The organism is Streptomyces sp. NPDC003379, assembly GCF_053589195.1.
This window is the reverse complement of the sequence record NZ_JBSFRK010000006.1, coordinates 171,753-229,423: the sequence shown is the minus strand read 5'-3', so window position 1 is coordinate 229,423 and position 57,671 is coordinate 171,753. Positions and strand designations below refer to the sequence as shown.

43 protein-coding genes and 1 pseudogene (2 of these 44 cut by a window edge) are annotated in these 57,671 nt (G+C 71.4%); 15 read left to right on the top strand and 29 right to left on the bottom strand.

Annotation, left to right across the window (positions count from 1 at the left end; all coding sequences use genetic code 11):
• The 9 genes and pseudogenes from eccE to ACWDVB_RS08280 all read left to right on the top strand — a co-directional run.
• Positions 1–299, top strand: partial view of a type VII secretion protein EccE gene (gene eccE / locus ACWDVB_RS08320; RefSeq protein ID WP_451518688.1) — the final stretch only. The gene continues 961 nt to the left of window position 1, outside the view; only the last 299 of its 1,260 coding nucleotides appear in the window; its start codon lies off the left edge, out of view; its stop codon occupies positions 297–299.
• On the top strand, positions 299–1,027 hold the full coding sequence (locus tag ACWDVB_RS08315; protein WP_451518687.1) for a hypothetical protein: 729 nt from the start codon (positions 299–301) through the stop codon (positions 1,025–1,027). Before eccE ends, ACWDVB_RS08315 begins: the two co-directional genes overlap by 1 nt.
• 77 nt (positions 1,028–1,104) lie before the next feature.
• Positions 1,105–1,461 (top strand): annotated as a pseudogene (locus ACWDVB_RS08310) (SCO5717 family growth-regulating ATPase); the annotation flags it as partial.
• A 141-nt stretch (positions 1,462–1,602) separates the two neighbouring features.
• A complete protein-coding gene (locus tag ACWDVB_RS08305; RefSeq protein WP_451518708.1) occupies positions 1,603–4,740 on the top strand; it encodes a MinD/ParA family ATP-binding protein in 3,138 nt (1,045 codons plus the stop codon).
• A gap of 329 nt (positions 4,741–5,069) precedes the next feature.
• Positions 5,070–7,001 carry an ABC transporter substrate-binding protein gene (locus ACWDVB_RS08300; protein WP_451518686.1) on the top strand — a complete coding sequence of 644 codons (1,932 nt, stop codon included), beginning with the start codon at positions 5,070–5,072 and terminating at the stop codon, positions 6,999–7,001.
• 3 nt (positions 7,002–7,004) lie between these two features.
• A complete protein-coding gene (locus tag ACWDVB_RS08295) occupies positions 7,005–8,099 on the top strand; it encodes an ABC transporter permease (RefSeq protein ID WP_451518685.1) in 1,095 nt (364 codons plus the stop codon).
• Positions 8,096–9,091, top strand: a complete 996-nt coding sequence (locus tag ACWDVB_RS08290) for an ABC transporter permease (protein WP_451518684.1) — start codon at positions 8,096–8,098, stop codon at positions 9,089–9,091. The genes ACWDVB_RS08295 and ACWDVB_RS08290 overlap by 4 nt, the downstream gene beginning before the upstream one ends.
• On the top strand, positions 9,088–10,113 hold the full coding sequence (locus ACWDVB_RS08285; RefSeq protein WP_451518683.1) for an ABC transporter ATP-binding protein: 1,026 nt from the start codon (positions 9,088–9,090) through the stop codon (positions 10,111–10,113). Before ACWDVB_RS08290 ends, ACWDVB_RS08285 begins: the two co-directional genes overlap by 4 nt.
• Before the next feature lie 66 nt (positions 10,114–10,179).
• On the top strand, positions 10,180–11,181 hold the full coding sequence (locus ACWDVB_RS08280) for an ABC transporter ATP-binding protein (RefSeq protein ID WP_451518682.1): 1,002 nt from the start codon (positions 10,180–10,182) through the stop codon (positions 11,179–11,181).
• A gap of 99 nt (positions 11,182–11,280) precedes the next feature.
• Here the strand turns inward: ACWDVB_RS08280 and ACWDVB_RS08275 are convergent, their stop codons facing one another.
• The 9 genes from ACWDVB_RS08275 to rimP form a co-directional block, all read right to left on the bottom strand.
• On the bottom strand, positions 11,281–12,234 hold the full coding sequence (locus ACWDVB_RS08275; RefSeq protein WP_451518681.1) for a bifunctional riboflavin kinase/FAD synthetase: 954 nt from the start codon (positions 12,232–12,234) through the stop codon (positions 11,281–11,283).
• Between the two features lie 29 nt (positions 12,235–12,263).
• Complete coding sequence (locus tag ACWDVB_RS08270; protein WP_451518680.1) at positions 12,264–15,908, bottom strand: trypsin-like peptidase domain-containing protein; 3,645 nt, start codon at positions 15,906–15,908, stop codon at positions 12,264–12,266.
• A gap of 264 nt (positions 15,909–16,172) precedes the next feature.
• Positions 16,173–17,081 (bottom strand): tRNA pseudouridine(55) synthase TruB, encoded by a 909-nt coding sequence (gene truB, locus ACWDVB_RS08265; protein WP_451518679.1) that lies wholly within the window; start codon positions 17,079–17,081, stop codon positions 16,173–16,175.
• Positions 17,078–17,539 carry a 30S ribosome-binding factor RbfA gene (gene rbfA, locus ACWDVB_RS08260; protein ID WP_451518678.1) on the bottom strand — a complete coding sequence of 154 codons (462 nt, stop codon included), beginning with the start codon at positions 17,537–17,539 and terminating at the stop codon, positions 17,078–17,080. Before rbfA ends, truB begins: the two co-directional genes overlap by 4 nt.
• A gap of 67 nt (positions 17,540–17,606) precedes the next feature.
• The gene (locus ACWDVB_RS08255; RefSeq protein ID WP_451518677.1) at positions 17,607–17,900 is read right to left on the bottom strand and encodes a DUF503 domain-containing protein; all 294 of its coding nucleotides are present in this window, start codon (positions 17,898–17,900) and stop codon (positions 17,607–17,609) included.
• 173 nt (positions 17,901–18,073) lie between these two features.
• On the bottom strand, positions 18,074–21,238 hold the full coding sequence (gene infB, locus ACWDVB_RS08250) for a translation initiation factor IF-2 (RefSeq protein ID WP_451518676.1): 3,165 nt from the start codon (positions 21,236–21,238) through the stop codon (positions 18,074–18,076).
• A gap of 146 nt (positions 21,239–21,384) precedes the next feature.
• Positions 21,385–21,675, bottom strand: coding sequence for a YlxR family protein (locus ACWDVB_RS08245; RefSeq protein WP_451518675.1), 291 nt, complete (start codon positions 21,673–21,675; stop codon positions 21,385–21,387).
• Between the two features lie 111 nt (positions 21,676–21,786).
• Positions 21,787–22,776 carry a transcription termination factor NusA gene (gene nusA / locus ACWDVB_RS08240; protein ID WP_451518674.1) on the bottom strand — a complete coding sequence of 330 codons (990 nt, stop codon included), beginning with the start codon at positions 22,774–22,776 and terminating at the stop codon, positions 21,787–21,789.
• Positions 22,777–22,778: 2 nt separating this feature from the next.
• Complete coding sequence (rimP, locus tag ACWDVB_RS08235; protein ID WP_451518673.1) at positions 22,779–23,297, bottom strand: ribosome maturation factor RimP; 519 nt, start codon at positions 23,295–23,297, stop codon at positions 22,779–22,781.
• 228 nt (positions 23,298–23,525) lie between these two features.
• On the opposite strand from rimP, the gene ACWDVB_RS08230 reads away from it, so the two are divergent.
• The 3 genes from ACWDVB_RS08230 to ACWDVB_RS08220 are packed head-to-tail and all read left to right on the top strand — an operon-like array spanning position 23,526 to position 25,452.
• Positions 23,526–24,050, top strand: a complete 525-nt coding sequence (locus tag ACWDVB_RS08230; protein WP_451518672.1) for a hypothetical protein — start codon at positions 23,526–23,528, stop codon at positions 24,048–24,050.
• Entirely contained in the window at positions 24,047–24,517 is a 471-nt protein-coding gene (locus tag ACWDVB_RS08225; protein WP_451518671.1) for a ferritin-like domain-containing protein, read from the top strand. Before ACWDVB_RS08230 ends, ACWDVB_RS08225 begins: the two co-directional genes overlap by 4 nt.
• 35 nt (positions 24,518–24,552) lie before the next feature.
• Positions 24,553–25,452, top strand: a complete 900-nt coding sequence (locus ACWDVB_RS08220; protein ID WP_451518670.1) for an aminoglycoside phosphotransferase family protein — start codon at positions 24,553–24,555, stop codon at positions 25,450–25,452.
• A gap of 102 nt (positions 25,453–25,554) precedes the next feature.
• On the opposite strand, the gene ACWDVB_RS08215 is transcribed toward ACWDVB_RS08220, so the two are convergent.
• The 11 genes from ACWDVB_RS08215 to ACWDVB_RS08165 form a co-directional block, all read right to left on the bottom strand.
• Entirely contained in the window at positions 25,555–27,249 is a 1,695-nt protein-coding gene (locus ACWDVB_RS08215; RefSeq protein ID WP_451519994.1) for a proline--tRNA ligase, read from the bottom strand.
• 76 nt (positions 27,250–27,325) lie between these two features.
• Positions 27,326–27,868, bottom strand: a complete 543-nt coding sequence (locus tag ACWDVB_RS08210) for a GNAT family N-acetyltransferase (RefSeq protein WP_451519993.1) — start codon at positions 27,866–27,868, stop codon at positions 27,326–27,328.
• Between the two features lie 72 nt (positions 27,869–27,940).
• Positions 27,941–28,789: a GNAT family N-acetyltransferase gene (locus tag ACWDVB_RS08205; RefSeq protein WP_451519992.1), complete on the bottom strand. Its 849-nt coding sequence runs from the start codon at positions 28,787–28,789 to the stop codon at positions 27,941–27,943.
• 737 nt (positions 28,790–29,526) lie between these two features.
• Positions 29,527–30,684 (bottom strand): flavodoxin-dependent (E)-4-hydroxy-3-methylbut-2-enyl-diphosphate synthase, encoded by a 1,158-nt coding sequence (gene ispG / locus ACWDVB_RS08200; protein ID WP_451519991.1) that lies wholly within the window; start codon positions 30,682–30,684, stop codon positions 29,527–29,529.
• A 194-nt stretch (positions 30,685–30,878) separates the two neighbouring features.
• Positions 30,879–32,180: a M50 family metallopeptidase gene (locus ACWDVB_RS08195; RefSeq protein WP_451515861.1), complete on the bottom strand. Its 1,302-nt coding sequence runs from the start codon at positions 32,178–32,180 to the stop codon at positions 30,879–30,881.
• Positions 32,177–33,445: a 1-deoxy-D-xylulose-5-phosphate reductoisomerase gene (dxr, locus tag ACWDVB_RS08190; RefSeq protein WP_451515860.1), complete on the bottom strand. Its 1,269-nt coding sequence runs from the start codon at positions 33,443–33,445 to the stop codon at positions 32,177–32,179. The genes ACWDVB_RS08195 and dxr overlap by 4 nt, the downstream gene beginning before the upstream one ends.
• Entirely contained in the window at positions 33,442–36,186 is a 2,745-nt protein-coding gene (gene secA, locus ACWDVB_RS08185; RefSeq protein WP_451515868.1) for a preprotein translocase subunit SecA, read from the bottom strand. The genes dxr and secA overlap by 4 nt, the downstream gene beginning before the upstream one ends.
• A gap of 149 nt (positions 36,187–36,335) precedes the next feature.
• Complete coding sequence (locus ACWDVB_RS08180) at positions 36,336–38,273, bottom strand: acyl-CoA dehydrogenase family protein (RefSeq protein ID WP_451515859.1); 1,938 nt, start codon at positions 38,271–38,273, stop codon at positions 36,336–36,338.
• 210 nt (positions 38,274–38,483) lie between these two features.
• Complete coding sequence (locus ACWDVB_RS08175) at positions 38,484–39,929, bottom strand: aldehyde dehydrogenase family protein (RefSeq protein WP_451515858.1); 1,446 nt, start codon at positions 39,927–39,929, stop codon at positions 38,484–38,486.
• A gap of 158 nt (positions 39,930–40,087) precedes the next feature.
• The gene (locus ACWDVB_RS08170) at positions 40,088–41,806 is read right to left on the bottom strand and encodes a PucR family transcriptional regulator (protein ID WP_451515857.1); all 1,719 of its coding nucleotides are present in this window, start codon (positions 41,804–41,806) and stop codon (positions 40,088–40,090) included.
• Positions 41,807–42,017: 211 nt separating this feature from the next.
• The gene (locus tag ACWDVB_RS08165) at positions 42,018–44,198 is read right to left on the bottom strand and encodes an ATP-binding protein (protein ID WP_451515856.1); all 2,181 of its coding nucleotides are present in this window, start codon (positions 44,196–44,198) and stop codon (positions 42,018–42,020) included.
• A 225-nt stretch (positions 44,199–44,423) separates the two neighbouring features.
• Between ACWDVB_RS08165 and gabT the strand changes: the two genes are divergently transcribed.
• Positions 44,424–45,758, top strand: a complete 1,335-nt coding sequence (gene gabT / locus ACWDVB_RS08160; protein WP_451515855.1) for a 4-aminobutyrate--2-oxoglutarate transaminase — start codon at positions 44,424–44,426, stop codon at positions 45,756–45,758.
• Positions 45,759–46,191: 433 nt separating this feature from the next.
• Positions 46,192–46,710, top strand: coding sequence for a phosphatase PAP2 family protein (locus ACWDVB_RS08155; protein ID WP_451515854.1), 519 nt, complete (start codon positions 46,192–46,194; stop codon positions 46,708–46,710).
• 4 nt (positions 46,711–46,714) lie between these two features.
• On the opposite strand, the gene ACWDVB_RS08150 is transcribed toward ACWDVB_RS08155, so the two are convergent.
• The 9 genes from ACWDVB_RS08150 to ACWDVB_RS08110 form a co-directional block, all read right to left on the bottom strand.
• The gene (locus ACWDVB_RS08150; protein ID WP_451515853.1) at positions 46,715–47,188 is read right to left on the bottom strand and encodes a hypothetical protein; all 474 of its coding nucleotides are present in this window, start codon (positions 47,186–47,188) and stop codon (positions 46,715–46,717) included.
• A 118-nt stretch (positions 47,189–47,306) separates the two neighbouring features.
• Positions 47,307–48,725 (bottom strand): NAD(P)/FAD-dependent oxidoreductase, encoded by a 1,419-nt coding sequence (locus tag ACWDVB_RS08145; protein ID WP_451515852.1) that lies wholly within the window; start codon positions 48,723–48,725, stop codon positions 47,307–47,309.
• 51 nt (positions 48,726–48,776) lie between these two features.
• Positions 48,777–49,577: an ABC transporter permease gene (locus ACWDVB_RS08140; protein ID WP_451515851.1), complete on the bottom strand. Its 801-nt coding sequence runs from the start codon at positions 49,575–49,577 to the stop codon at positions 48,777–48,779.
• Complete coding sequence (locus ACWDVB_RS08135) at positions 49,577–50,512, bottom strand: ABC transporter permease (protein WP_451515850.1); 936 nt, start codon at positions 50,510–50,512, stop codon at positions 49,577–49,579. The genes ACWDVB_RS08140 and ACWDVB_RS08135 overlap by 1 nt, the downstream gene beginning before the upstream one ends.
• On the bottom strand, positions 50,509–51,669 hold the full coding sequence (locus ACWDVB_RS08130; protein ID WP_451515849.1) for an ABC transporter ATP-binding protein: 1,161 nt from the start codon (positions 51,667–51,669) through the stop codon (positions 50,509–50,511). The genes ACWDVB_RS08135 and ACWDVB_RS08130 overlap by 4 nt, the downstream gene beginning before the upstream one ends.
• 68 nt (positions 51,670–51,737) lie before the next feature.
• A complete protein-coding gene (locus ACWDVB_RS08125; RefSeq protein ID WP_451515848.1) occupies positions 51,738–52,988 on the bottom strand; it encodes an ABC transporter substrate-binding protein in 1,251 nt (416 codons plus the stop codon).
• Between the two features lie 69 nt (positions 52,989–53,057).
• Entirely contained in the window at positions 53,058–54,560 is a 1,503-nt protein-coding gene (locus ACWDVB_RS08120; protein WP_451515847.1) for a gamma-aminobutyraldehyde dehydrogenase, read from the bottom strand.
• Between the two features lie 180 nt (positions 54,561–54,740).
• Positions 54,741–55,442, bottom strand: coding sequence for a response regulator (locus ACWDVB_RS08115; RefSeq protein ID WP_451515846.1), 702 nt, complete (start codon positions 55,440–55,442; stop codon positions 54,741–54,743).
• A complete protein-coding gene (locus tag ACWDVB_RS08110) occupies positions 55,439–56,803 on the bottom strand; it encodes a sensor histidine kinase (RefSeq protein WP_451515845.1) in 1,365 nt (454 codons plus the stop codon). Before ACWDVB_RS08110 ends, ACWDVB_RS08115 begins: the two co-directional genes overlap by 4 nt.
• A 169-nt stretch (positions 56,804–56,972) precedes the next feature.
• Here ACWDVB_RS08110 and ACWDVB_RS08105 point away from each other — a divergent pair, with 169 nt between their 5' ends.
• A protein-coding gene (locus tag ACWDVB_RS08105) for an ABC transporter ATP-binding protein (protein WP_451515844.1) crosses the window boundary here: on the top strand, positions 56,973–57,671 show its 5' portion. 15 nt of this gene lie beyond the right edge of the window; only the first 699 of its 714 coding nucleotides appear in the window; it begins with the start codon at positions 56,973–56,975; its stop codon lies beyond the right edge, outside the window.

Genomic DNA, 57,671 nt, shown 5'->3' with positions numbered 1-57,671 from the left:
TGCGACGCTGGCCCCGGCTCGGGGTTTCCGGGGAACCGTCGCTGCCTCGGCTGGTGGCCCTGCTCACCGCTGTTCCGACGCTGGCCACGACCTTCAGTCTGACGCTGGGGCGCGCCGATCGGCAGGAAGTCTCGTTGCGTGGGCATGTGCGGGTGACCGGGCGCAGCGAGGCCGAGCTCGCGGCGGCTCGCGGCGCTGTCGAGCGCGCTTCCCGTCAGGCGGGGAGCACGTTGATGCGGCTCGATCACGAGCAACTGCCTGGAATGCTGGCCACACTGCCGCTCGGCGGTGCCCGTTGATGGCCACGCCGCTGCCCGGAGGCACCGCGCTGCGCCGCGGCTTCGGGATCCTCGGGCCGCGCCACGGACGGCATGCGCTCCCGCCCGATGAGGTGGACGCGCTTTCACTGCCCATCGGTGACGACGGGGTCGTCATCGGCGTGGACGCGCAGGGTGTGCCCGCGGTCCTCGGGGTCAACCGGCCCACGCCTTACGACGTGCTGCTCATCGGAGGACTCTGGACGGCTCAGGTCATCGCGTTTCGGGCTGCCGCCACCGGGGCCCGCGTGGCGGTCGAGACCGGGCGGGCGGAGGCGTGGGGGCAGTTGTTGCGGGCGCTTGGGGCGGGGCAGAGCGGGATGGCTGTGCATGAGGTGGGGCGGGTGCCGCCTTTGGGGGCGTCGGCCGGGAGTCCTGTGCTTGTGGTGCGGGACTGTGGGATGCGGCCGCCTCGGGGGCGGGTTGTGGCCGGGCCCTGGCAGTCGGTGCTGACGGTGTTGCCCTATCTGAGTCCTGTTGCACCCCGGCTGATGCGGCAGGCCCGGCTTGTGGGGGTGCAGCGGGTCTCGCCGGACGAGGCGGTGCAGATCGGGCGGTCGCTGGGGTTGCCCCGGGGGGACGTGGATTCGTTGCCGACGCTCGCCGATGGGGTGACGTTGTGGTGTGCCGATCGGGACCGGCAGTACGTGATGACGCAGGCCACTGATACCGAGACCGGATTGTTGGGTTCCGCTCGACGGATGGACTGAGGCTGAGTCGGAGGGCGAGTTGACGTCGCGTTGGGCGCCTTCCATCCGTTGTTGGGGGGTTTGTCCGGCGCGTTTTGATGTACGTGGATCGCTCTTCTGTGGAGCGTGACGCAATGGCCAGCACAGGTGGGGTGGGCTGCCCTGCCGTGCCGGTGGTTTTGGTGATTAGTCTGGGGCAGGGCGTGACGCCGGAAACCCGCGTGCGGGTCGCGTGCGTCTCAACGGGGAGAGCCAGGCGGATCGGACGACAGGAACGGTCGCCCCCCACCACGGCACGAGGGTGCTCGACCACACCAGGAGGCATTGTGAACAGCGATCGGGACGAGATCCGCGGGGGCTGGGACTCACCCGTCGATGATCAGTCCGACGCGGAGTCCGCCGCCGAGACGACGGGCGAGTTCACCATCGACTACGCCCCGCCTGCCTGGTATACGCAGAATGCTTCGGGCAGTGCGGGGGAGACTCCGTCCTCGCCGCCCGTCTCGGCTTCGGCTCCCTCCGAACCTGCCTCGGAGGCTCCTGCTTCGGGTGCGCCCGCTCCGGCTCCTACTCCTGCTCCTGCTCCTGCTCCTGTCATGCCCTCCTTCGCCGCGCCGCCCGCGCCCCTGGCTCCGCCCGCCCCTGATGAGCCGCCGTCCGACGCGTCCTCGAACGGTGTTCCCAGTGTGATGCCGAAGCTTCCCGTGGGGAGCGGGTTTCAGCCTGCGGCTCCGGATGAGGAGCGGGACGCACCGGATGCCGCTGACGTGCCGTCGGTGGCGTCCGGTGGTGGGGCCACCGACTGGAGCGCTGCCGTTGCCGGGCCTGCCGCTTCCGTCCATGTGACCGGGGTCGTGCCCAAGAACGAGGTTGACGCCGACTCTGCTGGTGAGGTGGTTGAGGCTGCGGGGGCTTCGGCGGCCGACGTTGAACTCGATGAGGCTGGTTCGGGGAGCCTGGGGAGTGGCGACCTTGAGAGTGGTGACCTTGAGAGTGGTGCCACCATGCGGTTCTCCGCCCGTGCTCTCAAGCGGGAGATCGAGGAGCGTGCCGCCTCTTCCGAGGTCGCGGCTGAGCCCGAGGGCGCGTCCGCTGCCGAAGGTGAGGTCGCGGGGGCGGGGCAGGTCGGCTCCGAACTGTCCGGTGAGGGGGATGTCTCGCGTGACGACGTGGTGGTTGGTTCCGCGTCCGTCGTAGGCGTGGGTGAGGAGCGCGCGGGTGAGGAGCGCGCGGGCGTCAGTGCGGGTGTTGGTGAGGCCGAGCCGCAGGATCCCGCCGTCGTCTCCGCCGGTGATGGCGATGGCAGTGGCAGTGGCAGTGGCAATAGCGGCGCTGACGTGCAGGACTCCGTGCCCTCTTCCTGGGCTCCGCCGCCGCCCGTGCCGCAGAGCGGGCTTCCGCCGTTGCCGCCCGCCTACCAGCCCGCGGCTCCGGCCTCGGCGCCGCAGTGGCCCGCGCCTACACAGGCTCCGCCGCCCGCGCAGCCGGTTCAGCCCGCGCCCGTCGCCGCGCCCGCACCCACACAAGCCCCGCCCACCACGCAACCCGAGCCCGTGCAGGCGCAGACCCCGCCGCCTACCCACCCCGTCCAACCGGCGCCCGTCGCCGCGCCCGCACCCACACAAGCCCCGCCCACCACGCAGCCCGAGCCCGTGCAGGCGCAGACCCCGCCGCCTGCCCACCCCGTCCAACCGGCGCCCGTCGCCGCGCCCGCACCCACACAGGCCCCGCCGACCGCGCAGCCCGAGCCCGTGCAGGCGCAGACCCCGCCGCCTGCCCACCCCGTCCAACCGGCGCCCGTCGCCGCGCCCGCACCCACACAAGCCCCGCCGACCGCGCAGCCCGTACAGCCCGAGCCCGCGCCGCCTGCGTCGGCTCCCTTTGCCGCGCCCGTGCAGCAGCAGTCTCAGGGTCAGCCTCCGGCCGCGGTTCAGCCGCAGGCCGCTCCTGGTGCGTGGCCGTCGTCGCCCAGTGCTCCGGTTGCCGATGTGCCGGTGCAGGCTCCTCAGGGGGCGTACGGGTTTCCGCAGTCGGCGCCCGTCGCGCCCGTTCAGGCGCCAGCGCCAGCGCCCGCGCCCGCTCCTGGTCCGGCGCCTGGTCCGGCTCCCGTTGCCCCAGCGCCGCAGGGCGGTTATGGGTTCCCGCAGCCGGGTGCGCCCGGTCATGTCGCTACCGCCTCGGCTCCGCAGGGCGGAAGTTACGGGTTCCCGCAAGCTCCCGCTCCCCAGGCGCAGCAGCCGCCCGCGCCGCAGGCACAGCCGCTGCCGCTGCCGCCCATCCAGGCTCAGAACCAGCAACCGCAGCCGCAGCCCGCGCCCCCCGTCGATCCTCGTACCGGTGCCGCCTGGCCGCAGGCCGTTCAGCACGATCAGCGGGAGCGGACCAACCCGGGTGCCCCGCTCGGGTACACCGCCGCCGTCGAGCTCTCCTCCGACCGGCTGCTGCGCAACACCAAGTCGAAGGCGAAGAGCAGCCGGCCCACGGGCGGCGGTTCTCGGTTCAGGCTCGGCGGGAAGAAGGAAGAGGCCGAGCGGCAGCGGAAGTTGGAGCTGATCCGGACGCCGGTGCTGTCGTGCTACCGGATCGCTGTCATCAGCCTCAAGGGTGGCGTGGGCAAGACGACCACCACCACCGCGCTGGGGTCGACGCTGGCCACCGAGCGGCAGGACAAGATCCTTGCCATCGACGCCAACCCCGACGCCGGTACGCTCGGGCGGCGCGTGCGGCGCGAGACCGGGGCCACCATCCGTGACCTCGTCCAGGCGATCCCATACCTCAACTCGTACATGGACATCCGGCGCTTCACCTCGCAGGCGTCGTCCGGGCTCGAGATCATCGCCAACGACGTCGATCCGGCCGTGTCGACCACGTTCAACGACGAGGACTACCGGCGCGCCATCGACGTGCTCGGCAAGCAGTACCCGATCATCCTGACGGACTCCGGTACGGGGCTGCTCTACAGCGCCATGCGTGGGGTGCTCGACCTCGCCGATCAGCTGATCATCATTTCGACGCCGTCGGTGGACGGTGCGAGCAGTGCGTCCACGACGTTGGACTGGCTGTCCGCGCACGGGTACGCCGATCTTGTCTCGCGGTCCATCACGGTCATCTCCGGCGTGCGGGAGACCGGGAAGATGATCAAGGTCGATGACATCGTGTCGCACTTCGAGACACGGTGCCGGGGGGTTGTCGTCGTTCCCTTCGACGAGCATCTCGCCGCCGGTGCGGAGGTCGATCTCGACATGATGCGGCCGAAGGTGCGGGAGGCGTACTTCAATCTCTCGGCGATGGTGGCCGAGGACTTCGTGCGGGCTCAGCAGCAGCAGGGGCTGTGGACGTCGGACGGGAATCCGCCGCCGCACATGGCTCCGCCGATGCCCGGCCAGCAGCAGGCGCCCGTGCAGCAAGCACCCGCGGCCGGGCAGCCTCAGCCGTACGGGGCGCAGGAGCCGCAGCCGTACGCTCCTCAGCAACCGCAACCGCAAGCGCAACCTCAGCAACAACCCCAGCCCGTGCAGCAGCCCTACCCGCAGCAGCCCGACGCTCCACACGGCTGGCAAGCCCAGCCGCCCCAGCAAGCGCCGACACCCCATCAGCCCCAGCCCCAGCCCCAACCGCCTCAGGCTCAGGCTCAGGCTGAGAACCAGGACGGACACGCTCCGCCCCCCGTTCAGCCCGGCGCCCCGTTCCAGCCGGGGGCACCCTTCCAGCAGCCGCCGCCTCCGCAGCAGTAGCAGTAGCAGCAGTCACCGTGACTCCTCAGTGGGCCCGCACCGTTCTCGGTGCGGGCCCACCGGCGTGCTGTCGGCACGGTCGGCGCAGACCAGCAGGTCAAGCCCCCCTCCCTCCGCCGCCACCCCCTCACCAGCCATGCGTCAGAGGTCTTGACCAATGCGGATGAAATCACGGTCAACTCGTTATTTCCGCAGGCCACATGGGGTTCACCCGCCGTTGACGCGTGCAGACTGGCGCTGGTAAACACACATCAACCAGCTGACGTTCCTTGATCCACCTGCGTGTAACCAGCCATCCCTGTGTGAGCGATGACGCGAGGTCACGACCCATGGACACACAAGATCAGCACGGCAGATCAGCAGAAGCAGCCGAAACGGCGGCACCACGGACCCCCCGCCTTCGCCCCTGTCCCCGCCCCGGCGGCCACAGCCGCGGCCGCGGCCGCCTGAAGCTTACGCTCGCCGGTGGCGCCGCCGCCTTCACTCTGACGGCCGGTCTCGCCACACCGCTCAACCCGGCCCCGCAGCAGGCGCAGGCCGAAGACGGCGACAAGAAGGTCCTCACCGTCGCCGTGGCGCAGAGCGTCGACTCGCTCAGTCCGTTCCTCGCCCAGCGGCTGCTCAGCACCAGCATCCACCGGCTGACGTATGAGTACCTGACGAACTACGACGCCAAGAACAACAAGGCCATAGACGGGTTCGCCACCGACTGGAAGCCGTCTGCCGACAAGCTGACGTGGACGTACACCATCCGCGACGACTCCAAGTGGTCGGACGGGAAGCCCGCCACCGCCGAGGACGCGGCGTGGACGTTCAACAAGGTGATGTCCAAGGAGGGCACCGCCACCGCGAACTCGAACTTCGTCACCAACTTCAGGAAGGTGACCGCGCCGAGCCCCACCAAGCTGGTCATCGAGTTGAAGAAGCCGCAGGCCACGATGGCTGCTCTCGACGTGCCGATCGTTCCCAAGCATGTCTGGGAGAAGGTCGATGACATCTCGAAGTTCAACAACGACAAGGACTTCCCTGTCGTCGGCAACGGGCCGTTCATCCTGACGGACTACAAGGTCGACCAGTACGTCCGGCTCAAGGCCAACAAGGACTTCTGGCGCGGTGCGGCCAAGTTCGACGAGCTGGTCTTCAAGACGTACAAGGATCAGGACGCCGCCGTCTCCGCCCTGCGCAAGGGTGAGGTGTCGTTCGTCGCCGGGCAGCCCGCGCTCACTCCGGCGCAGGCCAAGTCCCTGGAGAACGAGGAGAACGTCAAGGTCAATGAGGGGCCCGGGCGTCGTTTCTTCGCCATCGCCACCAACCCCGGCGCGAAGACGAAGGACGGGAAGAGGTTCGGTGACGGGCACCCCGCCCTGCTGGACAAGAGGGTCCGTCAGGCACTGTTCCTCTCCGTCGACCGCGAGGCGATCGTCGACAAGGTGTTCCAGGGCAACGCCGTCGAGGGCGCCGGTTACATTCCGCCGCGCTTCTCCGAGTACGCCTGGAAGCCCTCCGCCGACCAGGAGATGAAGTACGACCCGGAGAGGGCCGCCAAGCTCCTCGACGAAGCGGGCTACAAGGAGAACAGTGACGGGCAGCGCGTCGGCAAGGACGGCAAGCCGCTGAACCTGCGCATTCTGTGCCACGCGACCGACCCCAACGACAAGGCGGTCGGGAAGTATCTGAAGGAGTGGTGGGGGGATCTCGGCATCGGGCTGAAGGTCAACTGCCTCGACGACGTCTCCGTGCCCTGGTACGCGGGCGAGTACGACCTCGCCTTCGACGGCTGGTCCGTCAACCCCGATCCGGACTTCGTGCTCGGCATCCACACCTGCGCCGCGCTGCCGGTGAAGGCCAAGGAGAGCGCCGCCACCGACAACTTCATCTGCGACAAGAAGTACGACGAGCTCTACGCCGAGCAGCTCGCCGAGTACGACCCGGACAAGCGGGCCGACATCGTCGAGCGGATGCAGTCGTGGCTGTACGACTCCGGGTACATGAACGTCCTCGCGTACCCGAACGCCGTCGAGGCCTACCGCACCGACCAGATCAAGTCCATCACCACCATGCCGACGGCCGCCGGCAACATCTACGGCCAGGATGGATATTGGAGCTGGTGGTCGGCCGTCCCCGCGGATGGGAAGAGTTCCTCCAAGGACGGCAGCTCGACCGGTGTCATCATCGGTATCGCCGCTGCCGCGGTGGTGCTCGTGGGCGGCGGAGTCCTGTTCGCCCTGCGCCGCCGTTCGACCGCAGAGGACCGCGAGTAACGCATGACCGCTGACAGCAATCCCGCACTGCTCGACACCAAGGGCCCACCGGGTCCCGGGGCCGACGGCGAACCGGCTGCGGCCGGGCTCTCGTCGGCCCGCGGGCCGCGGGTCCGCAACGCCCGTGCCTACCTCCTCTATGTGGCGGGCAAGCTCGGCGGCGCGATCGTGTCGCTGTTCGCCGTGCTCGTCACCAGCTTCTTCCTGTTCCGGCTGATCCCCGGCGACCCCGTCAAGCAGATGACGGGCGGCAAGCGCGTCTCCGCCGAACAGCTCGCCGCGATGCGCAAGGAGTTCGGCCTCGACAAGCCGGTCATGGCCCAGTTCTGGGACTACACCGGCAAGGTCCTGAGCGGCGACTTCGGAACGTCGTACCAGTTCCACGCCCCCGTGATGGACAAGATCACGGAGGCGCTGCCCGCCACGCTGCTCCTCACCGGAACGGCGTACGTCCTCTACACGCTCATCGGCATCTGGCTCGGCACGCGCACCGCCTGGCGCAACGGCAAGCTGGGCGACCGCTTCCACACCGGCCTCGCGCTGACGCTGTACTCCGTGCCGTCGTTCTGGCTCGGGCTGCTGCTGATCATCGTGTTCGCGGTGGGGATCGGGCCGATTCCCGGGATGTTCCCGACGGGTGGACTGGAGTCGGGGGGTGAGACGGGCTTCGCGTACGTCGTCGATGTCGCCCACCACATGGTGCTGCCCGTGATCACGCTGGTCGCCGTCGGGTACGCGCAGACGCTGCTGGTCATGCGGTCCTCCCTCCTCGACGAGATGGGCGGCGACTATCTGACGACCGCGCGCGCCAAGGGGCTCAGGGACGACCTCGTGCGGCGCCGGCACGCCGTGCCGAACGCGATGCTGCCGACCGTCACGCTGATGTTCGTCAATCTCGGCACGGTGGTGGCGGGCGCGATCCTCGTCGAGACCGTCTTCTCCTGGCCGGGGCTCGGCGGGCTGTTCTACTCGGCGCTGAGCGTGCCCGATCTGCCGCTGGTGCAGGGGCTGTTCTTCGTCTTCTCCACCGCGGTGATCCTGATGAACACCCTGGCCGACGTGATCTATCCGCTGCTCGATCCCCGGGTGGGCCGATGACGACCGAATCCGCACCGACCAGCCCCACCGACCCCGCCAGCCCTACCGGTTCCTCCACCCCCGCCAGCCCCACCTCCCCTACCGCGCCCGCCGCGACCGGGAAGAGCGCGCGGTCCCTCGCCCGGACCCGCCGCCGGCACTCCGCGGTGCGCTTCTGGCGGGAGTACCGCACACACCGGACCGGGCTCTTCGGGCTTGCCACGCTCGTGCTGATCGGGCTCGCCGCGATCTTCGCGCCGGTGCTCGTCGGCTCGGACGCGCAGAGCGTCACCGAGGCGCCGGGCGAGCCGATGGAGTCGCCGAGCGGTGCGTTCCCGCTGGGCACCGACCAGTTCGGACGTGACCTGCTGGGCCTGCTGGTGTGGGGGGCGCGCATGTCACTGACCGTCGGGCTGCTCGCCGCCGTGCTCTCGGTGGCCATCGGCACGCTCGTCGGCATCACGGCCGGGCACTTCAGGGGCTGGTACTCCACCGTCATCATGCGCGTCACCGACTGGTTCCTGGTGATGCCGACGCTGGTGCTGGCCATCGCCCTCGCCGCGGTGCTGTCCGGCTCGATCTGGACGATCATCCTGGCGATCGGCGTGACGACCTGGCCCACGACGGCACGCCTGGTCCGCGCGCAGACGCTGGCGGTCGAGTCACGGCCGTACATCGAGCGGGCGCGGGCGCTCGGCGGCGGCCACGGCCACATCATGGGCCGGCACGTGCTGCCCAACGTCATGCCGCTCGTCCTCGCGCAGACCACCCTCGTCATCTCCGGCGCCATCCTCACCGAGGCCACGCTCGCCTTCCTCGGCCTCGGCGACCCGACGAGCGTCTCGTGGGGCGGCCTGCTCCAGGACGCGCGCGAGGCGGGCGCGGTCAGCGCGGGCCACTGGTGGTACCTCGCCCCGCCCGGCGTCGCCATCGCGATCGTCGCACTGGCGTTCACGCTGTGCGGCCGCGCCGTGGAATCCGTGCTCAACCCCAGACTGGGGGCCTCCCGTTGACCGACCTGACCCAAGCGAACGACCGGCGTCTCCTCGACGTACGCGACCTCGAAGTGACGTACGCGAACGGCGCCGCCGCCGTCCGTGGCGTCAGCCTCCACGTCGACGCGGGCCACAAGCTCGGCGTCGCCGGCGAGTCGGGCTGCGGCAAGTCGACGCTCGCGCTGGCCCTGCTGCGGCTGCTCCCCGCGGGCACGAAGGTGTCCGGCGAGATCCTGCTCGACGGCGAGGACGTCCTCACCATGAAGTGGGGCCGGGTCCGGGCGGTGCGCTGGGCGGGCGCCTCGATCGTCTTCCAGGGCGCGATGCACTCGCTGAACGCCGTGCACCGCGTCGGCGACCAGATCGCCGAGCCGATCCTGCTCCACAAGAAGGCGACGCAGGCGGGCGCGGAAAGGAAAGTCGGCGAACTCCTCGAACACGTGGGGCTGCCCGCCGCCCGCGCGAAGGCGTATCCGCACGAGCTGTCCGGCGGCCAGCGCCAGCGCGTCATGATCGCCATGGCGCTGGCCTGCGACCCCCGCCTGATCATCGCGGACGAGCCGACCACCGCGCTCGACGTGATGATCCAGGCCCAGATCCTGCGCCTGATCGAACAGCTGGTGACCGAGCAGGATCTCGGCCTGATGATGATCAGCCACGATCTGGCGGTGCTCTCCGACACCTGCGACCGGCTCGCGGTGATGTACGCGGGCCGCGTCGTCGAAGAGGGCCCGGCCACGCAGGTCTACGAGAACGCCCGGCACCCCTACGGCAAGGCCCTGTCGGCCGCCTTCCCGCGGATCGGCGACGCGGCGTCCCGGTTCGCACCGCGCGGCCTGCCGGGCGACCCGCCCGACCCGTCGGCGCTCCCCACGGGCTGTACGTTCCATCCGCGCTGCCCGGTGGCCCTGGACTCCTGCGCGACGGACGACCAGGCCCTGCGGGACGCGGGTACGCACCACCGTGCCGCGTGCGTCCACGCGGGCGCGCCGCTTCCCGTGCGGCCCATGGCCGAACCGGCGCCGGAGCGCACACCGTGACCCGAAGCCGCCGTGGAGCGGAGCGCACGCCGTGACCGAAGCACCCGCCTGCAGGAGGAGCCGCGCATGACCATTCCCGAGCCCGGCGGCCCTCTGCTGTCCGCCGCCGATCTGCACATCGCCTTCCCCGGCCGCAGGGGCGCGCCGACCGCGCGGGCGGTGGACGGCGTCGACCTCGACATCGTGGGCGGCGAGATCGTCGCCCTGGTCGGCGAGTCGGGCTGCGGCAAGACGACGCTGGCCCGTTCGCTGCTGGGCCTGGTGCAGCCGACCTCCGGCAGGGTGACGTTCGCGGGGAAGCCGCTGAACTACTCCGGGCGCGCCCTCAAGGCGTACCGCAAGCGCGTCCAGCTCGTCCTGCAGGACCCCAGCGGGTCGCTCAACCCCCGGCACACGGTGTACGAGGCCGTGGCCGAGGGGCTGCGCATCCACGGGTACGCGGGTGACGAGCGGGCCGCGGTCGCCGGGGCCCTCTCACGGGCCGGGCTTCGCCCACCGGAGCGCTTCTTCCTGCGCTACCCGCACGAACTGTCGGGCGGACAGCGCCAGCGCGTCGTCATCGCGGGCGCGCTGGTCCTCGAACCCGAACTCATCGTCGCCGACGAGCCGGTGGCCTCCCTCGACGCCTCCGTACGCGGGGAGATCCTCGCCCTGCTGCTGCGCCTGCGGGACGAACTCGGCCTCTCGGCGCTCGTGGTGACGCACGATCTGGGCCTGGCGTGGAACATCGCGGACCGCGTCGCGGTGATGTACCTGGGCCGCATCGTCGAGACGGGCACGGTGGAGGAGGTGCTGACGGCTCCTCATCATCCCTACACGCAAGCGCTGTTGTCGGTCCTCCCGGAGGCCCCCGGTGAGCCGGTGGTCCTTACGGGCGAGCCGCCGGATCCGTCCCGTATCCCGGGGGGCTGCCGGTTCCATGCGCGGTGCCAGGTGCTCGCCTCGGGCGAGGCCGGGCGGACGGGCGTGGCGGACCGCTGCCGCGGGGAGGATCTGGCGGTGCTTTCGGGGGGCGGTGAGACGCAGGTGGCGTGCCATTGGGCTCGGGAGCGGGCCGCGCGCCCCTGAAGGGGCGCCTTGCGGTGCCCCCCTCAGAGGCGCGGGGGACCGCGCGAGCAACCACGACGTACGCGCGGCCGCGAAGAGAACACGCACCGCCCGCGGCGGCTAGGCGGCCTGCGCCTCCTCGATCAGCTCGCGGGACTTCTTCACGTCGTCCGCGATGGCGACCAGCAACGCCTCGATGGAGTCGAACTTGGCCTGGCCCCGCACGAAGGCGAGGAAGTCCACGGCCACGTGCAGCCCGTAGAGGTCGAGGCCGACGCGGTCGATCGCGTACGCCTCGACGGTCCGCTCGGTACCGTCGAACTGCGGGTTCGTCCCGACGGAGATCGCCGCCGGCATCGCCTCGCCCTCGACGTGCAGCCACCCGGCGTAGACGCCGTCGGCGGGGATGGCGGTGTGCGGCAGCGTCTCCACGTTGGCGGTGGGGAAGCCCAGCTCGCGCCCGCGCTGGGCGCCGCGTACGACGACACCCTCGACGCGGTGCGGGCGGCCGAGGATCTCCGCGGCGCCCGTCACGTCGCCCTCGGCGACCAGGCGCCGGGTCAGTGTGGAGGAGAAGGGCCGGCCGCCGCCGGCGTCACCGGTGACGTACAGGTCGATGACGTCGACTTCGTAGTCGTACGTCCGGCCGAGCTCGGCGAGGAAGTCGACGTTGCCCGCGGCCTTGTGGCCGAAGCGGAAGTTGGGGCCCTCGACGACCACGCGCGCGTGCAGCTTGTCGACGAGGACCTTCACCACGAAGTCGGCGGGCGACAACTTCGAGAACTCGGTGGTGAAGGGCAGGATCAGCAGCGCGTCCACGCCGAGGTCGGCCATCAGCTCGGCGCGCCGGTGGTGCGGGGCGAGCAGCGGCGGGTGGCTGCCGGGGCGCACGACCTCGCTGGGGTGCGGGTCGAAGGTGACGACCACGGCGGGTACGCCGAGCTCCCGGGCGCGCTCCACGGCGCGGCCGATGATGAGCTGGTGACCGCGGTGCACGCCGTCGTAGGAACCGATGGTGACGACGCTGCGCCCCCAGTCCTGGGGGATGTCCTCCAAGCCACGCCAGCGCTGCACTTCTTTGCTCCTCGCCGAACCCGTGTACGTCACGTACGTCTGTACGTTCCCATTGCCGATTGCGCAGGTCTAAGACTGCCATGCCGACGGGTCCCTGCTCGCATCGGTGTCTCCTCGGAGGGGGTGGCGGGGGTCACTCGGTGCTGGGCCGGCACCCGTACGCTCTCGGCGAGGTCCAGGATCGTCCGGGAGGCGCTCGGGCCGATCAGGGCGGCCCACTCCTGAGGGGCTTCGCGGAGCCGACGGGCCAGGAGGGTGGCGAAGCGCGGCTCGGCGCGGGCCCGTTCGACCAGACATCGATCGAAACGGGAGGCGCCCTCCGGAGTGCGCCCGAGGAGAAGGCCGATGCGGTGCAGGCGCTCGCAGGCGCGTGCCTCACCGCCCTCTGCGGCGCCGTCGGCCACAGCCCCGGCGACGGTCCGCAGGACGCTCTCCAGGACCGTGGGGTCCTGCTCCTGGCTGAGCAGTACGTCGAGCAGTTCGGCCCGCAGGGTCTGCGAGGCGGCGGTGCCGGGGGCGGCGAGGACGGATGCGAGGGCCTCCCTGATCGGCGCGGAACGGCTCTGCAGCAGCCCGGCCACCAGTAGGAGGAGGACGGGGCGTACGCCGGCGCCCTGTTCGAGCCGCCGATCGAGGTGGGCGGCGACGGCCCCGGCGACCTCGGGGCAGGCCTCCAGGAGAGCCCGCACGAGGTCGGCGACGCGGCGCGCGAGGCCGGGCGTGGTCGCGGCGTCGACGAGGCGGCACAGGGCGTCGCCGTCGGCCGGGCCCGGCTGGTGCGGGCGGGCGCTGAAGGCGGCGAGGAGCTCGGCGACGGCGTCGAGACAGCGGTCCGGGGCACCAGGTGGCCCGTTACGCACGACGAGCCGCCGCAGCAGCGTGAACCGTTCCGCGTCCCGCAACGGCAGCCCCAGCCAGAAGGCGACCCCGAACTCCGCGCGTTCGGCGAGCGCTTCGAGCACGGGAAGGTAAGGCCCCGCGTCGGGCACACGCAACAGCACCCCCCGCAACAACTCCACAGCCCACCACCGCCGGTCCTCCTCCCCGGCATCCACACTGCCCCGCGCCTGGCTGATCGTCGACACGGGGGCCGGTGGGGCGGGGGTGGCGGAGGTGGCGGGGTGGTGCGGCTCAGCTGCCGCAGGCGCGGAGGCGGTGACGCACTGCGGCGCGGCTGCCGCAGGCCCAGACGCGACGACACGCTGGGGCCCGGCTTCTGGAGGGGCTGACTCGACGACATGCTGCGGCCAGGCTTCTAGAGGGGCTGACTCGACAACACACTGCGGCCCGGCTTCTAGAGAGGCTGACTCGACGGCACACTGCGGCCCGGCTGCCCCAAGCGCGGGCTCGACAACATGCTGCGGCCCGGCTGCCCCAAGCGCGCACTCGACGACATGCTGCGGCCCGGCTTCTAGAGAGGCTGACTCGACAACACACTGCGGTCCGGCTGTCGCAGGCCCGGACGTGGCGGCATGCTGGGGGCCAGCCCCCACAGGGGCGCCGCCAGCGGATAGCGGAGTCCCTTCGGCGAATGCGGCACTGCCGTCTGCGCCGGATGCCGCACCACCGCCTCCGGCCGGTGCCGCACCGGCGTCGGTGACAGCCGCCCCGTCCACCAGCTCCGCCAGCGTATCCACCAACTCCCCCAACCTCGCCCTCAGTTCCAGCACCCCCCGCTGCCGCCCCAGCAACAGCAGGGCCTCGATCACCGGGCCGATGCGGTGGCGTGGTGTCCGGAGAGGGTGGGCTTGGGAGTGCTGTTCCGGAGGTGGCGGGGAGTGAGGCCTGTGGTGGTGGACCAGGGCTGTCAGCGCACCGTCCACGTCCAGGTGCGTGCCCTGGAGCCAGTCGGCCACCTCCTCGTGCGCGAAGCGGTAACCCGTGCCCGCCGGCACCAGCAGCCCCTCCGCCAGCACGGCCGACGCCCAGCCCGTGCAGCCGGGGGTGGCGGGAAGCGCTGACCACGGGAAGACCGTCTCGAAGGAGGCGCGGTCCAGCTCCCCCTCCCCGGGGCCGAGGCAGCGCCGCGCCGCCTCGTGGACCTGCCCCGCCACCTTCGCCGCGAGGCGCCGTACCGCGGTGCCCCGCAGACCGTTCGCCGCCGCTAGCCGCACGGCGACCCGCAGGCACAGCAGGTCCAGATGGGCGGCGAAGATCTCCTCCCGCCCGGGCGTGCCCGGCGGCGGCGCGTCGGGGCGGGCGGCCCGTACCTCGGAGAGGAGCCGCAGCGCCAGCGGATGCCGCGCGTCGGCTTCGGCGAGCGCGCCGTCCGGGATGCCGTACCGCGCGCGGGCCCGCCGCGCCTGCGGTTCCGTCAGGTCGTCAAGGCGTACGCAAGCGGGGAACCCGGCGCCGGACGCCCCGTGCAGCGAACCCGCGTCGAAGTGCGCCCCGGCCTCCCCCCAGTACTCCGCCCGGCAGGCGATGACCAGGCGCGTGCCCGTGTCCCGCAGCCACTCGGCCGTGCCGCCGCTCCACCGGGCGAGGCGGTGCGCCGGCGCGGGCGGCATCTCCTCGGGACCGTCCAGCAGTAACAGCAGCGGCCGCCCCGCGTCCCGTACGAGCCGTGCCACTCGGCCCGCCGAGACGTCCCCGAGCCCCTGGCCCAGGTCCAGGCCCTCCGACGCCGCCACGATCCGGCCCGCCCGGTCGAGCGCCCGTTCCACCGCGTCGGCCACGGACGCGTCCGTGCCCCGCAGATCGGCGCCGCGCAGCCACAGCGTGGGCGCGGGCTCGGCGCCTCTGGCCCGCCGGGCGGCGAGCGCCGCCAGTTCCGTCGTACGCCCCGTGCCGGGGTCTCCGACCAGGCCGAGCACGTACGTTGAGCCGGTGGTGAAGGAGACGAACTCCCTTGTCACCTCCGGGCGTTCGACCGGTTCGATGTGCGGCTCGCGCGGCCCGTCGGAGCCCGCCGACGTCGCCGTCAGATGCAGCGCGCCCGCCAGATTCAGGTCGCGGCCGTACGCGGGCACGGTCGCGGCGTTGCGCGCGATCAGCGCGGCGAGCGGCCCGCCCGGATCGGCTGCGGCCGCCGCCCACAGCGGAACCGCGAAGCCAGGAGGGCGGTACGGGGCCAGCGGGTCGGGGCCGGGATCCTGGGGAAGCAGCGCCGTGCCCAGGACGGCGAGGACCGCGCCGGACGAGGCGTCCAGGACCGGTCCGCCTGCCGCCCCGCCGCCCGGCCGGAGCGCGTCGGCGCCGTCCGTGCCGATCGCCAGCTCCAGGGCGGTGTCCATCGGATGGAAGCGGTCCGTCGCCCTGTACGTCACGGCGGAGGAGCCGAGGACCCGGGCCTCGCGCCAGCCGAGCGCGGCGATCCGCACATAGGCGCCGGTCGACACGGAGTCCCGCACGGTCAGGGGCAGGGGCCGCAGGCCCAGCCCCTCGGTGCGCACGAGCGCGAGATCGGCCTCGGGCAGCGCCACCACGGCGTCGGCCGAGACCGCGCGGACGCGCTGGTCCGGGCCGTGCAGGACGATTCTGGCCAGGCCGTCGACAGCCTCGTGACTGGTGATGACCGTGCCCTGCTCGTCGGCGGCGAACCCCGTGCCCCGCAGGCGCCCCGCCAGGTCGCAGACCCGCACCAGAGCCCGGTCGAGCACCGCGCGGCCACCCCGCTCCCCCGCGCCCGCGGCGTCCCCGGCACCCCCGGCCCGTGGGCCCTGTCCCGCCATGCTCGAACCTCCCGGCCGCCCATCCCACGACCGACCGTAGGTCGGCGATGATCAGCCGGACAGGACGCGGTGCGAACGCGCCCCCTTCCGCTCCCCCGGTTCACTCCGAGCGCCTGCCCGAAGGGGTGAATCGGGGCGGCTCGATGGATACACCTTGAGTGGGGGATTGAGGGGGGATGGGTGGGGGGACCGTGGAGCGGCGTACCGGAGTCCGCCGCTCCACGGCGGACCTCACGCCCGCTCCACGGCGGACCTGACCTCACCTCAGGCGAAGACGGCCAGGCTCTTGGCCTTGCCCCGCGACTCCTCCGCGAGGACCAGGAAGCGGCCCTCCGGGTCGAAGACGGCGACGGCGCCCACACCCGCGTACTCCTCGGGCATGTCGATCCGGACGCCGTTGAGCAGCAGCCGGCCGCGCTTGTCGTCCACGTCCCAGCGCGGGAAGGCCCGGCCAGCGGCCTCGGCCACCGGCATCACGGTCAGCTCCTCCTGGAGCTGGTCGAGGGTCTTGGCCGCGTCCAGCTTGTACGGGCCGACGCGGGTGCGCCGCAGCGCGGTCAGATGGCCGCCGACACCGAGGTCGGCGCCTAGATCGCGGGCGATCGCCCTGATGTACGTCCCCGAGGAGCAGACGACCGAGACGACCAGGTCGAGGACGGGCGTGCCGTCCTCGGCGACGGCGTCGCGGACGTCGTACACCGTGAAGGCGGAGATCGTCACCGGCCGGGCCGGGATCTCGAACTCCTCGCCCTTGCGGGCGCGCGCGTACGACCGCTTGCCGTCGATCTTGATGGCGCTGACCTTCGACGGCACCTGCATGATGTCGCCGGAGAGCTTGGCGATGCCCTCGTCTATCGCCTCACGGGTGATCTTGGAGGCGTCGGTGGACGAGGTGATCTCGCCCTCGGCGTCGTCGGTGATCGTGTTCTGGCCGAGGCGGATGGTGCCCAGATACTCCTTCTCGGTCAGCGCCAGATGACCGAGGAGCTTGGTGGCGCGCTCCACGCCGAGCACGAGGACGCCTGTGGCCATGGGGTCGAGGGTGCCCGCGTGGCCGACGCGGCGGGTCTTGGCGATCCCGCGCATCTTGGCCACCACGTCGTGCGAAGTGAAGCCGGACGGCTTGTCGACGATGACAAGGCCGTCCGGCGTTGTGGTGCTGCTCTTGCTCATGCGGGGGCGTCGCCGTCCGTCCGGTCTGCGTCTTCGTCCTCGGGCTTGCGGTACGGGTCGGGCCCGCCCGCGAACTCGGCACCGGCGGAGACCTCCCGCACCTTCTCGTCCGACATCCGTGCCTTGTCGAGCAGGTCCTCGATGGCCCGCGCGTTGTCCGGCAGGGCGTCCGCGATGAAGGTCAGGCTGGGCGTGAACTTCACGCCCGCGGCCTGGCCGACCGCCGACCGGAGCACGCCCTTGGCGCTCTCCAGGCCCGCCGCCGCGGCCGCGCGGTCCTCGTCGTCGCCGTAGACCGTGTAGAAGACCGTGGCCTCCCGCAGGTCACCGGTCACCCGGGTGTCCGTGATGGTCACGTGCGTCCCGAGCCGCGGGTCCTTGATCCCTCGCTGCAGCTTCTGAGCAACCACCTCTCGGATGAGGTCCGCCAGCCTTTTCGCCCGCGCGTTGTCGGCCACTGCTCCGTCTCCCTTATCCCCGGGCATTCCCTGGGCTTGTCCTGCTGTTGTTCAGTCGTCCTGTTGTTCAGTCGTCGTCGCCGTGCAGCCGCCGCCGGACCGACAGCAGCTCCACTTCGGGCCGGGCGGCGACCAGGCGCTCGCACCGGTCAAGTACGTCCGTGAGATGGCCCCAGTCGCCCGATACCACCGCCAGGCCGATCTCGGCCCTCCGGTGCAGGTTCTGGTCGCCCGTCTCCGCCGCGCTCACCGCGTATTTGCGCTGGAGCTCGGCGACGATCGGGCGCACGACGGAGCGTTTCTCCTTCAGCGAATGTACGTCGCCGAGGAGCAGATCGAAGGACAGAGTCCCCACATACATGTGTGTCCGGATGTCCCGCCGGTACGGGTTCGGCGCCCCGCCAACCACTTGGCAGGGACACAAGAACCGTACACGGAACGGCCGGGGCCGATCGACGGGATTGTTTCCCCGCCGACCGGCCCCGACACTGACCGCGCAGATCAGACTCGATCAGACTGCTGTGAGGCAGTCGATCAGCCGCGCGGCTTCTCGCGCATCTCGTACGTCGCGATGACGTCGTCGATCTTGATGTCGTTGAAGTTTCCGAGGTTGATACCGCCCTCGAAGCCTTCGCGGATCTCGGTGACATCGTCCTTGAAGCGGCGCAGACCCTGGATGTTGAGGTCCTCCGCGACGACCTTGCCGTCGCGGATGAGCCGGGCCTTGGTGTTGCGCTTGACCTCGCCGGAACGGATGAGCACACCCGCGATGTTGCCGAGCTTGGACGAGCGGAAGACCTCGCGGATCTCCGCGGTGCCGAGCTCGACCTCCTCGTACTCCGGCTTGAGCATGCCCTTGAGGGCCGCCTCGATCTCCTCGATGGCCTGGTAGATCACCGAGTAGTAGCGGACGTCGACGCCCTCGCGCTCCGCCATCTGCGCGGCACGGCCGGCCGCACGGACGTTGTAGCCGATGACGATGGCGTCGGAGCCCATCGCCAGGTCGATGTCCGACTCCGTGACCGCACCCACACCGCGGTGCAGGACGCGGATGTCGACCTCTTCACCGACGTCGAGCTGGAGCAGCGAGGACTCGAGAGCCTCGACCGCACCGGACGCGTCGCCCTTGATGATGATGTTGAGGTCCTGGACCAGACCGGCCTTGAGCACCTGGTCGAGGTCCTCCAGGGACACCCGGCGGGTGCGCTTGGCGAACGCGGCGTTGCGCTCACGGGCGGCACGCTTCTCGGCGATCTGACGGGCCGTACGGTCCTCGTCGACGACCAGGAAGTTGTCGCCCGCGCCCGGGACGTTGGTGAGACCGAGAACGAGGACCGGGGTCGACGGAGTCGCCTCTTCCACGTTCTCGCCCTTGTCGTCGAGCATCGCGCGGACTCGGCCGTACGCGTCACCGGCGACCATCGTGTCGCCGACGCGGAGGGTACCGCGCTGGACGAGGACGGTCGCGACGGCGCCGCGGCCCTTGTCGAGGTGGGCCTCGATGGCAATACCCTGCGCGTCCTGCTCCGGGTTGGCCCGCAGGTCGAGCGAGGCGTCCGCGGTCAGGACCACGGCCTCGAGCAGCTGCTCGATGTTGAGGCCCTGGCGCGCGGAGATGTCGACGAACATGGTGTCGCCGCCGTACTCCTCGGCCACCAGACCGAACTCGGTGAGCTGACCGCGCACCTTGACCGGGTCGGCACCCTCGACGTCGATCTTGTTGACCGCGACCACGATCGGCACGTCGGCCGCCTTGGCGTGGTTCAGCGCCTCGATCGTCTGCGGCATCACACCGTCGTTCGCCGCGACCACGAGGATCGCGATGTCGGTGGACTTCGCACCACGGGCACGCATGGCGGTGAACGCCTCGTGACCGGGTGTGTCGATGAAGGTGATGGCGCGCTCTTCGCCGTTGACCTCGGTGGCGACCTGGTACGCACCGATGTGCTGCGTAATACCGCCGGCCTCGCCCGCGACGACGTTCGTCTTGCGGATCGCGTCCAGAAGTCGGGTCTTACCGTGGTCGACGTGACCCATGACGGTCACGACCGGCGGACGGGAGACGAGCATCTCCTCGCCACCCTCGTCCTCGCCGAACTCGATGGAGAACGACTCCAGGAGCTCGCGGTCCTCCTCCTCCGGGCTGACGATCTCCAGGACGAAGTTCATCTCGTCCGCGAGGAGCTTCAGCGTCTCGTCGGAGACGGACTGCGTGGCGGTGACCATCTCGCCGAGGTTCATCATCACGCCGACGAGCGACGCCGGGTTGGCGTTGATCTTCTCGGCGAAGTCGGTCAGCGAGGCACCGCGCGACAGGCGGACGGTCTGTCCGTTGCCGCGAGGCAGCATGACGCCGCCCACCGACGGGGCCTGCATGGCCTCGTACTCCTGGCGCCTCTGCCGCTTCGACTTGCGGCCACGGCGGGCGGGCCCACCGGGACGGCCGAACGCACCCTGCGTGCCACCACGGGCACCGGGACCACCGGGACGACCGCCGAAGCCGGGACGGCCGCCGAAGCCGCCGCCACCACCGGGACGACCGGCACCGCCGCCGCCACCGGGACCGCCGGGACGACCGGCGAAACCGCCGCCACCGCCACCGGGACCGGCCGGACGACCGGCGAAGCCGCCGCCACCGGGACGACCGCCACCGGCACCGCCGGGACGACCACCGCCGCCGCCGCCAGGACCACGGCCACCGCCGGGGCCACCACCGGGACGCGGGCCGGCAGCGGGACGCTGCGGCATCATGCCCGGGTTCGGACGGTTACCGGCGGGACCGCCGCCGGGACGCGGAGCGCCGCCCTGCGGGCGAGGCATGCCGCCCGGGGACGGACGTGCGCCGCCCTGACCCTGCGGACGGGGCGCGCCACCGGGGCCACCCTGACCCTGCGGGCGCGGGGCGCCGCCGGGGCCGCCCTGGCCGCCGGGGCCGGGACGTGCGCCGCCCGGACGGGGCGCCTGCGGGCGCGCCATGCCGGTGGAGCCACCAGAGGTGAAGGGGTTGTTGCCCGGACGCGGACCCGAGGGACGGGCACCGCCGGGACGCGGGGCGCCCTGGCCGCCGGGGCGCGGAGCACCCTGACGGTCGCCACGGTCGCCGCGCTCGGGGCGGTCACCACGCTCGCCGCGACCACCCTGGCCCTGGCCACCCTGAGCGGGGGCCGGGCGGCCACCGGGCTTCGGGGCACCGGGACGGGTGGCCGGACGCGGGGCCTGAGGGGCCTGCGAGGCCGCGGGGGCGGCCGGAGCCTCCGGAGCCGCCGGCGGAGCGGTGAACTCCGGGGTGGTCGGCGCCGGGGAGGCCGGGGCCGGCTTGGGGGCCGGAGGCTTCGGACCCGGCGTCGGGCGCGGGCCCGGGGCCGCCGGAGAAGCCGCGGGCTTCTCGGCCTCGGGCTTGGGCGCCGGCGGCTTGGGCGCGGCCGGACCCGGACGGGCGGCCTGCGCGGGAGAGGGAGACGCCGAGCCCGAGGGGGCCGGCGGCTTGGGGGCGGCCTGCTTGCGCGGCGCGCCGGGCTTGGCGGCGGACTTGCCGTTGCCACCCTGCTGGAATGCGTCAGTCAGTTTGCGTACCACGGGCGCCTCGATCGTCGAGGACGCCGAACGTACGAATTCACCGAGTTCTTGGAGCTTGGCCATGACGGCCTTGCTCTCTACCCCGAACTCCTTGGCGAGTTCGTATACCCGGACCTTAGCCACTTCGCTCCTTTTAGGTCCGGGTTACGCCGGACCGTCGCTACTTCATGGGCGTACTCATCGCGTGCTCATCGAGTGCTCATCGCAATCTCGACCTACTTCCAACTCGCGGAATACCAAGGCCGCACGGGGTTCCGTGCGACCACGTCTTACGGTGTTGCCTGCTCGGCAACTGTCTCGACAGCGCGGCGCAACGCCTCTGTGCCGAACGGTCCAGGGCCGCGGAAGGCCCTTGGAAACGCCCGGCGGCGGACCGCCAGGTCCAGACAGACCAGGGCGGGATGCACATACGCACCCCGGCCGGGCAGCGTACCGCTTCGGTCGGGGACGCAGTCGCCCTCGATCGCCACGATGCGCAGCAGCTCGCTCTTGGCCGCTCGCTCCCGGCACCCCACACAGGTGCGCTCAGGGCATGCGCGGGCATGCGTCCGGCCAGACACGCTTAAGTCTACCTCCCCGCACCGACCTCACCCCTTTGGGGCAGAAATCGAACGGCTACTCGCCACATACTGTCGTGATCCAAGCGGTGATCGCCCGGATTTATTCCCCCGCTACTGGTCGGCGGGCTGCTCCGTGTCGGGCCTGATGTCGATGCGCCAGCCCGTGAGCCGCGCGGCCAGGCGGGCGTTCTGCCCCTCCTTGCCGATGGCGAGGGACAGCTGGTAGTCCGGCACGGTGACCCGGGCCGAGCGCGCGCCGAGGTCGACGATCTCGACCTTGCTGACGCGGGCCGGGGAGAGCGCGTGGGCGACCATGTCCGCCGGGTCGTCCGACCAGTCGACGATGTCGATCTTCTCGCCGTTCAGCTCCGCCATGACATTGCGCACACGGCTGCCCATCGGGCCGATGCAGGCGCCCTTGGCGTTGAGCCCCGAGCGGGTCGAGCGCACGGCGATCTTGGTGCGGTGGCCGGCCTCGCGGGCGATGGCCGAGATCTCGACGGAACCGTCGGCGATCTCCGGCACTTCGAGCGCGAAGAGCTTCTTCACCAGGCTGGGGTGGGTGCGCGACAGCGTCACGGACGGGCCGCGGACGCCCTTCGCCACGCGTACGACGTACGAGCGAAGGCGCATCCCGTGGGGGTACTCCTCGCCCGGCACCTGCTCCTGCACCGGCAGGATGGCTTCGAGCTTGCCGATGTCGACCAGGACGTTCTTCGGGTCGCGGCCCTGCTGGACCACGCCGGTGACGATGTCGCCCTCGCGCCCGGCGTACTCACCGAGCGTCGCGTCGTCCTGGGCGTCGCGCAGGCGCTGCAGGATGACCTGCTTGGCGGTCGTCGCGGCGATGCGGCCGAAGTCGGACGGGGTGTCGTCGAACTCCTTGGCCTCCTGGCCCTCTTCGAGGTCCGCCGGGTCCTCCGTCGCCCACACCGTCACATGGCCGCTCTCGCGGTCCAGCTTCACCCGTGCGCGGCGGAAGCTGCCTTCGGTGCGGTGGTAGGCGATGAGGAGGGCCGACTCGATCGCCTCGACGAGGAGGTCGAAGGAGATCTCCTTCTCCCGTACCAGACCCCGCAGGGCACTCATGTCGATGTCCACGGCTACGCCTCCTCCTCTTCCTTCATGTCCTTCTTGTCCTTGCTGTCCTTGCGGCTGAACTCGACCTGCACACGTGCCTTGTCGATCTCGTCGAAGGCGAGGCGCCGGGCGGAGGGCTTGCGGCCCTTCACGCCGGGCACTTCGAGGTCGAGTCCCTCGTCGTCCACGGTGAGGATGCGGGCGATCAGCTCGTCGCCCTCGGTGAGCTGGAACTTCACCAGGCGGTCGACGGCGCGCCGGTAGTGACGGCGCTCGGTCAGCGCGCGCTCGGCGCCGGGGGAACCGACCTCCAGGTCGTACTCCCCCTCGCCCATCGCGTCGGTCTCGTCGAGCTTCGCGGAGAGCAGGCGGCTCACCTCCGCGATCTGGTCCAGATCCACGCCGTCCTCGGAGTCGATGACGACTCTCAGCACTCGCTTGCGTCCGACCGAGGCCACTTCGATCTCTTCGAGATCCAGGTCCTGGGAGCTGACGAGCGGTTCCAGTAGTTGCCGCAGCCTCTCGCTCTGGGTGGTGCTCATCCGGGTGACTCCTCGGCCGCGTGTGCTGTTGTGGGGATCGTCGCGTGTCAGGTCAAAGGGTATCCGGTCCCGAGGGGTGTTGCCGCCCACCTGAGGGGCCGTGCCCGGCTCGGCCCCGAGCCGCTCACCCGTACGGAGACCGTCCGAAGGTACGGTGATCACAGGGCCCGCGCCCACTTCCTTCCTTCTCGCTCGCGCCTTTTGGCCTTCCTTCCGAGGACGTCTGCCGTGCCGTCGTATCCCACCGCACCACGGTCCCGCCCGGGACCGCGCCGAAGGAGCCTGTTCGCCGGGGCCGCCGGCGTCGCGTCCGCGGCGCTGCTCACGGGCTGTTCGGACGCCGCCGGCCCCGGCGCCGAGCCGTCCGCCGTACGCCGGCTGCGCGCCGAGGCGGCCGAGGACAGCAGGGAGCTGCTCGCGCGGTACGACGCCGTGCTCGCCGCCCATCCTTCGCTCGCCGGCCGGCTCCGGCCGCTGCGCGCGGAGGTGGAGAAGCACGCGGAGGCGTTCGCGGGCGGCCGCGCTCCGGCGTCCGCTTCCCCGTCGGCCTCCGGCGGCGCGGCCGCTCCGGAACCCTCCGTGGCGTCCGATCCCAAGAAGGCGGTGCGCGAACTGGCCGGCGCCGAGCGCGAGCTCGCCGACCGGCGGGGAGCGGCCCTGGTCGACGCCTCCGCCGAGCAGGCCAGGCTGCTCGCGTCGGTGGCCGCCGCCGGGGCGGCCCACGCGTATCTGCTGACGAAGGGCGACAAGTGAGCGAGTCCAAGGACGACGAGCTGAAGGCCGTGCAGGCCGCCCTGGCCGCCGAGCACGCCGCCGTGTACGGCTACGGGGTCGTCGGCGGCCGGACCGGCGAGAAGCGCAGGGCGGAGGCGCGCACCGCGTACGACGCGCACCGCGCCCGGCGCGACGAACTGCAGCGCGCCGTGCGCGACCTGGGCGGCGAGCCGCAGTCCGCGGACGCCGCCTACGCGCTGCCCTTCCCGGTGCCGGACGCCGCCGCCGCCGCGCGGCTCGCCGCCGAGCTGGAGGACCGGGTCGCCGGGGTCTACTCCGATCTCGTACGCGCCTCTTCGGGCAGCCGGCGGGCCGGCGCCGCGCGGGCGCTGCGCGAGGCGGCGGTCCGGGCGGCGCGGTGGCGGGGCGGGAGCGTAGCCTTCCCTGGGCTCGCCGAGCGGTCCACCACGCCCGGCTCATCGGCGCCGGCGACGCCCAAGGCGTAACCCATCGCCCCATCCAGGAAGGGATCGACTCGCGCATGGCTTTCGAACCGCCGCGACGCCTCGTCACCGCACTCGGCGAGACGGCGCAGGACGGCGACGACTGGCTGGAGAAGCTGCCCGAGGCGGTGGAACGGGCCGTCGCGCCACGCGAGTTGACCGTCGAGCGGGTCCATGTCCCCGGTGGGCGCAGCGGCCTCGTCGTGCTGGTGCGGCGGGCCGACGGCACGCCCGCCGTGCTCAAGCTCGTGCCGCCCCGGTCCCGGCCGGAGAGCGAGCGGGCCGCCCTCGCGCACTGGGGCGGACTCGGCGCCGCCCGGCTGCTCGACCCCGAGTGCTCGGACGGGGCGCTGCTCCTTGAGCGGCTGCACCGTGACGTGTCCGTGCGGTCGCTGCCCGAGGCCAAGGCCCTGCTCGAAGCCGCGGGGACGCTGCGGCGCCTGTGGGTGGAGCCGCCCGCCGGGCACCGCTTCGAGACGGTCGCCGAGCGGACGGGGCGGCAGGCCGAGGCGATGCGGGGTTCCGCCGCCGCGGAGGCGGAGGTCGTGCCGCTGGTCGACGCGGCGCTGACCGTCCGGGAGGAACTGCTGGCCGTGGAGGTGGCACCGCGGCTGCTGCACGGCACCTTCCGGCAGAGCAAGGTCCTTGCCGGGGAGCGGATGCCGTGGCTGGCGGTGGGGCCCGACCCGGTGGTCGGTGAGCCCTCCTTCGATCTGGCGCGGCTCGTGCGTGACCGGGTGGAGGATCTGATCGCCTCGCCGTCCGGTCCGGCGATCACGCGGCGGCGTGTGAAGAAGCTCGCGGAGTCTCTTGAGGTGGATCAGGAGAGGCTGCGGGGATGGACGCTGTTCCGGGCCGTGGAGTCGGGGGTCCGGGCTCTGCGGGTGGGGCGTCCCCAGGATGCGGAGCTGCTTTTGGAGTTCGCGGGGTGGCTTTAGGCGGTCCCGCCCGTGCGGCGCCGTTTCCTGGGGCGCCGCCCCAGACCCCGCTCCTCAAACGCCGGAGGGGCTGACTCTGTCGGCCCCTCCGGCGTTTGCTTACTAGGCCGTCAGGCGGGCGACCGCCTCCGCCACCGTGAGTTCCTCGCGCTCGCCCGTGCGGCGGTCCTTCAGTTCCACGATGCCCTCGGCGGACCGGCGGCCCGCGACCAGGATCTGCGGGATGCCGATCAGCTCGGCGTCGGTGAACTTCACGCCCGGGGAGACCCCGGCCCGGTCGTCCACCAGGACGCGCGCGCCCGCGGCGCCCAGCTGCTCGGCGACGTCGAGGGCCAGCTCGGTCTGGAGCGCCTTGCCCGCGGCGACCACGTGGACGTCGGCGGGGGCGATCTCCTTGGGCCAGCACAGGCCCTTGTCGTCGGCGGTCTGCTCGGCGAGCGCCGCCACCGCGCGGGAGACGCCGATGCCGTACGAGCCCATGGTCACGCGGACCGGCTTGCCCTGGTTGCCGAGGACGTCGAGCTGGAAGGTGTCTGCGTACTTGCGGCCGAGCTGGAAGATGTGGCCGATCTCGATGGCGCGGTCCAGCTTGAGGCCGGTGCCGCAGGACGGGCACGGGTCGCCCTCCTGGACCACCACGACGTCCAGGTACTCGTCGACCTCGAAGTCACGGCCGCAGACGACGTTCTTGGCGTGCTTGTCCTGCTTGTTGGCGCCCGTGATCCAGGACGTGCCCGGGGCGACGCGCGGGTCGGCGATGTAGCGGACCTTCGCCAGGCCCTGCGGGCCGACGTAGCCGCGTACGAGGTCGGGGCGGCCGACGAAGTCCTCGGCGGTGACGAGCTCGACCTCCGCCGGGGCCAGGTGCTCGCCGAGCTTGCCGAGGTCGACCTCGCGGTCGCCGGGGACGCCGACGGCCACGATCTCGCCGTCGACCTTGACCAGGAGGTTCTTCAGGGTCGCCGACGCCGGGACGCCGAGGTGCTCGGCGAGGGTCTCGATGGTCGGGGTGTCGGGGGTGTCCAGCTCCTCGACGGGGCCGTGCGCCGAGCCGTCGACCGGGGCGAGCGCGAAGGTGACGGCCTCGGTGTTGGCGGCGTAGTCGCACGCCGGGCAGTCCACGAAGGTGTCCTCGCCGGCCGGGGCCGGGGCCAGGAACTCCTCGGACTTGGAGCCGCCCATGGCGCCCGCGACGGCGGACACGATGCGGTAGTCGAGGCCGAGGCGCTCGAAGATTCGCTGGTAGGCGCCGCGGTGCAGACCGTACGACTCGGCGAGGCCCTCGTCCGTGGTGTCGAAGGAGTACGAGTCCTTCATCTGGAACTCGCGGCCGCGCAGCACACCGGCGCGCGGGCGGGCCTCGTCGCGGTACTTGGTCTGGATCTGGTAGAGGATCACCGGCAGGTCCTTGTAGGACGAGCACTGGTCCTTGACGAGCTGGGTGAAGATCTCCTCGTGGGTCGGGCCGAGGAGGTAGTCGGCGCCCTTGCGGTCCTTGAGGCGGAAGAGCAGGTCGCCGTACTCCTCGTAGCGGCCGGACGCCTCGTAGGGCTCCTTCGGCAGGAGCGCCGGGAGCAGCACCTCCTGGCCGCCGATGGCGTCCATCTCCTCGCGGACGACGCGGGCGATGTTCTCGTAGACCTTCTTGCCGAGCGGCAGCCAGGACCAGATGCCGGCGGCGGTACGGCGGACGTAACCGGCCCGGACGAGAAGCTTGTGGTTGAGCGTCTCGGCGTCCGCGGGGTCGTCGCGCAGTGTCTTGACCATCAATCGGGACATGCGCTGGACCTGGGCCATGGTGAACTCCTGCTGGATAAGGGTGGTGTGCAGGAGGTTAGCCGGGGCTTGGGCGCGGGCGGAAATCGGTTCCGGCTCAGGCCCGGCGCGGCAGGGGCAGCGGGGCGCCCATCACGGCGTACGGCTTGGGGGCGCTGGGGAACAGGACGCGGCGCGCCAGGTCGGTGTAGCCGAGCGAGCGGTACAGGCCGCGGGCCGGGCTCTCGACGTCGATCGCGGAGAGGATCGAGCGGGGCTCGGGGACGCCCTCCATGATGGTGGTGATCAGCGTGCGGCCGATGCCGCGGTTCTGGTGGCCGGGGTGCACGTGCAGTTCGGTGATGACGAAGGAGTCGTCGAGCCAGTCGTCCAGGTCCCTGCCGCGCAGGTACGGCTCGACGACCGTCGACCACCAGTGGCGGCGGTCGTTGGGCATGCCGTAGACGAACCCGACGAGCCGGTCGTCGGGGGTGGTCGCGCCGAACGAGCGGGCGCCCGGGTACGTGAGGTGGCGCAGGACGATCTGGCGCCGCACGGCGACCTCGTCGCCGCTCAGCCCGAAGGCGTGGGCCTGGACCTCCAGCGCTTCGTCCACCCGCGCGGCGAGGTCGAGGGGCCCGATCACGACGTCGTCAGTCATGGGGCGACCCTACTTCGCGCCGCCGCGCTTCTGAACAGGGCGCTCGGTGCGGGCGGGGGCCGGTCCCGCGCGTCAGAACAGGACGCTCATGAACGCGCCGACTTCGCTGAAGCCGACGCGTCGGTACGCCGCTCTGGCCGCGGTGTTGTAGTCGTTGACGTACAGGCTGACCACGGGGGCGACGTCCGCGAGGGCGTAGCGCAGGACGGCCGCCATGCCGGGTGCGGCGAGGCCGCGGCCTCGGTACTCGGGCGCCACCCAGACGCCCTGGACCTGGCAGGCCTGGGTCGTGGCGGCGCCGATCTCCGCCTTGAAGACGACCTTGCCGTGCTGGTCGAGGCGGGCGAAGGAGCGGCCCGAACCGACGAGTTCGGCGACGCGGGCCTGGTAGAGGAGCCCGCCGTCGCCGGCCATCGGCGATACGCCGACCTCCTCCGTGAACATCGCCACGCACGCCGGCATGATCGCGTCCATCTCGTCCTTGCGTACGCGGCGGACGTAGGGGTCGGGGGCGATGTCGTCCGGGAGCCGGTCGGTGACCATCAGAGGCTGCTGGGCGCGGACCTCGCGGGCGGGGCCCCAGGACGGTTCGAGGAGTCGCCACAGCTGGGCGGTGGAGGCCGCGGGGCCGACGATGGAGGAGCAGCGGCGGCCGGCCCTGCGGGCGCGGTCGGCGAAGCCGCGGACGGCTCGCGGGGTCGCGCAGATCGGGACGAGGTTGGCGCCCGCGTAGCAGAGGGACTCCAGCATGCCGTCCTCGTACCAGCCCCACATCTCGCCGCCGAGGCGCCAGGGGTCGAGGCCGGCCACCTGGACGCGGGCGGTCACGAAGGCGTTCGCGACCGGCTCGCGGCCGAGCACGGCGAGCGCGGCGTCCAGGTCACTCGGTTCGAGGACCCGGGTGGTGGTCTGAGTCAACACGTGCGGGGGCCTCACCATACGCGGTTTGCTGATCTCCGCACTGTACCTGGCGGGGGCGCCTTGTGCGGGGGGCGCCTTTTGTCCGTCCCGGGTGGGGGGTGTGGGCGGCTTTCCCCCCGGTGGGGGTGGTGCCGCTGCGCGGCGGGCTTCTCGCGTGGGGGCTCGTGGGCGGCGCTTCCCGGGCGGGGGCTTTTCGCCGCTGCGCGGCGGGGCTCCGCCTGGGGGTTCGTGGGCGGCTCTCCCTCCGGCGGGGGCTATGCACCGATGCGCGGCGAGGCTCCACCTGAGGACTCATGGGCGGGTCTGCTCTGGTGGGGGCTTTCGCCGCTTCGCGGCGGGTCTCCCACCCACCCGCCCGTTTGCCCCGTGTGGGGCTGTGCCGTAGGAGCGGGGCGGGGTTTGTGCGGGGATGGTGCGGCGAGACGGGTGGGTGGGTGGGAAGCATCCGCCGCGAAGCGGCGGGACAGTGGCGCACCGCGCGGAACAGCACCCCGCAGGCGACGGCCGTCGCGGAGCGGTGGGGCAGGGGCGCGCCGGGCGGCTTGTGCGGGGCGAGACGGGGGGTGGGAGGCGTCCGTCGCGGCGGGGCCGCGCGGGGCGGGGGGCGTATCGAGATGTGTGACCCCCGCGGCACGGTGGGGGCAGGGCGCGTATCGAGAGGAGTGACCCCCGCGGCGCGGGGACACGTGTGCCCCGGCGCTCTGGGAGCGGCGGGGCATCGGCGTGGAGGGGGCGGGTCAGCCTGCGACGGCGACCGTCGGCTCGCCGGAGGCGACGCCGTCCTTCTCCATCTGTTCGGCGATCTTCAGCGCCTCTTCGATGAGGGTCTCCACGATCTTCGACTCGGGGACGGTCTTGATGACCTCGCCCTTGACGAAGATCTGGCCCTTGCCGTTGCCGGAGGCGACACCGAGGTCGGCCTCGCGGGCCTCACCCGGGCCGTTCACCACGCAGCCCATGACGGCGACGCGGAGCGGGACCTCCATGCCGTCCAGGCCGGCCGTGACCTCCTCGGCCAGCTTGTAGACGTCCACCTGGGCGCGGCCGCAGGAGGGGCAGGAGACGATCTCCAGGCGGCGCTGGCGGAGGTTCAGGGACTCCAGGATCTGCATGCCGACCTTGATCTCCTCCGCCGGAGGGGCGGAGAGCGAGACGCGGATCGTGTCGCCGATGCCCTCGGAGAGCAGCGCGCCGAAGGCGACCGCCGACTTGATCGTGCCCTGGAACGCCGGGCCCGCCTCGGTGACGCCGAGGTGCAGGGGGTAGTCGCACTGGGCGGCCAGCTGGCGGTAGGCGTTGACCATGACCACCGGGTCGTTGTGCTTCACCGAGATCTTGATCTCCCGGAAGTCATGCTCCTCGAAGAGCGACGCCTCCCAGAGGGCGGACTCGACCAGTGCCTCGGGGGTCGCCTTGCCGTACTTCTTCAGGAGGCGCGCGTCGAGGGAGCCCGCGTTGACACCGATGCGGATCGGCGTGCCCGCGTCCTTGGCGGCGCGCGCGATCTCCTTCACCTTGTCGTCGAACTGCTTGATGTTCCCGGGGTTCACGCGGACCGCCGCGCAGCCCGCGTCGATCGCCGCGAATACGTACTTCGGCTGGAAATGGATGTCGGCGATCACCGGGATCTGCGACTTCCGCGCGATCGTCGACAGCGCGTCCGCGTCATCCTGCGTCGGGCAGGCCACTCGTACGATCTGGCAGCCCGACGCCGTCAGCTCCGCGATCTGCTGCAGCGTCGCACCGATGTCCGACGTACGCGTCGTCGTCATCGACTGGACCGACACCGGCGCGTCCCCACCGACAGCCACCGAGCCGACCTGGATCTTGCGGCTGACCCTTCGGTCGGCGAGCTTGGTCGGAACGGACGGGATTCCGAGCGATACGGCAGTCATCTGGCGAGCATCCCCAAGAGTGTGGATTCACAGAGTGTGGGTCACAAGAGTGTGGATCTGGGTCCCGAGATCGACGGGCTCCAGGCTTCGAGATTACGGCACCCCGGGCGGCGCGGGCACACCCCGTCCGTAAGTCCACCCAATGGAGGGCGGCCCGGCACATAAAGTGCCGGGCCGCCGCAAACTTCGTAGAACTAGGAGATTCTCACCGGATTCACCACGTCCGCGATGAGCACGAGGATCGTGAAGCAGATGAAGATCCCGGCCACCACATAGGCGACCGGCATCAGCTTCGCCACGTCGAACGGGCCGGGGTCGGGGCGGCGCAGGACCTTCGCCACGTTGCGGCGCACGGACTCCCACAGGGCGCCCGCGATGTGTCCGCCGTCGAGCGGGAGCAGCGGCAGCATGTTGAAGAGGAAGAGCGAGAGGTTGAAGCCCGCGATGAGGAAGAGCATCATCGCGATCTGGTTCTGCGGCGGGATGTCCAGGGTGAACACGTCACCGCCGACGCGGGCGGCGCCGACCACGCCCATCGGCGAGTCCTGCTTGCGCTCTCCGTCGCCGAACGCCGCGTCCCAGAGGTCCGGGACCTTGGACGGCAGGGCGATGATCGACTCGACGCCGTTCTCCATCATGTCGCCCATGCGCTCCACGGAGTCGCCGAAGGACTGCTGGACGATGCCGGTGGCGGGGGTGAAGCCGAGGAAGCCCGCGTAGACGTACTTGCCCTCGACGTACGCGCCGTCGCCGTCGGTCTTGGTGACCTGGTTCTTGATCAGGTTCGCGTGCAGGTCCACGCGCTCGCCGTCGCGCTCGACCGTGATGGTGGCCGGGCCGATGGTGTCGCGGATCTTGGTCTGGAGCGTGGACCAGTCGTCCACGGACCGACCCTGGAAGGCGACGATCTTGTCGCCCGGCTTGAGCCCCGCCGCCTTGGCGGGCGCGGCCTTGTCGCCCTTCTCGCACTTGGCGCGGTTCTCGCTCTGCTGGATGACGCAGTCCGAGACCTTGCTGACCTGGGTCGTCTGGCTGCTGATGCCGAACGTCATCATCACGCCGAGGAAGATCGCCACGGCGAGGACGAGGTTCATGAAGGGGCCCGCGAACATCACGATCACGCGCTTCCACGGCTTGCGCGTGTAGAAGAGGCGGGTCTCGTCGCCGGGCCTGAGCTCCTCGAAGGCCGCCGAGCGGGCGTCCTCGATCATGCCGCGCCAGGGCGAGGTGGAGCGTGCCTCTATGCGGCCGTCGGCGCCCGGCGGGAACATGCCGATCATGCGGATGTAGCCGCCGAGGGGGATGGCCTTGATGCCGTACTCGGTGTCGCCCTTCTTGCGCGAGAACAGGGTCGGGCCGAAGCCGACCATGTACTGCGGCACGCGGATGCCGAACATCTTGGCGGTCGACAGGTGCCCCAGCTCGTGCCAGGCGATCGAGAAGAGCAGCCCGATCACGAAGACGACTATCCCGAGGATCATCATCAAGGTCGTCATGCACGAGCCTCCGCGGTCGTCTTGGCTGCCAGTTCGCGTGCCCGAGCGCGCGCCCAGGTCTCCGCTTCGAGGACGTCCGCGACGGTCAGGGAAGTTCCCGCTGACGGGGTGCCGTGTTCCGCCACGACCTTCGTCACCGTCTCCATGATGCCGTTGAAGGGCAGCGCGCCCTTGAGGAACGCGTCCACGCACTCCTCGTTGGCGGCATTGAACACCGCCGGGGCCGTGCCCGCGAGCTCTCCGACGTGCCGGGCGAGCCCGACCGACGGGAACGCGTCGTTGTCGAGCGGGAAGAACTCCCAGCTGGACGCCTTCGTCCAGTCGAAGGCGGGCGCCGCGTCGGGCACCCGCTCGGGCCAGCCGATGCCGATGGCGATCGGGCCGCTCATGTCGGGCGGAGTCGCCTGGGCGAGGGTCGATCCGTCGGTGAACTCGACCATGGAGTGCACGTACGACTGGGGGTGGACGACGACCTCGATGCGGTCGAAGGGGATGTCGTAGAGGAGGTGCGCCTCGATGACCTCAAGACCCTTGTTGACCAGCGTCGCGGAGTTGATGGTGATCACCGGGCCCATGGCCCAGGTGGGGTGCGCCAGCGCGTCCTTGGGGGTGACGTGCGCGAGATCGGCCTTCGTACGTCCCCGGAAGGGTCCGCCGGAAGCGGTGACGACGAGCTTGCGTACGTCCGCGCGGGAGCCGGCGGCGAGCGCCTGGAAGAGGGCCGCGTGCTCGGAGTCGACCGGGATGATCTGGCCGGGCTTGGCGATCGCCTTGACGAGGGGGCCGCCGACGATGAGCGATTCCTTGTTGGCGAGCGCCAGGGTGCGGCCCGCTTCGAGGGCGGCGAGCGTCGGCGCGAGGCCGATGGAGCCGGTGATGCCGTTGAGGACCGTGTGGCAGTCGGACGCGGCGAGCCGCGTCGCGGCGTCGGGCCCGGCCAGGATCTCCGGGAGCGGCTCCCCCGCGTCGTACTGCCCCTGGAGGGCTTCCCGCAGCGCCGGTACGACGTCCTCGCGGGCGACCGCGACGGTCTTCACCCGCAGCCGGCGGGCCTGCTCGGCGAGGAGGCCGACGCGGCCGCCCGCGGCGGAGAGCGCGGTGACGCGGAAGCGGTCGGGGTTGCGCAGGACGAGATCGATGGCCTGGGTGCCGATCGAACCCGTCGAGCCGAGGATGACGATGTCCCGCGGGCCGTCCCCGTCGGTGAGGGAGACGGGGTCGAAGACGAGATGCGGGTCGGCGAGGGGAGATGGGCTGTCGCTCATGCCCCCCATTGTGGCCGCTGCACCTCTCCGCCCGGACCGCGCGGGGCCGGATGTGGCGTACGTGGCGTGTGGGGCGGGCGTGCGAGGTCGCCTTGTACGACGCCCTCCGCCGTGTCGACCGTGGGCGCGCTGAAGCGGAGCCGGGCCGTGGGCTGACGGGGCTGGAGGCCGTCGGCGCTGAACTCGACCGCGTCCTCGGCGGGCCGGTCCCGCTGTTCGACGTGGACGTCCAGGTTGAACAGGTAGCCGACGGACTCTTCCTTGATGGCGTCCATCATCGCGGTGAAGAGGTCGAAGCCCTCGCGCTGGAACTCGAAGAGGGGGTCCCTGCCGAGGTAGGAGCGCATCCAGATGCCCTCCTGGAGGTAGTCCATCTCGTACAGGTGCTCGCGCCATTTCCGGTCGAGGACGGAGAGCACCACGCGGCGCTCCAGCTCGCGCATGACGTCCTCGCCGAGCTGTCGTTCGCGTTCCTCGTAGCGCGCGTGGATGTCGTCGATGACGGCCTCGGCGATCAGGAGGGGGGTGAGGTCCGCGCGGGAGCCGGCCCTCTCGTCGAGCTCCTCGGCGGTGACGCCCACGGGGTAGAGCTGGTCGAAGGCGCTCCACAGGCGGTCCAGGTCCCACTCCTCGGCGAAGCCGTCCTCGGTCGCCGCGGCCACGTACGCGTCGATGGTGTCGTCCATGAAGTGGTGGATCTGCTCGCGGAGGTCCTCGCCCTCCAGGACGCGTCGGCGCTCGGCGTAGATGAGGGCGCGCTGGCGGTTGAGGACCTCGTCGTACTTGAGGACGTTCTTGCGGGTCTCGAAGTGCTGCTGTTCGACCTGGGACTGCGCGGAGGCGATGGCGCGGGTCACCATTCTGTTCTCGATGGGGACGTCGTCGGGGACGTTGGCCATCAGCATGACCCGCTCGACCAGCTCGGCGCGGAACAGCCGCATCAGATCGTCGCCGAGCGAGAGGTAGAAGCGGGAGCGGCCCGGGTCGCCCTGGCGGCCGCTGCGGCCGCGCAGCTGGTTGTCGATGCGACGGGACTCGTGCCGCTCGGTGCCGAGGACGTACAGGCCGCCGAGTTTCTTGACCTCGTCGTGCTCGGCGGCGGCCGCCGCCCCGATGCGCTCCAGGGCCTCGCGGTAGTCGTCCGGGGCCGTCTCGGGGGTGAGGTCGCGCTCCTTCAGCTCGGTCTCCGCCATGGCCTCGGGGTTGCCGCCGAGCATGATGTCGGTGCCGCGGCCCGCCATGTTCGTGGCGACGGTGACGGCGCCCCTGCGGCCGGCCTGGGCGACGATCTCGGCCTCGCGCCGGTGGTTCTTGGCGTTGAGCACCTCGTGCGGGATGCCGCGTCGGGTGAGGAGCGCGGAGAGGTGCTCGGACTTCGCCACGGAGACGGTGCCGACCAGGACGGGCTGGCCGGTGCGGTGCCGTTCCGCGATGTCCGTGACGACCGCCTCGAATTTCACGGACTCGTCGCGGTAGATGACGTCGGGCATGTCGGCGCGGACCATCGGCTTGTTGGTGGGGACGGGCACCACATGGAGTTTGTAGATCTGGTGGAATTCGGCGGCCTCGGTCATGGCCGTGCCGGTCATTCCGGAGAGTTTTTCGTAGAGGCGGAAGAAATTCTGGAGGGTGATCGTGGCGAGTGTCTGGTTCTCGTCCTTGATCGTCACGCCTTCCTTGGCCTCTATGGCCTGGTGGACGCCTTCGTTGTAGCGGCGTCCCGCGAGGATACGTCCGGTGTGCTCGTCGACGATGAGGACCTCGCCGTCGGTGACGACGTAGTCCTTGTCCTTCTTGAAGTGCTCCTTCGCCTTGAGCGCGTTGTTCAGCTGGCCTATGAGGGGCGTGTGGGCGGAGTCGTAGAAGTTGTCGATGCCCAGCTGGTCCTCCAGGAATTCCACGCCCCTGTCGAGGATCGCCACGGTGCGTTTCTTCAGGTCGTACTCGTAGTCGTACGCGTCGCGCAGCTCGGCCAGTTCGAGTTTGCCCTGCGGGGTGGTGTACTTCTCCTCCTGGATCGCGATGCCCTTCATCCTCCGCACCGCCTGGGCGAAGAATCCGTACCAGTGCGTGGGCTGATCGGCGGGTCCGGAGATGATCAGCGGGGTGCGTGCCTCGTCGATGAGGATGGAGTCCGCCTCGTCGACGATCGCGAAATGGTGTCCGCGCTGGACGAGTTCGTCTTTCGTCCAGGCCATGTTGTCGCGCAGATAGTCGAAGCCGAATTCGTTGTTGGTGCCGTACGTGATGTCGCAGGCGTATGCGGCGCGGCGCTCGGCCGGGCTCATCTCGGCCTTGATGACGCCGACGGTCAGGCCGAGGAATCGGTAGGCGCGGCCCATCCAGCGGGCGTCGCGCGCGGCGAGGTAGTCGTTGACGGTGACGAGGTGGACGCCCTTGCCGGTCAGCGCGTTCAGATAGGCGGGCAGCGTCGCGGAGAGGGTCTTTCCCTCGCCGGTGTGCATTTCGGCGATGTTGCCGAGGTGCAGGGCGCCGCCGCCCATGATCTGTACGTCGAAGTGGCGCATGCCGAGCGTGCGCCGGGCCGCCTCGCGGACGGTCGCGAAGGCCTCGGGCAGCAGCGCGTCGAGGCTCTCCCCGTCGGCGTACCGCGCTCTGTACTCATCGGTGAGGGAGCGCAGTTCGGCGTCGGAGAGCCGCTCGACTTCCTCCTCGATGGAGTTGACCTGATCTCTTGTGCGTTCCAGGCGGCGCAGCGTTCTGCCTTCGCCCGCGCGCATGATCTTTCCGGTGAGGCGTTCCAGTCTGAGGACGGACAATGGAATTCCCCCCTGATTCCCCGGCCGGTCCGCTCATTGTGGGCGGGGCCCGACTGCCCGGCAAGCGGACCGGTTCAGGGCGGGGTGGAACGCCTCGCGCGGGGCGTATTTCAGCGAATGGGCCGGTGGACGTTGTCGTGTTTGGAGGGGCCGGGGGTGGCTTCCGCGATCCACGGGCCTTCGCCGGACGGGTCGATGACTCCTGCTTCGAGCCAGGTGTAGGTGCCGGAGAGGACGCCCTTGACCACCTTGCGGTCCAGTTCGTCCGTGTTGGTCCACAGGCGGTCGAAGAGTTCGTCGACGCGGATGCGGGACTGGCGGCAGAAGGCGTCGGCCAGCTGGTAGGCCTCGCGGCCGTGTTCTTCTGTGGTGCGCAGGAGTTCGGCGCGCACGCAGGCCGCGCTCATCGCGAAGAGTTCGGCCCCGATGTCGACGATCCGGCCGAGGAAGCCCTGCTTGGACTCCATCTTTCCCTGCCAGCGGGACATGGCGTAGAAGGTGGAGCGGGCCAGCTTGCGGGCGCCGCGCTCCACATAGCGCAGATGGCCGGAGAGGTCCGTGTGGCCGGGCGGGTGGAATTCGGCGTACGAGCGCGGCAGCTGCCCGGGGCCCGCGACGAGTTTCGGCAGCCAGCGCGCGTAGAAGCCGCCGGCCCGCGCGCCCGCCTTCGCCTTGTCGGAGAGGGTCTTGTCGGGGTCGATGAGGTCGCCCGCGACCTTGAGGTGGGCGTCGACGGCCTCGCGGGCGATCAGCAGGTGCATGATCTCCGTGGAGCCCTCGAAGATGCGGTTGATGCGCAGATCCCGCAGGACCTGTTCGGCGGGGACGGCGCGCTCGCCGCGGGCGGCGAGGGACTCGGCGGTCTCGAAGCCGCGGCCGCCGCGGATCTGGACCAGCTCGTCGGCCATCAGGCAGGCCATCTCGGAGCCGTACAGCTTGGCGAGGGCGGCCTCGATGCGGATGTCGTTGCGGTCCTCGTCGGCCATCTGCGAGGAGAGGTCGAGGACGGCTTCCAGGGCGAACGTCGTCGCCGCGATGAAGGAGATCTTCGCGCCGACCGCCTCGTGGAAGGCGACCGGCTTGCCCCACTGCTCACGGGCGGCCGACCACTCGCGGGCGATCTTCAGGCACCACTTGCCGGCGCCGACGCACATGGCGGGCAGCGAGAGCCGCCCGGTGTTGAGGGTGGTGAGGGCGATCTTCAGGCCCGCGCCCTCCGGGCCGATGCGGTTGGCCGCCGGTACGCGCACCTGGTGGAAGCGGGTCACGCCGTTCTCCAGGCCGCGCAGGCCCATGAACGCGTTGCGGTTCTCGACGGTGACGCCGTCGGAGTCCGCCTCGACGACGAAGGCCGTGATGCCGCCCTTGTGCCCCTCGGACTTCGGCACCCGGGCCATCACGACGAGCAGGTCCGCGACGACGCCGTTGGTGGTCCACAGCTTCACGCCGTCCAGGACGTAGTCGTCGCCGTCGGGCACCGCCATGGTGGCGAGGCGCGCCGGGTCCGAGCCGACGTCCGGCTCGGTCAGCAGGAACGCCGTGATGTCGGTGCGGGCGCAGCGCGGCAAGAAGGCGTCCTTCTGCTCCTGCGTACCGAAGATCTTCAGGGGCTGCGGTACGCCGATCGACTGGTGCGCGGAGAGCAGCGCGCCGACCGCGGGGCTCGCGGAGCCGACGAGGGCGAGGGCCTTGTTGTAGTAGACCTGCGTGAGGCCGAGGCCGCCGTACGCCGTGTCGATCTTCATGCCGAGGGCGCCGAGGTCCTTGAGGCCCTTGATGACCTCGTCGGGGATGCGGGCCTCGCGCTCGATGCGGGCCGGGTCGATCTTCGTCTCGCAGAAGTCGCGGAGCCGGGCGAGGAACTCCTCGCCGCGCCGGGCGTCCTCGTCCGGCGGCATCGGATGCGGGTGGACCAGGTCGAGCCGGAAGCGGCCGAGGAAGAGTTCCTTGGCGAAGCTGGGCTTGCGCCAGTCCTGCTCGCGGGCGGCCTCGGCGACCTGCCGGGCCTCGCGTTCGCTCACGGACGGTTTGGGGGTTGGTGCGGTCATGAGGAGCTCACCTCGCCGCGCAGAAGGGTCGGTTACTGACTGGTGCTACTGGATCGTTGGTACCCCATTCGTCCCGAGCCCACCAGTCCTCGCGCAGCGTTCGTACGAGACGCGCGTCGCATGCGTACGACGACGCGCGTCGCATGCGTACGAGAACGGCCGGAGCCCCCGCACAGTGGGCTCCGGCCGTTGTCCTTGGGGACCGGCTGCTTACAGGGCGAGGCCCGTCATCACCATGACCCGCTCGTACGTGTAGTCGTCCATCGCGAAGCGGACGCCCTCACGGCCGACGCCGGACTGCTTGACGCCGCCGTACGGCATCTGGTCGGCGCGGTAGGAGGGGGCGTCGCCGATGACCACGCCGCCGACCTCAAGGGCGCGGTGCGCGCGGAAGGCGGTCCGCAGGTCGTGCGTGAACACGCCCGCCTGGAGGCCGTACTTGGAGTCGTTGACGGCGGCGAACGCCTCCGCCTCGCCGTCCACCTTCTTGAGGGTGAGGACCGGTCCGAAGACCTCCTCGCAGGCGATGGTCACGTCGGCCGGTACGTCGGCGAGCACGGTCGGCGCGTACGTGGCGCCGTCGCGCCTGCCGCCGGTGAGCAGCTGCGCGCCCGCCTTGACGGCCTCGTCGACCCAGGACTCCACCCGCTTGGCGGCGTCCTCGTTGACCAGCGGGCCGACGTCGGTCTTCGGGTCGGACGGGTCGCCGGTGACCTGGGCCTCGACGGCCTTGACGACGCGCGGCACGAGACGGTCGTAGACGGAGGCGTCGGCGATGACCCGCTGCACGGAGATGCAGGACTGGCCGCCCTGGTAGTTGGAGAAGGTCGCGATGCGCGAGGCGGCCCAGTCCAGGTCCTCCTCCGAGGAGAAGTCGTCGAGGACGACGGCCGCGCCGTTGCCGCCCAGCTCCAGGGTGCAGTGCTTGCGCGGCACCGAGTCCATGATCGCGTAGCCGACCTTGTCGGAGCCGGTGAAGGAGATGACCGGAAGGCGCTCGTCCTGGACGAGGGCGGGCATCTTGTCGTTGGCGACCGGCAGGACCGACCAGGAGCCGGCGGGCAGCTCGGTCTCGGCGAGCAGCTCACCGAGGACGAGGCCGGAGAGCGGGGTCGCCGGGGCGGGCTTCAGGATGATCGGCGCGCCGACGGCGATGGCCGGGGCGATCTTGTGCGCGCAGAGGTTCAGCGGGAAGTTGAACGGCGCGATGCCGAGGACGACGCCCTTGGGGAAGCGGCGCGTCAGGGCGAGGCGGCCCTGACCGCCGGCGTCGGTGTCCAGGCGCTGGGCCTCGCCGCCGTTGAAGCGGCGGGCCTCCTCCGCGGCGAACCGGAAGACGGATACCGCGCGGCCGACCTCACCGCGGGCCCACTTGATCGGCTTGCCGTTCTCGGCGGAGATGAGCTGCGCGATCTCCTCGGTGCGCTCGACGAGCCTGCGGCTCACGTGGTCGAGGGCGGCGGCGCGGGCGTGGGCCGGGGTCGCGGCGAACTCGTCGCGCACGGCGTACGCGGCGGCGACCGCCTCCTCGACCTGGGCGTCGGTCGGGACGGCCGCCTTGGCGACGAGCCGCCCGTCCCAGGGCGAGGTGACGTCGAACGTGGTCTCGCCGGTGGTCTGGCGACCGGCGAGCCAGAAGGCGTGGATGGAAGTCATGTCGAGTCCCGGCCCTTCCGCGGAGGTGTGTCTGGGGGTACGTCCCTCACCGTAGGGGCAGCCGAAGTCGCTGACGTTTGTCCGGCGCGGAGTACTGGCCGGGGGCCTCGCGCCTCTTTGGCAGAGGCGGGGAGGTCAGAGGCCTGAAAGACGCACCCTCAGTCGGAGCCCGCCGACGTCGCCTTCAGTGACAGCCACAGCTCCATGCGGACGTCCGGGTCGTCCAGGGAGCGGCCGAGGATCTCCTCGACCCGGCGCATGCGGTACCGCAGCGTGTGCCGGTGGACGCCGAGGTCCGCCGCCGCCGCGTCCCACTGGCCGTGCCGGGAGAGCCACGCCCGCAGCGAGGCGACGAGGTCGCCGCGGCCCGTCGCGTCGTGTTCGTGCAGCGCCCGCAGGAGCCCGTCCGCGAAGGCCCGCACCGCGTCGTCCGCGAGCAGCGGCAGCACGGACCCGGCGGCCAGTTCCTCGTGCTCGACCAGGGCGCGCCCGCGCCGCCGGGCGACGGACAGCGCCTGCTCGGCCTGCTTGTACGCGGTGGCCGCGGCGATCGGCCCGGCCGGCGCGGACAGGCCCATCACCAGCTCGGCCTCCTCGCCGGACGCCGTGGGCTCCCGCCCTGCCGTGCTCCGCCCGGCCTCCAACGCCGCCGCGTACTCCGCACAGGCCCGCGCCCCCGCGCCGCCGTCCACGACAAGGAGCACCAGCCGCTCCCCGTAGGGGACGACGAGCAGCGCCTCGCCGGAGCGGGCGGCGGCGGCCTCGACGACGTCGACGAGCGCGGCGAGCGGATCGCCGCTCCTGCCGGAGGCGTCGGCCACCACGGCGAGGACCGCGGCGGAGGCGGAGGCGTGGGCGGCGGCCTCCGCCGAGGGACCGGCGCCCTCGCCGCTCTCCTCGGCCCCCGCCGCGCCCGCCCGGACCCGGGCCGCCGACGCGGACGCCACCTCGGCGACGACGAGCCGGAAGGGCGCGTCCAGGAGGCTTCCGTAGAGGTCCCCCGCGACGGTCCGCGCGTGGTCGGGCTCCCCCGCGAGCAGCATCCGCAGGACGGCGGCGCCGATGCGCTGCTCGGCGGCGTGCAGCGAGCGGGACCGCTCCGTGGTGAGCGTCAGGAGTGCGATCGCGGAGTGCACCGCGTACCGCTCGGCGGTGCCGAGGGTCGAGGCCGTGCCGACGGCGAGCGCGGCGCGCGGCCTGCGTCCGGTGCCGAGCGAGTGCAGCTCCACGCGGTCCTCGGCGCCCGCGACGACGGAGCTGGCGGGCGCGGGCCGCTCCCTGAGGCGTTCGACGTCGGCGGTGAGCCGGGCGGCCCGGCGCGTGGCCCACTCCGGCGCGGTGGCGACGACGGCGCCGGACGCGTCGTACAGCGCGGCCCATCCGTCGACCTGCCCGGCGAGCGCGAGGAGCAGCCCTTCGGGGCCGTCGCTCAGCGCCTGCTTGGTCAGTTCGCGCTGGGCGGCGAAGCCCGCGGTCACGGCGCGGTACTGCTCGGCGGCGATGGCGGCGGACACGGCCTTGCTGATGGCGAGGAACGGCGTGCGCCGCGGCACCTCGATGAGCGGCAGGTCCGCTTCGGTGGCGGCGTCGAGCAGGGCCTTCGGGATGTCGGGGTAGTGGACGCCGACGGCGAAGCCGAGGCCGACGACTCCGGCGCCCGCGAGCCGTTTCACGTAGCGCCGCATGGTCTCCGGGTCCTCCGCGTCCAGCTTGAGCGCGGTGATCAGGAGCAGCTCGCCGCCCTCCATGTAGGGGACGGGGTCGGCGAGTTCGCTGGCGTGCGCCCAGCGCACGGGGGTGTCCAGGCGTTCCTCGCCCGCACGCACGGTCAGTTTGAGCGCGGAGTGGTGGACGAGCGAGGCGAGCGTGGGCGGCATGGGACCTTCAGGTCTGCGGCAGGCGGGGCGGGGGCTTCCCGGCGGACCCGAGGGGCCGAGGCCCGGTGGCCGGGCGCCGGGATGTGGATCTTTTGGCCGGTCCGTATGAACGGCCTATGTCGATTCTGCCTCACCGTACGGTGAGGAGAAGACCGATTGCCCCGGATGTACGACGCCGGGCGCGCGCCGGGCGCCGCCCCTTGTGGACGCGTCAGCCTCGCAGATCGACCAGGAGCGGCGGCGCGTACTCCCCTTGTACGTCCGTCAGGGAGAGCACGGCGTGCCCCGGCGGCACGCCGTGCGCCAGCTCCGACGCCGACCAGCGCTCGCGCTCGACCTGGCGGACGGTGACGGCGCGGGCGGTCGGGGCGTTGCCGGTGATGACACGGCGCAGCATGTGCACCGTTTTGCCGAGCGGGGTCTCGGCGATGATCTGCCGGTCGGTGACATCGCGCGCCTCGGTCCACTCCTTGCCCCAGACCTCCGCGAAGTCCTGCCCGTCCCACGGGGTGACACCGGAGAGCGCCATGCGGCAGCCGATCGCGCCGAGCAGCGGGGTGCGCAGCGGCCGGGGTACGTCGTCGAGCGTACGCAAGGTCATGACGACGCCCGCGTTGGCCGACCGCAGGCGCTGGACGCGGCGTACGGACTCCGGGGTGACCGTGCCGGAGGCGTCGTCCAGGAGGAGGCAGGCGAAGAGCGAGCGGTCCTCGCGCACGGTGGCGCTCGCCGTGAACTGGGCGAGCACGAGGCGGGCGAGGATGCGCGAGGCGTCGGCGTGGCCGCGTTCGGGGAGGTCGACCCGTACCCGTACGGGGTGGTCGAGCGCCCGCAGCGAGAACGGGGTGCTCTGCCCCGACGTGTCGAAGAACGCCGCGAAGACCGGGCGGTCGAGCAGGGCGATGCGGTCGGCGAGGACCGCGCCCGGGTCACCGGGGTGGCCCACCTGCCGCTCGCGCGCGTCGAGTTCGCGCAGCATGGCCTCCTGCCCGGACTCCCGCAGCGCCTGGCGCAGCAGGCCGAGCGGCCCGGCCGAACCGTCGAGCAGGGCGCGCAGCTCCGGCACGGACGGGAAGCGCCGGTGGACGGCGAAGTAGGGGCCGAGGAGCTGGGCCAGGCAGGTCGTGGAGCGGCGGCTGTCGCCGCTGGGGTGCGGGTCGACGAGGTCGCCGACGAGGGCCTCGGCGAGTACGGCGGCGGCCTCGTCGGGGTCGTTGGTGCCGCCGTACAGGTCGAGGTCGTACTCGGAGTCGGGGTGGCCGACCCGCACCACCACGTCGTAGTCCTCGGCGGGCCCGAGCCCCGCGCCCGCGGCCCCGACGACGACCACGGCGGCCCGCCCGGCGAGCGCGCCCAGGCACAGCGACTCGGCGAGCGGCCACACCACGCGGCCGGTCTTCCCCGACCCGGCGGGCCCGACGGCGAGCAGCGAGGTGCCGATCAGGTCGGGTCCGAGCGCGAGCCCGGTGCCCCGATAGGCGTACGGGTTACGCGGGTCGTCGGCCGTCATCCCGAGGCGCACCTGCGCCGTGGCGAGGTCGTGGCGCGCGGCCCGCGCCGGCAGGTCCCGGTCCCCGGAGGGGTGCGGGCAGGCGCGGGCCCCGTCGCGGACGACCGCGTCACTGAAGACGGCCAGCGGGCTGCGGCCTGCCCGCACGGATCGCCAGGCCCGCGAGATCCGGGCGTGGTCCACGTCCCGCATCAGCCCGGCGCGTGCGTCGGCGGCCAGCCGCTCGGCTGCGGCCTCCGCGCCCGCGGCCCTCAGCTGGGGCCAGTGGGCGGGGTCCTCCTCGGGGGCGGGCGGCGTCGGGGGCGCTTCGGGGCGGCGAAGGCGGGGGGCGACGAAGCGCCGCCAGACCTCGGCCCAGCGGCCGAGTCTGCCGACCGCGATCATGAGGGCGAGCGCGATGAGGGTGTAGTAGATGTACCAGACGACGGCGTTGCCGACCCTGTCGCCCGTGTAGATCCAGGAGTCGGGCAGCAACAGCTCCAGAGGCAGCACCCACCACCCGCCGAGATAGCCGTTCCACAGCAGCGACCAGAGCAGCCATCCCACGAGGAACGCGATCAGCGCCCCGGTCAGCAGCTGCCGCGTCGGCACGACCTCGGGCTCCTGCGCGGGCCGCGGCTTGTGCCCGAACCGCCAGATGCCGGGGGCCGCGGCGGGCCTGGGCGTGCGCAGCCAGGTGAGGAAGGCGGCGCCGTCGGGCAGCGGCGGCGCGCCCGGGGCCTGCGCGGGCCTCGGCGGGAGCCCGGCGGGTGCTTGCGGTGCTCCTGCCGGTGCTTGCGGTGCCCCTGTCTGCGGCGCGAGGGAGCCGGGTGGAGGCGCCGCCGGACGCGGCACCGGTGTGGCGTGCGTGCCACGAGCGTCGTGCGTGCCGTCGGAGTCCATGCCCCTTGCCCCCTGACCAGCCGATCTGTTGTTTCGCGGGTCAATCTAGTGCCCTGACCCCGCCAGTTCACCGGCATACGCGCCCGGGGCTATGTCCATCACGGACAACCGCCACACCGAACGACTCCCCGATGGAGCATGCCCGCACCCTTGCCCCGCCCCTAACCTGCGAAGAAAACAGCGAAGCATCCGCATTGCCCCCCGAGTCATCCCCAGGAGCCCCCCATGAGCGCACTTCCGCAGGAGCGCCGCCTCGTCACCGCCATCCCCGGTCCGAAGTCGCAGGAGCTGCAGGCCCGACGTACCGCCGTGGTCGCCGGTGGCGTGGGCTCCGTGCTGCCCGTCTTCACCGCCCGCGCGGGCGGCGGCATCATCGAGGACGTCGACGGCAACCGTCTGATCGACTTCGGCTCCGGCATCGCCGTGACGTCCGTCGGCGCCTCCGCCGAGGCCGTGGTGCGCCGGGCCTCCGCGCAGCTCCAGGACTTCACGCACACGTGTTTCATGGTCACGCCGTACGAGGGGTACGTGGCCGTCGCCGAGGCCCTCGCCGAGCTGACGCCGGGCGACCACGAGAAGAAGTCGGCGCTGTTCAACTCCGGCGCCGAGGCCGTCGAGAACGCCGTCAAGATCGCCCGTGCGTACACCAAGCGCCAGGCCGTCGTCGTCTTCGACCACGGCTACCACGGCCGTACGAACCTCACGATGGCGCTGACCGCCAAGAACATGCCGTACAAGCACGGCTTCGGCCCGTTCGCCCCCGAGGTCTACCGCGTCCCGGTCGCCTACGGCTACCGCTGGCCGACCGGCGCCGAGAACGCCGGGCCCGAGGCCGCCAAGCAGGCCATCGACCAGATCAGCAAGCAGGTCGGCGCGGAGAACGTCGCCGCGATCATCATCGAGCCGGTGCTCGGCGAGGGCGGCTTCATCGAGCCCGCGAAGGGCTTCCTGCCCGAGATCGTGAAGTTCGCGAACGACAACGGCATCGTCTTCGTGGCGGACGAGATCCAGTCCGGCTTCTGCCGCACCGGCCAGTGGTTCGCCTGCGAGGACGAGGGCATCGTCCCCGACCTGATCACCACCGCCAAGGGCATCGCGGGCGGCCTGCCGCTCGCCGCCGTCACCGGCCGCGCCGAGATCATGGACGCCCCGCACGCGGGCGGCCTCGGCGGCACCTACGGCGGCAACCCGGTGGCCTGCGCCGGTGCGCTCGGCGCCATCGAGACGATGAAGGAGCTCGACCTCAACGCCAAGGCGAAGGCGATCGAGTCGACGATGAAGGCCCGCCTGACCGCGATGGCCGAGAAGTTCGACATCATCGGCGACATCCGCGGCCGTGGCGCGATGATCGCCATCGAGCTGGTCAAGGACCGTACGACCAAGGAGCCGAACCCGGCGGCGACCGCCGCGCTGGCCAAGGCGTGCCACGCGGAGGGCCTGCTGGTCCTGACCTGCGGCACGTACGGCAACGTCCTGCGCTTCCTGCCGCCGCTGGTCATCGGCGACGACCTGCTGAACGAGGGCCTGGACATCATCGAGGGCGCCTTCGCCGGCGTCTGAGGGGCTGCCCGGGGGGTGACCGTCAGGCCATGTGAAGAAGGTGTGCGAGCCCCATGACGGGTTGCCGATGTACCTGTTCTGGCCACCACCACCTGCCGTACGGTTTCTGCAGATGAGAGAAACACCCCGCCCACAGGGGACTGTGGGCGACACCAGGGCGGAGCCTCCCCAGCCCCGCCCCGGCCGTGCCCTCGCGCACACACCCGGAGCTTCCGGCTCCGGAACTCCTCACCGATCGGATGGCCGCCCGCCCCAAACCCCCCGGGGCGCGCGGCGACCCGATCCTTTCGGCCGCCTCGGAACCACCCCCCCTGTTCCGAGGCGGCCGCCCCTTCTCCTCCCCCTGTGCGCGCTGCTTCTCGCGCTCCTCACCTGGCAGGTCGTCGCCGACGGGCCGCTGCGGCGGGCCGACGAGCGTGCGGGGCGGGCCCTCGTGGGCAGCCGCCTGCCGGGTCGCGTCGCCGAGTTCTTCGCCGATCTCGGCAACCTCACGGTCGCCGGGCCGGTCCTTGCCGTCGTCCTCGCGTACGTGGCCTGGCGCGGGCGTCGCGCCGGTGCGTTCCGCTGGTGGCCGGTCCCGGTGGCCGCCGCCGTCGCCATGGCCCTGGTGCCCGCCCTCGTCGTCCCGTTCAAGGCGGCCGTCGACCGGGCAGGACCGCCGGGCATGGGCGGTCACGACGGCTTCTACCCCTCGGGGCACGCGGCGACGGCCGCCGTCGCGTACGGAGCGGCCGCGTTGCTTCTGCTTCCGCTGCTGCGGGGTGTTTGCGGTCGGCGTGCACTGCTCATCGGGTGTGCGCTGTTGAACGTCGCCGTCGGCTTGGGCCTCGTACGGCAGGGGTACCACTGGCCACTGGACGTCGTCGCCTCCTGGCTGCTGTGCGGGATGCTGCTTCGGGTGATGGTGGGCGTGGTCGGGCGGTGCGGCGGCAGGGAGCCGGCCGAGGAGTAGCGGCTCACAGCTCCGCGGCCCCGGCCCCGGCCTCGCGCGCGAGGCCTGCCGCCGCCTCGTGCATCGCCAGTTCGAGCAGTACGGGGTCCGTCAGGGTGCCCGAGCCGTCCGGGGGGACCAGCCAGCGGACGGCGCCCGTGGTCCGGCCCGGGTAGGGCACGACGATCCAGGCGCCGCGGCCGACGCCGCGTACGCCCGAGCCGAGCCAGCGGGCGGCCGTGCCCGGCGGCACGAAGAACCCCGTACGGCAGTCCCCGAAGTCGGCGAGCACCGGCCCGGGGCGGTCGACGCAGTCGGTCAGCACGTCGAGCGTGGAGCGGCCGAGGTCGCCGGGGAGGATCAGGACGTCCCAGCGCCGGCCCGCCGGCAGGAGCGCGACGCCGCGCGGGTCGCGCTCCCACTCCCAGCGGCAGGTGTCCGGGTCCGGCGCCACCGACGCGAGCCATTCGACCGCCGACCTCGCTCCTGAGCCAGTCATGCCGGACCTCCCTCTCCTGTGTGCCGCGTGTGCGTGTCACAGGTGAGAGGGGCTCGGAGGCGGGGCATTACGCGGGTTCGTGCGACTTGCCCCCGATCGGCTGTCGAATGATTCCGGTTCAGCTGTCGAAGCCCAGGCCCAGCTTGTCCATCGTCTTGAGCCAGAGGTTCCGCTTGCCGCCGTTGGCGTCGGAGCGCGCGAGCGACCACTTGGTCAGCGCGACACCCGTCCAGGCGAACGGCTCCGGCGGGAACGGCAGCGGCTTCGTACGGACCATCTCCAGGCTCGTACGTTCCGTACGCTCGCCGGAGAGCAGGTCCAGCATGACGTCGGCGCCGAACCGCGTGGCCCCGACACCGAGACCGGTGTAGCCCGCCGCATACGCGACGCGGCCCTTGTACGCCGTGCCGAAGAACGCCGAGAACCGTGAGCACGTGTCGATCGCGCCGCCCCACGCGTGCGTGAAGCGGACCCCCTCCAGCTGCGGGAAGCAGGTGAAGAAGTGCCCGGCGAGCTTGGCGTACGTCTCGGGTCGGTCGTCGTACTCGGCGCGCACCTTCCCGCCGAACGGATAGATCGCGTCGTAGCCGCCCCACAGGACGCGGTTGTCGGCGGAGAGCCGGAAGTAGTGGAACTGGTTGGCGCTGTCGCCGAGCCCCTGCCGGTTCCGCCAGCCGATCGCGGCCAGCTGGTCGTCGGTCAGGGGCTCCGTCATCAGCGCGTAGTCGTAGACCGGGACGGTGTACGAGCGGATGCGCTTGACCAGCGAGGGGAAGATGTTCGTGGCGAGCGCCACCTGGCGGGCGAAGACCCGGCCGTACGGCGTGCGGATCGCCATCCCCGCCCCGGCCGAGGCCAGTTCGAGGGCGGGCGTGTGTTCGTACACGCGTACGCCCTTCGCCAGGCAGGCCCGCTTCAGGCCCCACGCCAGCTTCGCCGGGTGCAGCATGGCGACGCCGTCGCGGTCCCAGAGGCCGCCGAGGAAGGTGGGCGAGTCGACCTGCTCGCGTACGGCGTCCGCGTCGAGGAGTTCGGTGCTCCCGGCCAGGCCGTGGGCGGCCATCTCCTCGTACATCTCGTGGAGTTCGGCCACCTGGTGCGGCTCGGTGGCGACGTCGATCTCGCCGGTGCGCTCGAAGTCGCAGTCGATGGAGTACCGCTTGACGGCCGCCTCGATCTCGTCGAGGTTGCGGGCGCCCAGCTCCTCCAGCTTCTCGATCTCGCCCGGCCAGCGGGACAGGCCGTTGAAGATGCCGTGCGTGAGGGAGGCGGCGCAGAAGCCGCCGTTGCGGCCGGAGGCGGCCCAGCCCGCCTCCCGGCCCTCGACGAGGACCACCTCGCGGTGCGGGTCGCGCTCCTTGGCGATGAGCGCGGTCCACAGCCCGCTGTAGCCGCCGCCGACGACGAGGAGGTCGCAGCGGTCGTCACCGGTGAGGGCGGGCTCGGGGGCGGGCCTGCCGGGGTCGTCCAGCCAGTACGAGACCGGCTGGGCGTCGGAGAGAGACTTGGTCCAGCGGGTCATGGCGCTTGGGGCCATGATTTCCACTCCTTCAGAGAAGTCGAAGCGTCTTCAGAGACAGTAGAAACGCTATTTTGCTTGCTTGTTGCGGCGTTTGCCGATGAGCATTCCGGCCAGTACGAGCAGCACCGCGACGAGGAACATCGCCGTACCGATCACATTGATCTGAACGGGCGTGCCCCGCTGCGCCGATCCCCAGACGAACATGGGGAACGTCACAGTCGAGCCCGCGTTGAAATTCGTGATGATGAAATCGTCGAAGGAGAGCGCGAAGGCGAGCAGCGCGCCCGCCGCGATCCCCGGCGCCGCGATCGGCAGCGTGACCCTCAGGAAGGTCTGCACGGGACCGGCGTAGAGGTCCTGCGCGGCCTGTTCCAGGCGGGGGTCCATCGACATGACGCGCGCCTTGACGGCGGTCACCACGAAGCTGAGGCAGAACATGATGTGGGCGATGAGGACCGTCCAGAAGCCCAGCTGCGCGCCCATGTTGAGGAAGAGCGTGAGCAGCGAGGCGGCCATGACGACCTCGGGCATCGCCATCGGCAGGAAGATCAGCGAGTTGATCGCGCCGCGCGCCCGGAAGCGGTAGCGCACGAGGGCGAAGGCGATCATCGTGCCGAGCACGGTCGCGCCGATCGTCGCCCAGGTGGCGATCTGCAGGCTCAGGGAGAGCGATCCGCACATGTCGGCGACGCCGCAGGGGTTCTGCCACGCGTCGAGCGAGAATTCCTGCCAGGAGTAATTGAAGCGCCCCTTCGGCTTGTTGAAGGAGAACACCGTGACGACGACGTTCGGCAGGAGCAGATAGGCGAGCGTGCACAGGCCCGCGATGACGACGAGATTGCGCCGCAGCCAGCGTACAAGGGCCATCAGACGAGATCCTCCGTCCCCGACTTGCGGATGTAGAAGGTCACCATGAAGAGGATGGCGGCCATGAGGATGAAGGAGAGGGCGGCCGCCGTCGGATAGTCCAGGATGCGCAGGAACTGCGTCTGGATGACGTTGCCGACCATGCGGGTGTCGGTCGAGCCGAGCAGATCCGCGTTCACGTAGTCGCCCGCCGCCGGGATGAAGGTCAGCAGCGTGCCGGAGACGACGCCCGGCATGGAGAGCGGGAACGTCACCTTCCGGAAGGTCGTGGACGGTCTGGCGTAGAGGTCGCCGGCGGCCTCGTGCAGCCGCCCGTCGATGCGCTCCAGCGAGGTGTAGAGCGGCAGGATCATGAACGGCAGGAAGTTGTACGTGAGTCCGCAGATCACCGCCAGTGGTGTGGCGAGGACCCGGTCGCCCGCCGTGACGCCGAGCCAGCTGGTGACGTCCAGGACGTGCAGGGAGTTGAGGGCGCCCACGACGGGGCCGCCGTCCGCGAGGATCGTCTTCCAGGCCAGCGTACGGATGAGGAAGCTGGTGAAGAACGGGGCGATGACCAGGACGAGGATGACGTTGCGCCAGCGGCCCGCGCGGAACGCGATGAGGTACGCGAGCGGATAGCCGAGGAGCAGACACAGGACCGTGGCGGCACCGGCGTAGAGCACCGAGCGCAGGAACTGCGGCCAGTAGTCGGTCAGCGCGTCCCAGTAGGTGGCGAAGTGCCAGGTGACCTTGAAGCCCTCTTCGAGCGAGCCGGTCTGTACGGAGGTCGACGCCTGGTAGACCAGCGGCAGCGCGAAGAAGACGATCAGCCAGAGGATGCCGGGGAGCAGCAGCCAGTAGGGGACGAGGCGGCCGCGCCTGCGGATCTTGCGCGGGGGCGTCTCCTCCGGGGCGGGCGCCTCGGGGGGCGGCGCGTCGGTGACGGTCGTCATGCGGAGGCGTCCTCCTCGACCTTCTCGACGCCCGCCTCGATGTCCTGTGCGGCATCGAGGCCGAAGGTGTGCGCGGGGTTCCAGTGCAGGACGACCTCGGCGCCCGGGGTGAGGCGGCTGTCGCGCTCGATGTTCTGCGCGTACACCTCGAAGGAGGGGCAGACCGGGCTGTGGACGACGTACTGCGTCGACACGCCGATGAAGCTGCTGTCGGCGATGCGTCCGGTGATGCGGTTGCGGCCCTCCGGTATCCGCCCCGCGTCGTCGGCGTGCGTGAGGGAGATCTTCTCGGGCCGTACGCCGACCAGGACCTTGCCGCCGGTGGCGGTGGGGCCGGTACATCGGGCGGTGGGCAGCGTCAGCTTGCAGTCGCCCGCCTTGAGGACCAGGTCGTCGCCGGTCGCCGCGGCGACCTCGGCCTCGATGAAGTTGGAGGTGCCGAGGAAGTTGGCGACGAACGTGGTCCGCGGGTTCTCGTAGAGGTCGGCGGGGGCGCCGAGCTGTTCGACGCGGCCGCCGTTCATCACGGCGACGGTGTCGGCCATCGTCATGGCCTCCTCCTGGTCGTGCGTGACGTGCACGAAGGTGATGCCGACCTCGGTCTGGATGCGCTTGAGCTCCAGCTGCATCTGGCGGCGCAGCTTCAGGTCGAGGGCGCCGAGCGGCTCGTCGAGGAGGAGCACCTTGGGGTGGTTGATGAGCGCGCGGGCGACGGCGACGCGCTGCTGCTGGCCGCCGGAGAGCTGGTGCGGCTTCTTGCGGGCCTGCTCGCCGAGCTGCACGAGGTCGAGCATCTCGCCGACCTGGCTCTTCACCGACTTGATGCCGCGTCGGCGCAGGCCGAAGGCGACGTTCTCGAAGATGTCCAGGTGCGGGAAGAGCGCGTACGACTGGAAGACGGTGTTCACGGGCCGCTTGTACGGCGGCAGGGCCGTGACGTCCTGGTCGCCGAGGTGGACCGTGCCGGAGCTCGGCTCCTCCAGGCCGGCGATCATGCGGAGCGTGGTGGTCTTGCCGCAGCCGGACGCGCCGAGCAGCGCGAAGAAGGAGCCCTGCGGCACGGTGAGGTCGAGCGGGTGCACGGCGGTGAAGGAGCCGTACGTCTTGCTGATCCCGGTGAGACGGACGTCGCCGCCGTGTTCTTGAACAGTCGTCATGGTGGGTCCAGGGGAATCGAGGGGGGACAAGGGCGCCTCTGAAAGGGGCACAGGGAGCGGCGCGGCCGCTACACGCCCGTGAGCTTCGCGAACTTCTCCTCGTACGCGGTCTCTTCCTTCGGAGTCAGCGAGCGGAACGCCCGGGACTTCGCCTTCATCTCCTTGTCGGGAAGGATCAAGGGATTCGACGCGGCGTCGGCGTCGATCTTCGCGAGAGCGCCCCGCACCCCGTCCACCGGACACACGTAGTTGATGTACGCGGCGAGGCGGGCCGCCGGCTCCGGCTCGTAGTAGTAGTCGATGAGCCGCTCGGCGTTGGACTTGTGCCGCGATTTGTTGGGGACGAGCAGGTTGTCCGTGGACGTGATGTAGCCCTGGTCCGGGATGTGGAAGTCGATGTCCGGGTTGTCGGCCTGGAGCTGCACGATGTCACCGGCCCAGCCGAGGCAGGCCGCGATGTCGCCCTTGGCGAGGTCCGAGGTGTAGTCGTTGCCGGTGAAGCGGCGGATCTGCTTCCTGTCGACGGCCTTCTGGAGGCGGGCGATGGCCGCGTCGAAGTCGTCGTCGGTGAAGTCCCCGGGGTCCTTGTCCATGTCGATGAGCGTCATGCCGACGGTGTCGCGCATCTCGGAGAGGAACCCGACGCGCCCCTTCAGCTTCGGGTCCTCCAGCAGCTCCGACACCGAGGTGATCTTCTTCCCGCCCGTCGCCTTCTTGTTGTAGGCGATGACCGTGGAGATGCCGGTCCAGGGGTACGAGTAGGCCCGGCCCGGGTCCCAGTCGGGGTCGCGGAACTGGGACGACAGGTTGGTGTACGCGTGCGGCAGGTTGGCCGGGTCCAGTTTCTGGACCCACCCGAAACGGATGAGCCGGGCCGCGAGCCAGTCAGTGACGCAGATGAGGTCGCGGCCGGTCTCCTGGCCCGCGGCGAGCTGCGGCTTGATCTTCCCGAAGAACTCGACGTTGTCGTTGATGTCCTCGGTGTACTTGACCGTGATCCCGGTGCGCTTCGTGAACGCCTCCAGGGTGGGCCGCCTGTTCTCGTCCTTCTCGTCGACGTCCATGTACTCGGTCCAGTTGGAGAAGGTGATCCGCTTCTCCTCGGCCGAGTGGTCCTCGGACGAGACGTCGCCCTGGCCCTTGCCGGCCGCGGGGATACCGCAGGCGCTCAGGGCGCCGAGGCCGCCGACGGCGAGCGCGCCGCTCGTGGAGGCGCGCAGCAGGGAACGGCGGGTCAGGGATGCCCTGCCGTTCCTCATGCCGCGGTGCATGGCGGCCAGTTGGGCCGGGGAGAGGGGGTCTGGCTCGTACTGCTCCATGCGCGTGGTTGCCCTTTCGGGAGGAAGGCGGCCGCTGGTCATGCGGCCTGTGGCCGGTGGGCCTGTGGGCTATCGGTCCCCGAAGATCGTGCGGTGCCAGTCCTTGCGGACCACCGCGGTGTTGTCGAACATGACGTGCTTGACCTGCGTGTACTCCTCGAATGAGTACGCGGACATGTCCTTGCCGTAGCCGGACGCCTTGTAGCCGCCGTGCGGCATCTCGCTGAGGATCGGGATGTGGTCGTTGACCCACACGCACCCGGCCTTGATCTCGCGGGTCGCGCGGCCCGCCCGGTACACGTCGCGGCTCCAGGCGGAGGCGGCGAGCCCGTAGGGGGTGTCGTTGGCGAGGCGGATGCCCTCGTCGTCGCTGTCGAAGGGCAGTACGACGAGGACGGGCCCGAAGATCTCGGACTGCACGATCTCGCTGTCCTGCGCGGCGTCCGCGATGAGGGTGGGCTTGTAGAAGGCGCCCGGGTGCGTGAGCGCCTCGCCGCCGGTCACCACGCGCGCGTAGGAGCGTGCCCGGTCGACGAAACCGGCGACGCGGTCGCGGTGCACGTGCGAGATGAGCGGCCCCATGTCGGTGCTCGGGTCGAAGGGGTCGCCGAGCCGCACGCTCTCCATGAGGTCGGCGACGCCCTCCACGAAGGCGTCGTACAGCGGACGCTGGACGTACGCGCGCGTGGCGGCCGTGCAGTCCTGCCCCGAGTTGATGAGCGAGCCGGCGACCGCGCCGTGCACGGCGGCGTCGAGGTCGGCGTCGTCGAACACGACGAAGGGGGCCTTGCCGCCGAGCTCCAGGTGCAGCCGCTTGACGGTGGCGGTGGCGATCTCGGCGACGCGCTTGCCGACCCCGGTGGACCCGGTGAAGGACGTCATCGCGACGTCGGGGTGCCCGACGAGATGCTCACCGGCGTCGCGCCCGGCGCCCGTGACGATGTTGACGACGCCGTCCGGGATTCCGGCCTCGGTGGCGGCCTGCGCGAAGAGGAGCGAGGTGAAGGGGGTCAGCTCGGCGGGCTTCAGCACGATGGTGTTGCCGGCCGCGATCGCCGGCAGGACCTTCCAGGCGGCCATCTGGAGCGGGTAGTTCCAGGGCGCGATGGACCCGACGACACCGATGGGCTCACGGCGTACGTACGACGTGTGGTCCCCGGTGTACTCCCCGGCCGACTGGCCCTGGAGATGCCGGGCCGCGCCCGCGAAGAACGCGGTGTTGTCGACCGTCCCGGGGACGTCGAACTCCCGGCTCAGCTTGATCGGCTTGCCGCACTGCACCGACTCCGCCTGCGCGAACTCCTCGGCGCGGTCGGCCAGTACGCCCGCGAAGCGGTGCATGGCGTCGGAGCGCTCGCCCGGGGTGGCGCCGGCCCAGCCGGGGAACGCCTCGGCCGCCGCGGCGACGGCGGCGTCGACGTCGTCTCTTCCGGCCAGTTCGTACGAGAGGACCTCGTCGGCGGTGGCGGGGTCCACGACCGCGTGGGTCCGGCCCGAGGTGCCCTTGGTCAGCCGCCCGGCGATGTACTGCGCGCCGTCCGCGAAGTGGTCCCGCGCCTGGAATTTGTGCATGACGCTCTCCTCCGCCGCCCTCCCCGTCCCGCGGGGGTCGGCGTAGCTCCAGATCGATTTGAGTGCCGATCCTGACAGAGCAGTGGTAGTCCAACAAGTGATTCCGTTGTTGCCTTTTGGTTACGCGACGGAATCTGTCGACCAGGTGTCGAGTCGTCCGCGAAAAGCCAGGACGGAGTGTCAGTGGTGCGTGCCGGACTCGCGTGCGTAGGTGACCTCGCCGGCGCTGACCAGGCCCGTCTCATAGGCGACGATGACCGCCTGGACACGGTCGCGGAGTCCGAGTTTGGCGAGGATGCGGGCGACGTGCGTCTTGACGGTCGCCTCGGCCAGGTGGAGGCGGGCGGCCAGTTCGGCGTTGCTCAGTCCTCGGGCCAGCAGGCCGAGGACCTCCAGTTCGCGCGGGGTGAGCGAGGCGAGGTCACGGTGGAGGGCCGCGGTGTCGCCGCCGCGCTGCGTGAACCGCTGCACGAGGCGGCGCGTGATGGCGGGGGCGAGGAGAGCGTCGCCGGTACGGACCGTGCGGACGGCCGCCGTCAGGTGCTCGGGGGTGACGTCCTTGAGGAGGAAGCCGCTGGCTCCGGCGGAGAGTGCCGCGTAGACGTACCGGTCGAGGTCGAAGGTGGTCAGGATGATGACGCGGGGTGTGTCGCGGGCGCCGGTGAGGATGCGACGAGCGGCCTCCAGGCCGTCCATCTCGGGCATCCGGACGTCCATCAGGACCACGTCGGGCCGTGTGCGGCGGGCCGCTTCGACCGCTTCGGCACCGTTGGTCGCCTCGGCGACGACGTCGATGCCGTCCGCGCCGAGGATCAGCCGGAATCCGGTGCGGACCAGCGTCTGGTCGTCGGCGAGGAGCACACGCGGCGGCGGCTCGGTCACGGTGTCTCCAAGGGGATCAGCGCCTCCACACGGTAGCCGCCGGTCAGGCGCCGGCCGGTGTTCAGGGTTCCGTCGTGGACGGCGAGGCGTTCGCGCAGGCCGATCAGGCCCCGGCCGTTTCCGGTGGGCGCGTCCGCGCCCGGGTGTCCCCCGGTGTCGGTGACTTCCACCCGGAGCCGCTCCGGACCGTACTCGACGCTCACGGCGGCGGTGGCACCCGACGCGTGCTTCACGGTGTTGGTCAGGGCTTCCTGGACCACGCGGTAGGCGGCGAGTTCGAGGCCGGGCGGGAGGGGGCGGGGCGGACCGGTCACGGTCAGGCCGACGGGCAGTCCGGTGTCCCGGACCCGTCCGACCAGCGTTTCCAGCTGGTCCAGGCCGGGTTGCGGGGCCAGCTCCGCCGCCGTATCCGCCGGATCCGCGCCGTCGTCCGTCCCCTCGCCCCCGTCGGCCATGGTGAGCAGTCCCATGACGTGGCGCAGCTCGGTCATGGCCGCTCGCCCGCCCGCCTCGACGGCGAGCAGCGCCTCACCGGCCTGCTCGGGGGAGGTCTTCATGATCTTGCGGGCGGCGCCCGCCTGAATGATCATCACGCTGACGTTGTGCGTGACGACGTCGTGCAGTTCGCGGGCGATCCTGGCCCGCTCCTGCTCGACCGCCCGGCGCAGCGCGTCGGCCTGCTCGCGCTCCAGGGCGGAGAGCCGGGTGCGGCCCTGGTCGGTGCGGAGTTTCCAGGTACGCAGGCCGACGGCGGCCACGGCCATCGGGACCAGGATCAGCAGGGCGATGTACTGGTTGGGGACGATGGGTGTCACCGAGTTCCCCGACGTGCCGATCAGGACGACCGACACCGGCAGCGCCGCCAGGGTCGCCACCCGGTACGGGCTGTACACGGCGGCGCTGTAGACCGCGATGACGAACGCGTAGAAGGTCAGCCGCATGACGCTCGGCGGTGTCGCCAGTGTCGCGGCAGTCACGACGCACAGCACGGCGAGCGGGTAGCGGCGGCGCAGCGCCAGGGCTCCGGAGGCGATGGCCGCGAGGGTCACCATGAGGGCCAGGCCGCCGGGTCCTGCCGGGCGCGGCACGACGTGCTCCACGCCGGGCGCGATCTCGCGCACCACGACGTTGCCGGCGTTGTCGATGCCGTAGTAGACGGTGGTGATCCCGAGTGCCAGTGCCACCAGCGCGTCGAAGTGCCAGGCGCGCCGGGTGGGCCGCAGCGGTGGGCCGCTCGGAAGCCCGGCGTCGCGGACCGCCCGGCGGGCGGTCTCCCGCAGCCGGTCCAGCGTCGTACGTACGTCCGTCACCGGTTCATTGTCGCCGCCGCGCGGACCCACGGAATCGGTCCCGGTGGTCATTTCGACGGCACCGGATACATCACTCGCCTACATCGCAGGGATGACGTTTCCGGGGCTCATCCCGGCGCGGTACCGCGATGGGTCCGGGCGGGCGACGCGTGCGGGCCGGGCCCGCTCCTAGCGTTCACGCAGCCCAACTGCCCCTGCTGCCCGTCCCCGAGGAGCTTTCATGACCGTGCCGGTGATCGAACTGCGCGAGGTGAGCCGCCGATACGACGACGGCCCGCCCGCCCTGCACGAGGTGTCGCTGACCGTGCGGCCCGGCGAGGCCGTCGCGATCCTCGGCCCTTCCGGCAGCGGCAAGTCCACGCTGCTCCATCTGATCGCGGGCCTGGACCGGCCCGATACGGGGACCGTCACCGTGGACGGGGTACGGGTGGACCAGCTGGGCGAAGCCGGGTCCGCGCTCTACCGGCGGTCCAAGGTCGGCATGGTCTTCCAGTTCTTCAACCTGCTCGACGATCTGACCGTCGCCGACAATGTCGCCCTGCCCGCACGCCTGGCGGGTATGGCACGTGGCGAGGCGAACCGCCGGACGGCGGAACTCCTGGAGCTCCTCGCCATCGACCGGCACGCCCGCGCGTACCCGGGGCGGCTGTCCGGCGGCGAGCGGCAGCGCGTCGCGGTGGCCCGGGCGTTGATGAACCGGCCCGCGCTGCTCCTGGCCGACGAGCCGACCGGCGCCCTGGACACGGCCGCCGGACGGGACGTCAGCAGGCTGCTCGCCGACCTCAACGCCGAGGGCCAGACCATCGTCGTGGTCACCCACGACCTCGCCCTGGCCCGGTCCTGCACGAACCGTACGGTCCGGATCGCCGACGGCCGGATCACCGAGGACGTCCGGTCGCAGGCGGAGGCCGTCACGTCG

Bases quoted from the DNA above. Each gene is read 5' to 3' on its own strand.
- ACWDVB_RS08315 (WP_451518687.1), top strand. From the start codon at position 299: ATGGCCACGCCGCTGCCCGGAGGCACCGCGCTGCGCCGCGGCTTCGGG.
- ACWDVB_RS08305 (WP_451518708.1), top strand. From the start codon at position 1,603: ATGCCCTCCTTCGCCGCGCCGCCCGCGCCCCTGGCTCCGCCCGCCCCT.
- ACWDVB_RS08300 (WP_451518686.1), top strand. From the start codon at position 5,070: ATGGACACACAAGATCAGCACGGCAGATCAGCAGAAGCAGCCGAAACG.
- ACWDVB_RS08295 (WP_451518685.1), top strand. From the start codon at position 7,005: ATGACCGCTGACAGCAATCCCGCACTGCTCGACACCAAGGGCCCACCG.
- ACWDVB_RS08290 (WP_451518684.1), top strand. From the start codon at position 8,096: ATGACGACCGAATCCGCACCGACCAGCCCCACCGACCCCGCCAGCCCT.
- ACWDVB_RS08280 (WP_451518682.1), top strand. From the start codon at position 10,180: ATGACCATTCCCGAGCCCGGCGGCCCTCTGCTGTCCGCCGCCGATCTG.
- ACWDVB_RS08270 (WP_451518680.1), bottom strand. From the start codon at position 15,908: ATGGCGGGACAGGGCCCACGGGCCGGGGGTGCCGGGGACGCCGCGGGC.
- truB (WP_451518679.1), bottom strand. From the start codon at position 17,081: ATGAGCAAGAGCAGCACCACAACGCCGGACGGCCTTGTCATCGTCGAC.
- ACWDVB_RS08255 (WP_451518677.1), bottom strand. From the start codon at position 17,900: ATGTATGTGGGGACTCTGTCCTTCGATCTGCTCCTCGGCGACGTACAT.
- rimP (WP_451518673.1), bottom strand. From the start codon at position 23,297: ATGAGCACCACCCAGAGCGAGAGGCTGCGGCAACTACTGGAACCGCTC.
- ACWDVB_RS08220 (WP_451518670.1), top strand. From the start codon at position 24,553: ATGGCTTTCGAACCGCCGCGACGCCTCGTCACCGCACTCGGCGAGACG.
- ACWDVB_RS08215 (WP_451519994.1), bottom strand. From the start codon at position 27,249: ATGGCCCAGGTCCAGCGCATGTCCCGATTGATGGTCAAGACACTGCGC.
- ACWDVB_RS08210 (WP_451519993.1), bottom strand. From the start codon at position 27,868: ATGACTGACGACGTCGTGATCGGGCCCCTCGACCTCGCCGCGCGGGTG.
- ispG (WP_451519991.1), bottom strand. From the start codon at position 30,684: ATGACTGCCGTATCGCTCGGAATCCCGTCCGTTCCGACCAAGCTCGCC.
- ACWDVB_RS08195 (WP_451515861.1), bottom strand. From the start codon at position 32,180: ATGACGACCTTGATGATGATCCTCGGGATAGTCGTCTTCGTGATCGGG.
- dxr (WP_451515860.1), bottom strand. From the start codon at position 33,445: ATGAGCGACAGCCCATCTCCCCTCGCCGACCCGCATCTCGTCTTCGAC.
- secA (WP_451515868.1), bottom strand. From the start codon at position 36,186: ATGCGCGCGGGCGAAGGCAGAACGCTGCGCCGCCTGGAACGCACAAGA.
- ACWDVB_RS08180 (WP_451515859.1), bottom strand. From the start codon at position 38,273: ATGACCGCACCAACCCCCAAACCGTCCGTGAGCGAACGCGAGGCCCGG.
- ACWDVB_RS08175 (WP_451515858.1), bottom strand. From the start codon at position 39,929: ATGACTTCCATCCACGCCTTCTGGCTCGCCGGTCGCCAGACCACCGGC.
- ACWDVB_RS08170 (WP_451515857.1), bottom strand. From the start codon at position 41,806: ATGCCGCCCACGCTCGCCTCGCTCGTCCACCACTCCGCGCTCAAACTG.
- ACWDVB_RS08165 (WP_451515856.1), bottom strand. From the start codon at position 44,198: ATGGACTCCGACGGCACGCACGACGCTCGTGGCACGCACGCCACACCG.
- gabT (WP_451515855.1), top strand. From the start codon at position 44,424: ATGAGCGCACTTCCGCAGGAGCGCCGCCTCGTCACCGCCATCCCCGGT.
- ACWDVB_RS08150 (WP_451515853.1), bottom strand. From the start codon at position 47,188: ATGACTGGCTCAGGAGCGAGGTCGGCGGTCGAATGGCTCGCGTCGGTG.
- ACWDVB_RS08145 (WP_451515852.1), bottom strand. From the start codon at position 48,725: ATGGCCCCAAGCGCCATGACCCGCTGGACCAAGTCTCTCTCCGACGCC.
- ACWDVB_RS08140 (WP_451515851.1), bottom strand. From the start codon at position 49,577: ATGGCCCTTGTACGCTGGCTGCGGCGCAATCTCGTCGTCATCGCGGGC.
- ACWDVB_RS08135 (WP_451515850.1), bottom strand. From the start codon at position 50,512: ATGACGACCGTCACCGACGCGCCGCCCCCCGAGGCGCCCGCCCCGGAG.
- ACWDVB_RS08130 (WP_451515849.1), bottom strand. From the start codon at position 51,669: ATGACGACTGTTCAAGAACACGGCGGCGACGTCCGTCTCACCGGGATC.
- ACWDVB_RS08125 (WP_451515848.1), bottom strand. From the start codon at position 52,988: ATGGAGCAGTACGAGCCAGACCCCCTCTCCCCGGCCCAACTGGCCGCC.
- ACWDVB_RS08120 (WP_451515847.1), bottom strand. From the start codon at position 54,560: ATGCACAAATTCCAGGCGCGGGACCACTTCGCGGACGGCGCGCAGTAC.
- ACWDVB_RS08110 (WP_451515845.1), bottom strand. From the start codon at position 56,803: ATGACCACCGGGACCGATTCCGTGGGTCCGCGCGGCGGCGACAATGAA.